The 57,671-nt window shown below is 35.3% G+C and carries 58 protein-coding genes; 34 read left to right on the plus strand and 24 right to left on the minus strand.

Translation table 11 applies throughout. From position 1 onward, the window contains the following. The 8 genes from H8R24_RS00005 to H8R24_RS00040 form a co-directional block, all read left to right on the plus strand. On the plus strand, positions 1–388 hold a 388-nt coding region (locus H8R24_RS00005; RefSeq protein ID WP_187016534.1), incomplete at its 5' end, for a transposase. A 97-nt stretch (positions 389–485) separates the two neighbouring features. Continuing rightward, positions 486–1,169: a nitroreductase family protein gene (locus tag H8R24_RS00010; RefSeq protein WP_187016535.1), complete on the plus strand. Its 684-nt coding sequence runs from the start codon at positions 486–488 to the stop codon at positions 1,167–1,169. 82 nt (positions 1,170–1,251) lie between these two features. Then, the gene (locus H8R24_RS00015; protein WP_187016536.1) at positions 1,252–2,118 is read left to right on the plus strand and encodes a DUF808 domain-containing protein; all 867 of its coding nucleotides are present in this window, start codon (positions 1,252–1,254) and stop codon (positions 2,116–2,118) included. A 126-nt stretch (positions 2,119–2,244) separates the two neighbouring features. Beyond that, positions 2,245–2,574, plus strand: a complete 330-nt coding sequence (locus H8R24_RS00020; protein WP_225876745.1) for a GNAT family N-acetyltransferase — start codon at positions 2,245–2,247, stop codon at positions 2,572–2,574. A 9-nt stretch (positions 2,575–2,583) separates the two neighbouring features. Then, a complete protein-coding gene (locus tag H8R24_RS00025; RefSeq protein ID WP_317172553.1) occupies positions 2,584–3,057 on the plus strand; it encodes an SRPBCC family protein in 474 nt (157 codons plus the stop codon). Between the two features lie 59 nt (positions 3,058–3,116). Next, entirely contained in the window at positions 3,117–4,652 is a 1,536-nt protein-coding gene (locus tag H8R24_RS00030; RefSeq protein WP_187016537.1) for a M20/M25/M40 family metallo-hydrolase, read from the plus strand. A 214-nt stretch (positions 4,653–4,866) separates the two neighbouring features. Next, complete coding sequence (locus H8R24_RS00035) at positions 4,867–5,361, plus strand: hypothetical protein (RefSeq protein WP_225876746.1); 495 nt, start codon at positions 4,867–4,869, stop codon at positions 5,359–5,361. Between the two features lie 11 nt (positions 5,362–5,372). After that, complete coding sequence (locus H8R24_RS00040) at positions 5,373–5,906, plus strand: hypothetical protein (RefSeq protein ID WP_187016538.1); 534 nt, start codon at positions 5,373–5,375, stop codon at positions 5,904–5,906. Between the two features lie 66 nt (positions 5,907–5,972). Here H8R24_RS00040 and H8R24_RS00045 read toward each other — a convergent pair whose 3' ends face one another. The 3 genes from H8R24_RS00045 to rpmH all read right to left on the minus strand — a co-directional run bounded on the left by H8R24_RS00045 (position 5,973) and on the right by rpmH (position 10,507). Further along, a complete protein-coding gene (locus H8R24_RS00045) occupies positions 5,973–7,145 on the minus strand; it encodes an alginate lyase family protein (protein WP_187016539.1) in 1,173 nt (390 codons plus the stop codon). 159 nt (positions 7,146–7,304) lie between these two features. Continuing rightward, positions 7,305–10,157, minus strand: coding sequence for a carbamoyl-phosphate synthase large subunit (gene carB, locus H8R24_RS00050; protein WP_187016540.1), 2,853 nt, complete (start codon positions 10,155–10,157; stop codon positions 7,305–7,307). 188 nt (positions 10,158–10,345) lie between these two features. Then, positions 10,346–10,507, minus strand: a complete 162-nt coding sequence (rpmH, locus tag H8R24_RS00055; RefSeq protein ID WP_026706823.1) for a 50S ribosomal protein L34 — start codon at positions 10,505–10,507, stop codon at positions 10,346–10,348. A 163-nt stretch (positions 10,508–10,670) separates the two neighbouring features. Here rpmH and H8R24_RS00060 point away from each other — a divergent pair, with 163 nt between their 5' ends. Then, on the plus strand, positions 10,671–11,186 hold the full coding sequence (locus H8R24_RS00060) for a DUF2892 domain-containing protein (RefSeq protein ID WP_187016541.1): 516 nt from the start codon (positions 10,671–10,673) through the stop codon (positions 11,184–11,186). Between the two features lie 59 nt (positions 11,187–11,245). On the opposite strand, the gene H8R24_RS00065 is transcribed toward H8R24_RS00060, so the two are convergent. Continuing rightward, the gene (locus H8R24_RS00065) at positions 11,246–12,124 is read right to left on the minus strand and encodes a PPK2 family polyphosphate kinase (RefSeq protein ID WP_187016542.1); all 879 of its coding nucleotides are present in this window, start codon (positions 12,122–12,124) and stop codon (positions 11,246–11,248) included. 175 nt (positions 12,125–12,299) lie between these two features. On the opposite strand from H8R24_RS00065, the gene H8R24_RS00070 reads away from it, so the two are divergent. From H8R24_RS00070 to H8R24_RS00100, 7 genes are all read left to right on the plus strand, one after another. After that, complete coding sequence (locus H8R24_RS00070) at positions 12,300–13,136, plus strand: DUF6929 family protein (protein WP_187016543.1); 837 nt, start codon at positions 12,300–12,302, stop codon at positions 13,134–13,136. Continuing rightward, on the plus strand, positions 13,136–13,723 hold the full coding sequence (locus H8R24_RS00075) for a phospholipid scramblase-related protein (RefSeq protein WP_187016544.1): 588 nt from the start codon (positions 13,136–13,138) through the stop codon (positions 13,721–13,723). Before H8R24_RS00070 ends, H8R24_RS00075 begins: the two co-directional genes overlap by 1 nt. Positions 13,724–13,775: 52 nt before the next feature. Continuing rightward, on the plus strand, positions 13,776–14,465 hold the full coding sequence (locus H8R24_RS00080; RefSeq protein ID WP_187016545.1) for a CPBP family intramembrane glutamic endopeptidase: 690 nt from the start codon (positions 13,776–13,778) through the stop codon (positions 14,463–14,465). A gap of 82 nt (positions 14,466–14,547) precedes the next feature. Further along, the gene (locus H8R24_RS00085) at positions 14,548–15,264 is read left to right on the plus strand and encodes a 3-ketoacyl-ACP reductase (protein ID WP_187016546.1); all 717 of its coding nucleotides are present in this window, start codon (positions 14,548–14,550) and stop codon (positions 15,262–15,264) included. Positions 15,265–15,689: 425 nt separating this feature from the next. After that, complete coding sequence (locus H8R24_RS00090) at positions 15,690–16,190, plus strand: RNA polymerase sigma factor (RefSeq protein WP_187016547.1); 501 nt, start codon at positions 15,690–15,692, stop codon at positions 16,188–16,190. Positions 16,191–16,192: 2 nt separating this feature from the next. Then, complete coding sequence (locus tag H8R24_RS00095) at positions 16,193–17,116, plus strand: hypothetical protein (RefSeq protein WP_187016548.1); 924 nt, start codon at positions 16,193–16,195, stop codon at positions 17,114–17,116. Positions 17,117–17,155: 39 nt separating this feature from the next. Then, positions 17,156–19,300 (plus strand): vWA domain-containing protein, encoded by a 2,145-nt coding sequence (locus H8R24_RS00100; protein ID WP_187016549.1) that lies wholly within the window; start codon positions 17,156–17,158, stop codon positions 19,298–19,300. A 156-nt stretch (positions 19,301–19,456) separates the two neighbouring features. On the opposite strand, the gene mtaB is transcribed toward H8R24_RS00100, so the two are convergent. Then, positions 19,457–20,785 carry a tRNA (N(6)-L-threonylcarbamoyladenosine(37)-C(2))-methylthiotransferase MtaB gene (gene mtaB, locus H8R24_RS00105; protein WP_187016550.1) on the minus strand — a complete coding sequence of 443 codons (1,329 nt, stop codon included), beginning with the start codon at positions 20,783–20,785 and terminating at the stop codon, positions 19,457–19,459. Between the two features lie 121 nt (positions 20,786–20,906). On the opposite strand from mtaB, the gene H8R24_RS00110 reads away from it, so the two are divergent. Continuing rightward, complete coding sequence (locus tag H8R24_RS00110) at positions 20,907–21,158, plus strand: hypothetical protein (protein WP_187016551.1); 252 nt, start codon at positions 20,907–20,909, stop codon at positions 21,156–21,158. A 408-nt stretch (positions 21,159–21,566) separates the two neighbouring features. On the opposite strand, the gene H8R24_RS00115 is transcribed toward H8R24_RS00110, so the two are convergent. The 8 genes from H8R24_RS00115 to H8R24_RS00150 all read right to left on the minus strand — a co-directional run bounded on the left by H8R24_RS00115 (position 21,567) and on the right by H8R24_RS00150 (position 29,015). Further along, positions 21,567–22,364 (minus strand): Cof-type HAD-IIB family hydrolase, encoded by a 798-nt coding sequence (locus tag H8R24_RS00115; RefSeq protein ID WP_187016552.1) that lies wholly within the window; start codon positions 22,362–22,364, stop codon positions 21,567–21,569. A gap of 91 nt (positions 22,365–22,455) precedes the next feature. Continuing rightward, a complete protein-coding gene (locus tag H8R24_RS00120) occupies positions 22,456–22,674 on the minus strand; it encodes a DUF2007 domain-containing protein (RefSeq protein ID WP_187016553.1) in 219 nt (72 codons plus the stop codon). A 76-nt stretch (positions 22,675–22,750) separates the two neighbouring features. Beyond that, the gene (locus H8R24_RS00125) at positions 22,751–23,416 is read right to left on the minus strand and encodes a DEAD/DEAH box helicase (RefSeq protein ID WP_187016554.1); all 666 of its coding nucleotides are present in this window, start codon (positions 23,414–23,416) and stop codon (positions 22,751–22,753) included. 81 nt (positions 23,417–23,497) lie between these two features. After that, on the minus strand, positions 23,498–24,661 hold the full coding sequence (locus tag H8R24_RS00130; RefSeq protein WP_187016555.1) for a sigma-54-dependent transcriptional regulator: 1,164 nt from the start codon (positions 24,659–24,661) through the stop codon (positions 23,498–23,500). 168 nt (positions 24,662–24,829) lie between these two features. Beyond that, complete coding sequence (locus H8R24_RS00135) at positions 24,830–26,146, minus strand: ABC transporter permease (RefSeq protein WP_187016556.1); 1,317 nt, start codon at positions 26,144–26,146, stop codon at positions 24,830–24,832. Between the two features lie 31 nt (positions 26,147–26,177). Next, complete coding sequence (locus tag H8R24_RS00140) at positions 26,178–27,101, minus strand: ABC transporter ATP-binding protein (protein ID WP_187016557.1); 924 nt, start codon at positions 27,099–27,101, stop codon at positions 26,178–26,180. Positions 27,102–27,262: 161 nt separating this feature from the next. Continuing rightward, on the minus strand, positions 27,263–28,390 hold the full coding sequence (dnaJ, locus tag H8R24_RS00145) for a molecular chaperone DnaJ (protein ID WP_187016558.1): 1,128 nt from the start codon (positions 28,388–28,390) through the stop codon (positions 27,263–27,265). Positions 28,391–28,436: 46 nt separating this feature from the next. Beyond that, on the minus strand, positions 28,437–29,015 hold the full coding sequence (locus H8R24_RS00150) for a nucleotide exchange factor GrpE (RefSeq protein WP_187016559.1): 579 nt from the start codon (positions 29,013–29,015) through the stop codon (positions 28,437–28,439). A 454-nt stretch (positions 29,016–29,469) separates the two neighbouring features. Between H8R24_RS00150 and H8R24_RS00155 the strand changes: the two genes are divergently transcribed. Continuing rightward, entirely contained in the window at positions 29,470–30,015 is a 546-nt protein-coding gene (locus tag H8R24_RS00155; RefSeq protein WP_187016560.1) for a DUF1003 domain-containing protein, read from the plus strand. Positions 30,016–30,104: 89 nt separating this feature from the next. Here the strand turns inward: H8R24_RS00155 and hisS are convergent, their stop codons facing one another. Both hisS and H8R24_RS00165 read right to left on the minus strand, forming a co-directional pair. Next, positions 30,105–31,475: a histidine--tRNA ligase gene (gene hisS / locus H8R24_RS00160; protein WP_187016561.1), complete on the minus strand. Its 1,371-nt coding sequence runs from the start codon at positions 31,473–31,475 to the stop codon at positions 30,105–30,107. A 128-nt stretch (positions 31,476–31,603) separates the two neighbouring features. Further along, entirely contained in the window at positions 31,604–32,773 is a 1,170-nt protein-coding gene (locus tag H8R24_RS00165; RefSeq protein ID WP_187016562.1) for a peptidase associated/transthyretin-like domain-containing protein, read from the minus strand. A 143-nt stretch (positions 32,774–32,916) separates the two neighbouring features. Between H8R24_RS00165 and H8R24_RS00170 the strand changes: the two genes are divergently transcribed. After that, on the plus strand, positions 32,917–34,158 hold the full coding sequence (locus H8R24_RS00170) for an ABC transporter permease (RefSeq protein ID WP_187016563.1): 1,242 nt from the start codon (positions 32,917–32,919) through the stop codon (positions 34,156–34,158). A 12-nt stretch (positions 34,159–34,170) separates the two neighbouring features. Here the strand turns inward: H8R24_RS00170 and prmC are convergent, their stop codons facing one another. After that, positions 34,171–35,022, minus strand: a complete 852-nt coding sequence (gene prmC / locus H8R24_RS00175; RefSeq protein WP_187016564.1) for a peptide chain release factor N(5)-glutamine methyltransferase — start codon at positions 35,020–35,022, stop codon at positions 34,171–34,173. 48 nt (positions 35,023–35,070) lie between these two features. Further along, positions 35,071–35,556, minus strand: a complete 486-nt coding sequence (locus tag H8R24_RS00180) for a GNAT family N-acetyltransferase (protein WP_187016565.1) — start codon at positions 35,554–35,556, stop codon at positions 35,071–35,073. Positions 35,557–35,664: 108 nt separating this feature from the next. On the opposite strand from H8R24_RS00180, the gene ribD reads away from it, so the two are divergent. From ribD to H8R24_RS00195, 3 genes are read left to right on the plus strand one after another with little or no spacing between them, the layout of a single operon-like run. Continuing rightward, positions 35,665–36,708 carry a bifunctional diaminohydroxyphosphoribosylaminopyrimidine deaminase/5-amino-6-(5-phosphoribosylamino)uracil reductase RibD gene (gene ribD, locus H8R24_RS00185; RefSeq protein WP_187016736.1) on the plus strand — a complete coding sequence of 348 codons (1,044 nt, stop codon included), beginning with the start codon at positions 35,665–35,667 and terminating at the stop codon, positions 36,706–36,708. Next, on the plus strand, positions 36,701–37,303 hold the full coding sequence (locus H8R24_RS00190; protein ID WP_187016566.1) for an HAD family hydrolase: 603 nt from the start codon (positions 36,701–36,703) through the stop codon (positions 37,301–37,303). The genes ribD and H8R24_RS00190 overlap by 8 nt, the downstream gene beginning before the upstream one ends. 9 nt (positions 37,304–37,312) lie before the next feature. Next, positions 37,313–37,945 carry an IMPACT family protein gene (locus H8R24_RS00195; RefSeq protein ID WP_187016567.1) on the plus strand — a complete coding sequence of 211 codons (633 nt, stop codon included), beginning with the start codon at positions 37,313–37,315 and terminating at the stop codon, positions 37,943–37,945. A 22-nt stretch (positions 37,946–37,967) separates the two neighbouring features. Here H8R24_RS00195 and H8R24_RS00200 read toward each other — a convergent pair whose 3' ends face one another. Further along, a complete protein-coding gene (locus tag H8R24_RS00200; protein ID WP_187016568.1) occupies positions 37,968–38,369 on the minus strand; it encodes an acyl-CoA thioesterase in 402 nt (133 codons plus the stop codon). A 195-nt stretch (positions 38,370–38,564) separates the two neighbouring features. On the opposite strand from H8R24_RS00200, the gene dnaA reads away from it, so the two are divergent. The 10 genes from dnaA (at position 38,565) to scpA (ending at position 48,449) form a co-directional block, all read left to right on the plus strand. Then, positions 38,565–39,992 (plus strand): chromosomal replication initiator protein DnaA, encoded by a 1,428-nt coding sequence (dnaA, locus tag H8R24_RS00205; protein WP_187016569.1) that lies wholly within the window; start codon positions 38,565–38,567, stop codon positions 39,990–39,992. A gap of 7 nt (positions 39,993–39,999) precedes the next feature. Next, positions 40,000–40,467, plus strand: a complete 468-nt coding sequence (locus tag H8R24_RS00210) for a low molecular weight protein-tyrosine-phosphatase (protein WP_187016570.1) — start codon at positions 40,000–40,002, stop codon at positions 40,465–40,467. 95 nt (positions 40,468–40,562) lie between these two features. Then, entirely contained in the window at positions 40,563–41,285 is a 723-nt protein-coding gene (locus H8R24_RS00215; protein WP_187016571.1) for an SAM-dependent methyltransferase, read from the plus strand. A gap of 65 nt (positions 41,286–41,350) precedes the next feature. After that, positions 41,351–41,494: a hypothetical protein gene (locus H8R24_RS00220; protein ID WP_187016744.1), complete on the plus strand. Its 144-nt coding sequence runs from the start codon at positions 41,351–41,353 to the stop codon at positions 41,492–41,494. Between the two features lie 90 nt (positions 41,495–41,584). Further along, the gene (locus tag H8R24_RS00225) at positions 41,585–42,712 is read left to right on the plus strand and encodes a methionine aminotransferase (protein ID WP_187016572.1); all 1,128 of its coding nucleotides are present in this window, start codon (positions 41,585–41,587) and stop codon (positions 42,710–42,712) included. Between the two features lie 67 nt (positions 42,713–42,779). Beyond that, complete coding sequence (locus H8R24_RS00230) at positions 42,780–43,661, plus strand: SDR family oxidoreductase (protein WP_187016573.1); 882 nt, start codon at positions 42,780–42,782, stop codon at positions 43,659–43,661. A gap of 229 nt (positions 43,662–43,890) precedes the next feature. Continuing rightward, positions 43,891–44,499, plus strand: a complete 609-nt coding sequence (gene udk / locus H8R24_RS00235; RefSeq protein WP_187016574.1) for a uridine kinase — start codon at positions 43,891–43,893, stop codon at positions 44,497–44,499. A gap of 56 nt (positions 44,500–44,555) precedes the next feature. Next, the gene (locus H8R24_RS00240; protein ID WP_187016575.1) at positions 44,556–44,888 is read left to right on the plus strand and encodes an FtsB family cell division protein; all 333 of its coding nucleotides are present in this window, start codon (positions 44,556–44,558) and stop codon (positions 44,886–44,888) included. An 18-nt stretch (positions 44,889–44,906) separates the two neighbouring features. Beyond that, a complete protein-coding gene (locus tag H8R24_RS00245) occupies positions 44,907–46,271 on the plus strand; it encodes a methylmalonyl-CoA mutase subunit beta (RefSeq protein WP_187016576.1) in 1,365 nt (454 codons plus the stop codon). 48 nt (positions 46,272–46,319) lie between these two features. Continuing rightward, positions 46,320–48,449, plus strand: coding sequence for a methylmalonyl-CoA mutase (gene scpA / locus H8R24_RS00250; RefSeq protein ID WP_187016577.1), 2,130 nt, complete (start codon positions 46,320–46,322; stop codon positions 48,447–48,449). A gap of 76 nt (positions 48,450–48,525) precedes the next feature. Here scpA and H8R24_RS00255 read toward each other — a convergent pair whose 3' ends face one another. The 5 genes from H8R24_RS00255 to dapF all read right to left on the minus strand — a co-directional run bounded on the left by H8R24_RS00255 (position 48,526) and on the right by dapF (position 52,584). Continuing rightward, positions 48,526–49,167: a peptidoglycan-binding protein LysM gene (locus tag H8R24_RS00255; protein WP_187016578.1), complete on the minus strand. Its 642-nt coding sequence runs from the start codon at positions 49,165–49,167 to the stop codon at positions 48,526–48,528. Positions 49,168–49,263: 96 nt separating this feature from the next. Next, positions 49,264–50,184 (minus strand): DUF2279 domain-containing protein, encoded by a 921-nt coding sequence (locus tag H8R24_RS00260; RefSeq protein ID WP_394354167.1) that lies wholly within the window; start codon positions 50,182–50,184, stop codon positions 49,264–49,266. 2 nt (positions 50,185–50,186) lie between these two features. Beyond that, complete coding sequence (gene mltG / locus H8R24_RS00265; protein WP_187016579.1) at positions 50,187–51,227, minus strand: endolytic transglycosylase MltG; 1,041 nt, start codon at positions 51,225–51,227, stop codon at positions 50,187–50,189. A gap of 10 nt (positions 51,228–51,237) precedes the next feature. Next, positions 51,238–51,771: a GNAT family N-acetyltransferase gene (locus tag H8R24_RS00270; protein ID WP_187016580.1), complete on the minus strand. Its 534-nt coding sequence runs from the start codon at positions 51,769–51,771 to the stop codon at positions 51,238–51,240. Between the two features lie 24 nt (positions 51,772–51,795). Then, on the minus strand, positions 51,796–52,584 hold the full coding sequence (gene dapF / locus H8R24_RS00275) for a diaminopimelate epimerase (protein ID WP_187016581.1): 789 nt from the start codon (positions 52,582–52,584) through the stop codon (positions 51,796–51,798). A gap of 137 nt (positions 52,585–52,721) precedes the next feature. Here dapF and H8R24_RS00280 point away from each other — a divergent pair, with 137 nt between their 5' ends. Together H8R24_RS00280 and H8R24_RS00285 are read left to right on the plus strand one after the other, a co-directional pair. Beyond that, the gene (locus tag H8R24_RS00280) at positions 52,722–54,122 is read left to right on the plus strand and encodes a Do family serine endopeptidase (RefSeq protein ID WP_187016582.1); all 1,401 of its coding nucleotides are present in this window, start codon (positions 52,722–52,724) and stop codon (positions 54,120–54,122) included. Between the two features lie 157 nt (positions 54,123–54,279). Next, on the plus strand, positions 54,280–55,728 hold the full coding sequence (locus tag H8R24_RS00285; protein ID WP_187016583.1) for a glyceraldehyde-3-phosphate dehydrogenase: 1,449 nt from the start codon (positions 54,280–54,282) through the stop codon (positions 55,726–55,728). 207 nt (positions 55,729–55,935) lie between these two features. On the opposite strand, the gene H8R24_RS00290 is transcribed toward H8R24_RS00285, so the two are convergent. Beyond that, positions 55,936–57,342: an APC family permease gene (locus H8R24_RS00290; protein WP_187016584.1), complete on the minus strand. Its 1,407-nt coding sequence runs from the start codon at positions 57,340–57,342 to the stop codon at positions 55,936–55,938. Positions 57,343–57,671: the final 329 nt, after the last annotated feature.

Raw genomic sequence — 57,671 nt, forward strand, 5'->3', positions numbered from 1 at the left:
TTCACCAATAACAGGTGATCATTTTCAATTAATTCTGCCACATTGTAACACTGATAATTTTCAAGTTTTTCTAAATAATTTCTCAAAAGAAAATCCCAAAGAACTTAAAATAATGGTGTTGGATAATGGACGGTTTCATAAAGCTAAAAGATTAATCATTCCTGAAAACATTGTTTTAGTTTTTTTACCTCCTTATAGCCCAGAACTTAATCCAGCAGAAAAAATATGGGCAAAATACAAAAGAGAATTTTCAAATAAATTTTATAATTCTTTAGAAGATGTAGAAAGTTTTATAAGTAATATCGTAAAAAACACAACTCAAAAAGAGGTCATGAGTATCTGTGGTTATAGCTATGTTTTTTTAGACAATATTTGGTCTATACAATAAATGCGTTTGGTATTAGTGTAGCATGACTTTATAGCCACACATTTGCCTTTGCTTAGCATAAAATTAATTATATTTGAGACTATAAAAAATAACCTTTATGCCAGACAAAAAAATAATCGAAGAACACCCTTATATAAGGTACAGTAAACCAATACTATCCGACGAAGAAATCATCAAACGCTCTGCTTCATTTTATGAATCGATGGACGGTAGACGTTCAGTTAGAGAATTTTCGGACGCCCCAGTTCCTCGTGAAGTTATTGAAAATATAATAAAAACTGCCTCAACAGCTCCTTCAGGTGCTCATAAACAGCCATGGACTTTTTGTGTAATCGAAAATCCAGAAGTAAAAAAACAAATTAGAATTGCTGCCGAAGAAGAAGAACTAGAAAGTTACGAATCTCGCATGTCAAGTGAATGGCTCGATGATTTAAAACCGCTAGGAACCGATTGGCAAAAGCCTTTTCTGGAAATAGCACCTTACCTCATCATTGTTTTTAGACGAATTTATGAGTTTGGCCCCGAAGGAAAAAAGAAAAACAATTATTACGTTCAAGAAAGCGTAGGACTAGCTTGTGGTTTTTTATTAGCTGCTATTCACAACGCCGGTTTAGTTTCTTTAACGCATACCCCAAGTCCAATGAATTTTATCAGTAAAATTCTAAACCGCCCCGAAAACGAAAAACCATTTTTATTAATTCCTGTTGGATATCCCGCAGCCGAATGTTGGGTTCCAGACATCAATCGAAAAGAACTAGACGAAGTAGCCATTTTCTACTAGACCCCTCTTTTTATAATAAAAATAACGCCAACAGTGTTGGCTTTTTAAAACTAAAAATTAATTATACAAAACGATAAATTTTATGGCTTCAGGATTTTTTGCCCTTCTAGATGATATCGCAGCACTTATGGATGATGTTGCAGTAATGAGTAAAGTGGCTACCAAAAAAACAGCAGGAATACTTGGTGACGACTTAGCAGTAAATGCCGAAAAAGCTTCTGGATTTGTAAGCTCCAGAGAAATCCCTGTTCTATGGGCAATTACCAAAGGTTCATTACTAAACAAACTAATCATATTGCCCTTTGCCTTTTTACTAAGCGCTTTTGCCCCACTGGCGATCACTATTATTCTAGTATTAGGTGCATTATACCTCGCTTATGAAGGTGCCGAAAAAATATACGAATATATCGTACCACACCACCACGATGAAAACAGTACTGAAATTGCCGAACTAACCGAAGAGGAAATTTTATTGATCGAAAAAGACAAAATTAAATCGGCCATTGTTACTGATTTTATTCTCTCTATCGAAATTGTCATTATCGCATTAGGCACCGTATTAGAAGAGACTATCGTACATCAAATAATCGTAGTGAGCTTTATAGCATTACTAGCAACGGTAGGTGTATACGGTATTGTAGCGCTAATAGTAAGAATGGACGATCTAGGTCTTGCCTTAAAGAAAAGAAAAAACGGCTTGATGCAAACCATAGGAACTATTTTAATCCAAGCCTTGCCTTTGGTCATTAAAGCCCTGGCATTTATAGGAACAATTGCCTTATTATTAGTTGCTGGAGGGATTTTTGTTCATAAAATAGAACCTTTACATCATGTTTTGAGTAATTTTCCTGATATCGCCAAAGAATTTATCATCGGTCTAGCAGGAGGAATTATCGCATTAGTTGTCGTTTTATTGATCAAAAAAATCATTAAAAAAATAAAGTCGTGAACTAATAATTATTAAATGATTGACATTCGATTAATTGATATTCAAGATTCTTTTTACCCATTTGAACAAGAATTATGAAATAAAATTTTACTGCGCCCTCTCGGAATTCCAGATCATGCTTGGGAAATGCACGATTCAGCAGCTTGGCATTTTATAGGGCTTGACAATAATATCGTCCTTGGCTGTGTGGTTTTGGTTCCTATAAATCCAGAAAAAACGGTAGCCCAGCTCATGCAAATGGCTGTCGACACCAATCAACAAGGAAAAGGCATTGGCAAACTATTAGTAAATGCATTAATCGCTTTCGCAAAAGCAAAAGGGCTAATAGAAATCATTTGCCATGCTAGAGAAAATGCAGTCCCTTTTTATTTAGGGTTAGGATTCGAAATATATGACGATCCTTTTATTGAAGTAGGAATGCAGCATTACCACATGAAAATTATTTTAGACCATTAAAAAAAGAACGTGACTATAGACAACACTACATACGCCGAAGCTGCAATGCTTATCAATAAACCTATTGCAACAGTATTTCAAGCTTTTATCAATCCCGAAATTACGACTAAGTTCTGGTTCACAAAAGCATCAGCCTCTTTAGAAGAAGGGAAATCTATTGACTGGAATTGGGAAATGTACGGCAACCATACCGTTACTGTAAAAGTTTTAACTATAAAAGAAAACGAATTAATCGCAATTCAATGGGGTGATAATGAGCAAAATATTGTGGAATTCGAATTTAATAATTTAGGCGAAAGCAAAACATTTGTCACCATCACCTTCAACGGTATTCAAGGAAGAGTAGACGAACTTTGCTCTCAAATTAGAGATACAACAGAGGGTTTTACGCTAGTTCTTGCAGGTTTAAAAGCGTATTTAGAACATAATATTCAACTTAATTTAGTAGCAGATCGATTTCCAGCTGAACTAACTGAAGCATGATTTGAAGGATGATTCTATAATTAATGATCTTCTTTAGGAAAAACAATAAATACTTTGACATGAAAAAATTAAATCACACAGTACTATTTCTTATTTTGGCTACTCAAGTCCTTAGCGCGCAATCTACGGAAAGCTTAAAAATAAGAAAGCAAACGCAGCAGAATGCAAAAGTAATTATTCGTGAATTTACCGATTTCTTAAAGATTCCAAATGTTGCAGCAAATCCTATAAGCCTGCGTGAAAACGCTAATTTTATTATGGGAATGATGACAAACAAAGGGATTAACAACGTACAATTGCTGGAAGGAAAAACCGAAGATACCACTCCTGCTGTATATGGAGAAGTACTTGTACCCGGCGCTAAACAAACATTGATTTTCTACGCACACTATGATGGCCAACCTGTAAATCCAGCACAATGGGACAAAAAACTAACTCCTTTTACACCCCAACTATTTACCGCAAGTCTTGACAAAAACGGTACTAGTATTCCGTTCCCACAAGACGGAAAATACAATGGAGAATGGAGAATATATGCCCGAGGAGCATCTGACGACAAGGCTGGTGTGGACGCAATTTTAAATGCATACGATGCCATTAAAAAAAGCGGACTAAAACCTACTTACAATCTTAAGTTCTTTTTTGAAGGTGAAGAGGAAGAAGGGTCTACTCATCTTGATGCTATTTTAGAAAAAAACGCTAAACTTTTAACTTCGGATTTATGGATCATCTGCGATGGCCCCGTACATCAATCAGGAAAAAAACAATTATACTTAGGCGTTAGAGGCGATACTAATCTAGACCTTACTGTATATGCTTCAAAAAGACCACTACACAGTGGACATTATGGAAATTGGGCACCCAATCCAGCAATGATGCTAGCCGAATTACTCGCTTCTATGAAAGAGGATGACGGCCGAGTAAGCATTAAAGGTTTTTATGATGATGTGATTCCGCTAAGTCCATCAGAGAAAGCGGCTTTATTAGAAGTTCCATCAGTAGACGCTCAAATGAAAACTGAGCTAGGAATGGGTAATCCAGAAATGAAAGACATATCATTAAGCGAAGCAATCAATTTACCCTCGTTAAATATCAATGGTATACAAAGTGGTAACGTAGGTAAAATGGCCTCAAATCAGATTCCAACCACAGCTACCGCAGTACTTGACCTGAGATTAGTTTTAGGAAACGACTGGAAAAGACAGCAACAAAAAGTAATTGATCATATCAAAGGACAAGGCTATTTTGTTACCACCAATGACCCAACAGATCAAGAAAGAGCTACATATCCAAAAATCATAAAAATAATTGCTAATCCAAATGGAATAAATGCGCAACGCACTTCAATGGATCTACCAATAATTAAGAAAGTTATTGCGGCCGTAAAAGCGACAACTAACGACCAAGTAGTTTTACAACCCACGATGGGTGGTAGCTTACCTTTGTACTTGTTTGAAAAATACTTAAAAGCCAACACTATTTCAGTGCCTATTGCAAATCATGATAACAATCAACATGCTGAAAACGAAAATATCCGTCTTCAAAATTTATTTGACGGTATTGAAACTATGGGTTCCTTAATGTTACTGAAGTAAATAATAATAAAAAACATAATTATTACATGGCTATCCATAATCTGCAAACAGTAAGATGATCTCAACAAAAACAACAAAAAATCTTCCAGACCAAAATCTACTTCAGCAAATTTGCAAAGCTATTGCTGTTTTAGACGCTATCATTTCGCCAGAATGGGAATATCGATACTACTCCTTTAACTCAAAATAGGCAAAAGGGGAACAGTTTTTCGAAATGAGAGACGGTTGCGGAGACCAGATGTTAATATTATTTCAAGAGGACAAATCCGTTATAAATGGCTTTGCTCATGAACTTTATGATTTTGAAGTCCATTTACCTAACAAGTCACAACTAACAGTTGGCCTTCCTGAAATGTATGAGGAATTTATCTTCGGTGAACCCGTAAAAAGCATCGGAACTACTTTTTGCATTTGGCTAAACGATCAAAATAAATGGACTATCGGCGATTTAGAAAATAATTTCAATGACGGTTCTCCAGAAATGCTAACTATTTTTGACGGAAATCCACAAACTTATATCGATTGGGCAACCGAATATTTTGAAGAAAGCTACACACAAACAGGTATCCCTTTGCAAACTGTAACTGACATTTACAATGGAAAAACACTAACAAAATCGATGGTTTTGTCCATTGTAGACCAAATCGAAGACTGGAAACAACTTGAAAAAGATCTAGTCGAAATTAACTACCCATCCCATTTCACATAAAAAAACTAAAAATGGGCTTTGGGTTCAACTTATTTTTCATTTTAATAGTAATACCACTAACAGCAATCTTACTGCTTGCTTGGGGTTTGAGCCGCAAAAAAGTTTACGGTAAAACGATAGGTATAATTTGGATCGTAATTATCGGCATTATTTTTATTGCATCAACAACTACCGCTTTAACATCCAAAACAAAACTTAACAAAAAAGATTACTACGGGCACTATTGTATAGATCGCGACTATTTTCCGGGTAAGCAAGCCGACTGGCAATATGAAAATTTTAGATTTGAAATTAAAGACAATGACTCCATATACTTTTATGAAACCGATAAGGAGAAAATAATAAAAACGTATCGAGGAACCATTTCGACTACCATTCCTTATAGTTCTGCAAGACTTATTATTAACATGCAACAACCTTCAAGCCACATTACGACAAGTAACCCTACTGTTTACAGAGGGAGTTGGGACTTTATTTTAGTATTCAATTCTCCTAAATTCAATAACGTCTATTTTAAAAAAGGAGAATGGGCACCACTCGAATAATAACATTCCTAATTTCACATATAATCCAAAAAAAGCCTCAAACTAGTCTAGTTGAGGCTTTGTATTTTAATATAAAATAGATGTATTATTCTTTTTAGCTTTCTTCAACCTATTTTTATAATACTTATTATAAAGAGGCTTTTCTAACATTTTGTCTACACGATATAATTGCCAACGTAGATTTTCTTGAACAGCTTCCCATTCTTTAATTTGTTGGTACGGAAATACTGCTTGTGGCTGATTAACATATGGCACTAAAAATTCAATAGCTTTCAAGATACTTCTTCCATCTTTAGATTCCTGATGAAGCAAATCAATATTTAGCGATTTTGCCATTTGCGCCATGTCTAAAAAATGAGTCAAATTAAAAGTAGAATACCCTAAAGCTGTCGTTCTTTCCAATTCTAGCGGTTGGGACCCATCAGGCTCAATTTGTGTAAACAATCTATTCTCTGCAAACTGATTGACTATTTTTTTAGCCAATTCATGGTCACCAATAAAAAGAGCATAACGTGTTAATTGTACATCAAAAGCGGTACCATGATTGTTTTTTGCTTGTTGTTCTTCAGCTGCTACAGTAGAAGTTTGCAACCAACTAACATACGTTTTAAACCAATCTTGTATCGCCATTTGATCTAGTGTCTCGAAAGCTTTTGACTCCTTAAGAATTTCAACTGCATCAAGCATTTCAAAAAAAGAATAAGTATCCAGAATCCCTTCTCCTCTACCCATACCATTTCTTACACCGGGAATAGTTTGTCCGTAATCCATATTCGGGTTCATTTTTGTATCAGCATTCAGGAACCAAATACGCAAATCAGCTACTGCTTTTTCAGCATATTTCTCATCAGTTGTTAGATGGTATGCCAAGGCAAGCGTCTCTACACTTCTAGCAAAATCACTTAAGGGATAACGGTCTAACTTTTCAATCTCAGGATTAGATTGACCGTCTTTTCTAATATAAGGCAAACCATCCGTTTTTGTAGGATCGGGCCACCAATAGCGACCCATACTCATATAATCGTGCTTATCTCCACTAGAAGGTGTCATTTCTTTATCAACGACCGTTACTAGAGTTTGATTCAATTTTTCATTGGCTTCTTTTATAATAGCCCTTATTTCAATGGTATTCTTATCTTTAGCTTCATCTAAACTTTTTATATTCCAAACACGCAATTGCGCTTGCACGTTCACAACAGCTAAAAGAGTAAATAGTGGTATCCAATTTGTTTTGATCATCTTCTATAAATTTAAATCGAATGTAATGTAGTAAAAAAATACTTTTACACACTATTGGTTTACCAATTTACAATAATAATGCAAATTAATCAACTTATCCAGCTGTAGCAAAAACAAAAAAAGCCCCAATCAAGGGGCTTTTTTATATCAAAATTGAGATTATTTACTCAAATACATTTTTCTTCTGGAGTACAATTCGTAGAACTGATCGTCTTTTAAGTCATCAATAAACAAGATGCTTTCTCCTGTTGATTTCATTTCTGGTCCTAATGCTTTGTTTACATTATGGAATTTACTGAAAGAGAAAACCGGTTGCTTGATTGCAAATCCTTTTAATTGTGGGTTAAAAGTAAAGTCGGTTACTTTATTATGTCCTAACATTACTTTAGTCGCATAATTTACATAAGGTTCTCCATACGCTTTCGCAATAAACGGCACTGTACGAGACGCTCTAGGGTTTGCTTCAATGATGTAAACCGTATCGTCTTTAATAGCAAACTGAATATTGATTAAACCTACCGTTCTTAAACCTAATGCAATTTTCTTAGTATGATCTTTGATTTGTTGCATTACAAACTCCCCTAAGTTAAAAGGAGGCAAAGTAGCATTACTGTCTCCAGAGTGCACTCCGCAAGGTTCGATATGCTCCATAATTCCTATGATGTATACATTCTCTCCGTCACAAATTGCATCGGCTTCAGCCTCAATTGCTCCGTCAAGATAATGGTCTAACAGTAATTTATTCCCAGGAATGGTTTTCAATAAATTCACAACATGCTCTTCAAGCTCTTGCTTGTTGATCACAATTTTCATTCCTTGACCACCCAATACATAAGAAGGACGAATCAATAATGGAAAATCCAAAGTATCTGCTAATGCTGCGGCTTCATCTGCTGTTTCAGCAATTCCAAATTGTGGAAAAGGAATATTTAACTCCGTTAACAAATCAGAGAAACGCCCTCTGTCTTCGGCTAAATCCAAAGCATCAAAGCTTGTTCCGATGATTTTGATTCCGTATTTAGATAATTTTTCAGCTAGTTTCAAAGCCGTTTGACCACCTAACTGCACGATTACTCCTTCTGGTTTTTCGTGCTGAATGATATCGTAGATATGCTCCCAGAAAACAGGCTCGAAGTATAATTTATCTGCTGTATCAAAGTCAGTAGACACCGTTTCAGGATTACAGTTAATCATAATTGTTTCATATCCGCATTCTTTCGCAGCTAGCACTCCGTGTACACATGAATAATCAAATTCAATTCCTTGACCAATTCTATTTGGGCCTGACCCAAGAACAATTATCTTCTTTTTATCTGTAACAACACTTTCGTTATCTACATAACGTGTACCGTCTGCTTTTTCTATTTCAGCTTCAAAAGTTGAGTAATAGTAAGGAGTCTTTGCCTTGAACTCAGCCGCACAAGTATCTACTAATTTAAATACACGGTTGATATTTGTATCCATACGCTTTGTATGAACCGCACTTTCTAGACATCCCATCATATGTGCAATTTGTCTATCGGCAAAACCTTTTTGTTTTGCTTCAAGCAAAAGCTCTCTTGGCAATGTCTCTACTTTATAGTTAGAAATTTCTTTCTCAAGCGTATAAAGTTCTTCATATTGTTTCAAGAACCACATATCAATTTTAGTAATTTCATGAATGCGGCTCAAAGGAATTCCCATGGCAATTGCATCATAAATTACAAAAACACGATCCCAACTTGCAAAAGTTAGTTTTTCTATAATTTGTTCGTAGTTTGTGTAGCCTTTTCCGTCAGCTCCTAAACCGTTTCTTTTTATTTCTAATGATTGCGTTGCTTTGTGAAGCGCTTCTTGAAAGGAGCGTCCAATTCCCATTACCTCACCTACAGATTTCATTTGAAGCCCTAAAGTTCTATCCGCTCCTTCAAATTTATCAAAATTCCAACGTGGAATTTTCACAATCACATAATCCAAAGTTGGTTCGAATAAAGCCGAAGTTGATTTGGTAATTTGGTTTTGCAACTCATCAAGATTGTATCCTAAAGCTAATTTTGTTGCAATTTTCGCAATTGGATATCCCGTTGCTTTTGATGCTAATGCTGATGAACGCGATACACGAGGGTTGATTTCAATTGCAACGATATCTTCTTTATCATCTGGCGAAACAGCAAACTGCACGTTACAACCTCCTGCAAAGTTCCCAATACTACGCATCATTAAGATTGCATAGTCACGCATTCTTTGAAAAGTAGTGTCAGACAAAGTCATTGCTGGCGCTACAGTGATCGAATCTCCAGTATGAATTCCCATTGGATCCATATTTTCGATCGAACAAATGATTACAACGTTGTCATTTTTATCTCTTAAAAGTTCTAGTTCATACTCTTTCCAACCCATTAAAGCCTTGTCAATTAAGACTTCATGAATAGGTGATGCTTCTAGACCTCTTGTTAATAATTCATCAAAATCTTCTTTGTGATATACAATTGCAGCTCCAGTACCTCCTAGAGTAAATGAAGGACGAATTACTAAAGGAAAACCATATTCTTGCGCAATTTCTTTACCTCTAAGGTATGAAGTACAAATTTCGGCAGGAGCAGATGGTACATTTATTTTTTTAAGTAGTTGTTTAAACTGTTCTCTATCCTCAGTAATATTAATTGCATTTACATCAACACCAATCATTCTTACCCCAAAATCTGACCAAATCCCTTTTTCATCAGCTTCTAAACACAAATTAAGTGCTGTTTGTCCTCCCATTGTAGGCAATACCGCATCAATTTGTGGGTGTGCTTTAAGGATTTCAATGATTGATTTAGTTGTTAAAGGTTTCAAATAAATATGATCGGCCATTGATGGGTCGGTCATGATCGTCGCAGGATTAGAGTTTATCAAAATAACTTCTATTCCTTCTTCACGAATGGATCGTGCAGATTGTGATCCTGCATAATCAAATTCACAAGCTTGACCAATAACAATAGGTCCTGAACCTATTATTAAAACGGATTTAATTGATGTATCTTTTGGCATATTATTGTAATTATATGTAGTTTGTTGTTGTAGTTCTATTTTAATATCTAACACGAAATCAGCATAAAAGCTTTTTTAAATGTTATAAAAATCAGGATTTGCCTTTAAAAAAAATAATAATTTAACGACAAGGTATAAAAAAAGGCGATACTAAAAAAAGTAACGCCTTATTTATGTTTATACAAACATTATTTTTTGTGTCTTGGGTCACAAGAAACAGTCAATTTATGTCTTCCTTTAGCTCTTCTTCTAGCAAGAACTTTTCTTCCATTCGCAGAAGCCATTCTGTCCATAAATCCGTGCTTATTTCTTCTTTTTCTTTTCGATGGTTGAAACGTTCTTTTGCTCATTGCTTTGTATCTTTAAATCTTATTTATATGTCTTCTTATTTTCGAATAACTGTTATCCTAAAACCGAGTGCAAATATACAAAGACTTTTTTTTCTCACAAGTAGTTTTGTAAAAATATTTTCAATTCATTTTACTATATTTGCCTTCATAAAACAATCACACTATGTTTCACAAGAATATTAAACTTATTATCGCCGGGCTTATTGTAATTACTGGCATCTGGCAATTTACTGAAAACAATATTGGAAACGGAATTTTCCTATTCTTATTGACTGCAATTCCTATTTTCCTTTATTTTAAAAACGAATTCATCTTATTAGCTTTCTTAAAACTGCGCAAACAAGACTTTGAAGGTGCTACAAAATGGCTTTCGTTCATTAAAAACCCTGAAGGTGCTTTAGTACAAAAACAACAAGGATATTACAATTACCTTCACGGAATCATGCTTTCACAAACAAATATTAATCAAGCCGAGAAATATTTCAAAAAAGCAATCGAATTAGGATTATCAATGGATATGGATCTTGCTGTAGCAAAGCTAAACCTTGCAGGTGTAGCAATGTCTCGTCGTCGTAAGCTAGAAGCTACTAATTTATTAAACGAAGCAAAACGTTTAGACAAACAAGGAATGCTAAAAGAACAAATCACAATGATGAAAGGTCAAATGAAAAAAATCTAATTTTTTTTATTCCTTACAAATAAAGAAGCCGTTTCTAATCCTAGAAACGGCTTCTTTATTTACTCTTTTCTCAAAACGTCTTTGTAAAGTTCAATATTTGCTTTTACCTTTTCATCTAGTTCCGGCTCTTTAATGTCCGTATGCTTTTGCATTTCTTCCCAAATAATTTTGGCCACAATGTAACGACACATATCTTTATCATCAGCAGGAACAACATACCAAGGTGCATAATCCGTAGACGTTGCGTTTATCGCCTCCTCATAATACTTCATATAATCATCCCAACGCGCTCTTTCCTTCAAATCTCCTACAGAGAATTTCCAGTTGTGCTTTTCCTCTTCCAAGCGACGCAACAACCGTTCTCTTTGCTCCTCCTTGCTCAAATTGATAAAAAACTTCAGCACTATCGTTCCGTTTTGAGTAATGTGCTTCTCAAAATTCCTTATCTGCTCCATTCTATTCTCCCAAAACTCTGGCTTTATATCCTCCACCTGTTCAATTCCTGGGATATTTTCATTCATAATATATTCCGGATGAACACGTGTAACCAAAACATTTTCATAATGCGTACGGTTAAAAACCGCAAATTTCCCTTTTTCAGGCAGCGCAATATAATGACGCCATAAATAATCATGCTCCAACTCCGTCGAGTTTGGCGTTTTAAAACTATGCACCACCACTCCACGAGAATTAAACTCCTTAAAAACTTCCCGAATCAAACTGTCCTTCCCAGAGGTATCCACCCCTTGCAAACAAATCAAAACGCCATATTTATTATGAGCATACATCACATCTTGCAGCTCACTCAACTTCTCGCGCACGTTCTCTAATTTATCTTCTTTGGCATCCTCATCTGCCTTAACATGCAAGTTTGTAGCTAGTTCTGATAATTTTATCGCTTTTACAACTTTAAAATCGTCTGGGTTTATTGATTTCATAGGAAATATTTTATCTTTATAAAATCAAATATAATAAATAATTAGGACTAATCCTGATGAATTTCAGGAGCTATTTCCGGCTATTCGTTGCAATCTTTTTAGCTGCCAAAAAAAGCAGCTAAAAAGGATTTTCACTACTATCCGGGCTAGGGCATCCGTTTTTACAATAACAACAATGGGCAATTTTACACTCGAATTACTATTCCACATCATCGGCATCGGTTCAGCATCAGGACTTTTATACAAAGACAACAACCTACTAATCATAGGCGATAACAGTAGCTTTTTATACGAATACCATCTAGAATCCAAAACCTTAAACCAATATCCGCTACTAGCAAATCCTGCTGTAAACATTCCTAAAAGCGAGAAACCCGACTTTGAGTCCCTCACACAATTCCAAGACACCGTTTACGTTTTAGGATCAGGATCTACACCCAAACGAAATGCCATGATCGAATTTGATACCAATCAAAAAAAGAAAATAGCCACTAACAACCTAGCCGATTTGTATGCTGTAATGCAAAGTTTTGCAAGCATAAAACCCGAAGACTTCAATCTAGAAGGCGCCGTTTACGATGGCGAAAACTGGTATTTATTCAACCGAGGCAATGGTGCTTCAAACCAAAACACCGTTTTTACCATTCATGCCAAAAAACTGAGTGAAGAATTCAGTTTAGTGTCTAATGACTACAAACTACCCAAAATAAAAGGCATTCGATCCAGTTTCACCGATGCCGTTCTAGTCAACAACAATCTTTATTTTTTATCCACTGTCGAAGACACTCCTTCCACTTATGCCGATGGAGCAATACTTGGCAGCTTCATAGGCTGCATCAACCTTGAAACTATGAAGGTCGATTTTACTAAAAAAATCAGCTCAACTCAAAAATTTGAAGGCATCACAGTGTACAAAAACACAACTGACAGTATTGAATTCCTTCTTTGCGAAGACAAAGATACCGAAGAACTAAAAACAGCTATTTATAAACTAACCTTAACAAAAAAATAATGAATGCACTATTAAACAAAAGTCTATTTCTAGTAAAAGAGCACCTTGGCATTTTTAAAGCGGCTAACAATTATGATATTTACGACCCTGCTACTAACGAACTTATTTTAAATTGTAGAGAACACAATCTGGGTTTCTTTTCTAAAATCATTCGTTTTACAAAATACAAAAAAATGACTCCTTTTTACCTTGAAATCACAACGGTTTCGGGCGAAAAAATAGTAAGTATGAAAAGACCCACTACCTTTTTTAGATCGGATGTTGAAGTTTTTAACGAAAAAGACCAACTTATTGGCCTTTTCAAACAAAAATTCTGGTCCATGGGAGGCAAATTCGAAGTAACAGATCAAAACGGTAAACCGGTTTGTGTATTACAAGGAAAATGGACAGGTTGGGAATTCAAACTATCACAAAACAATAAAGAACTCGCTCAAGTTAGCAAGAAATGGAACGGATTAGGGAAAGAACTTTTTACCTCTGCCGATAATTATGTTTTACAAATTAACGATACCGTACCACAAGATCACAAAGACCGAAAGTTGATTCTTGCCGCTGTGCTATGCATTGACATGGTGCTTAAAGAATAATAAACAATAAGCAACAATTACGCGACAATCGCATTGAATTCTAATAACACTCATGAATAATTACCCACAGTCAACCAAAAAATCAACCTTAATAAGCGGTATTGTATCCCTGCTACTGATCTTGTTTGCAGGAACTTTTCTATTACCTAAATTACAAGACATTGGTATTCCTTATGAAACAGTACTCTACATTTCTCGGTTTTTTATTTGGTTTTGCCTAGCAATCCTTTTTCTTTTCTCCTTTTATATAGAAAAACAACCTTTTTTACTCTACAAGGAGCAGGTATACCCCTTATCTTATTACTTCAAATCAGTTGTAAAAACAATGCTAATTTTAATAGCAGCGTTATTCTTCGTTTCATTACTAATAAAAGCAATTGGGTATCCTGTTGAAAGCGAGAAAATGAATCAGATTATGAAAATATTCAAGAACAATATCCCTTTAATTGCGTTCACCTGTGTCACCGCTGGTATTACTGAAGAACTACTGTTTAGAGGCTACCTCACGCCACGGCTAGAAATACTACTCAAAAACAAATACGGAGCAATAGTACTTTCCAGCATACTATTCGGACTCTTGCATTACAGCTACGGAACATTAATACAAATGATAGGACCATTTACCATCGGATTGGTTTTTGCTTTGCATTATAATAAATACCAAAACATTAAAATTGTAATAATTTGCCACTTCCTTTGGGATTTTATGGTGCTCCTAATTAAAAATGGGCAACTGCATTAACTTTAAGGATTTTTTCACATTCCCTTTTCTTTAAAAAAATTAGAATGGGCTAACTTTGCTACTAACATATAAAATTGACACAATGACGGATTTAAAAAATAAAAATGCACTAATCACCGGTGCCGGAAAAGGAATCGGAAAAGCAATTGCTTTGGCATTAGCCAAAGAAGGCGTGAACGTAATATTGGTGGCCAGAACACAAGAAGAAATAGACAATGTAGCTGCAAAAGCTCGTTCATTAAGAGTAAAATCGCTAGCGATAACTGCTGATGTAGCCGACATTAATTCAGTAAACACAGCAGTTGAAAAAGCAATTGCCGAATTTGGCACTATCGATATCTTGATCAATAATGCAGGTATTGCAGCTTTCGGGAAATTCTTAGAACTAGAACCTACCGCTTGGGAGCGCATCATTCAAGTGAATTTAATGGGAACCTATTATATGACACGCGCCGTTTTACCTAATATGATCGAAAGACAAACGGGAGACATCATCAATATCTCATCGACTGCAGGATTAGCAGGAAACGCTTTAACAAGTGCTTATAGTGCTTCAAAATTTGCTGTTTTGGGATTAACCGATTCGTTGATGCAAGAAGTTCGCAAACACAACATTCGCGTAACAGCATTAACGCCAAGTACTGTTGCTACAGACATGGCCAAAGATTTGAAACTTACTGACGGAAACCCCGACTCTGTAATGCAAGCCGAAGATATGGCCGATTTGATTATTGCACAATTGAAACTTAATCGTCGTGTATTTATCAAAAACAGTAGCATTTGGTCTACTAACCCGTAATCTATCTCGCGAAACTTCGCAATAAAGATACAAAGGTTCACAGTGTTTAGTATTTAAACGCTGTGGACCTTTTTTTTTGTAGCAAAAGGCAAATTTAAAGGGTAATTTCAAAATAGCAAACGAAACCTTTTGTCTCGCTGAAAGCGTCTCAGCAAAGTTTCTCACCTGATGTGAGACGCTTTCAGCGAGACAAACTTTGGAGATTAGTTTTGAGGTTAAGTCAATAGTCAAACTCAAAAATCAATTTCAGGAACAAAACTTAAATGATGAATGCTTAACGCAAATCATCAATCGTTAACTGTTAATCAAAAATCATTAATTTATTTTTTTTTCACTCCCCTCCCAACCTTTTTGACTAAATTACTCTCTATACTAGTAAAGACACTATTGTGATAAACGAAAATCTAATATTAGCGTGTAAAAAAATGCAGCGAGACGCCCAGCGTCAGGTGTATGAACTACTGTCACCCAAGCTATATGCAACCTGCAAACGCTATTTGAAAAAAGAAGAAGAAATCGAGGAAGCCTTGGCGGATGCTTTTTTTATACTATTCACCAAGTTGGATCAACTGAAAGAAATTGGCGCTTTTGAAGCTTGGGCTCGCAAAATTGCTGTGAACCAATGTCTGGCCACTATCAAAAAGAAAACCAACTTTAATATGTATTTGGACGATGTCAGCACTATTGCATTGCCGTTTACTGAGGAAGACACCCACCTTGAAGAAGAAGATTTATTGCAGTTACTCAACCAAATTCCGGACGGATGCAAAACGGTTTTCAATCTTTTTGTGATTGAAGGCTACGGACACAAGGAGATTGCCACAATGCTTCAAATTTCTGAAGGTACCTCCAAATCGCAACTGAATGCGGCCAAAACCAAGTTGAAAGAATTAGTGAACAACCTGTATTACAAAAAATCGAATTAGTCATGGACAATCAAGATAAATTATTTAACCAAATCAAACAAGCTGCTCACCAAGCCGAGGATCAACCCTTTGCAGGCATGGATAAGGTATGGGCACGTGTGGATGAGAAACTAGACCAAGAAGCCTTGGTTACCAAAACTAAGGTTTGGAAAAAAGTGGCGATTGCAGCTTCGGTATTATTAGTGGTTTCATTGGGATACCAATTGACCAAAACAAACACAGCTGTTCCTGTAATTGAAAAATCGGTCGTGGTTCAAGAAGCGACAACCACCGAACCTACTGATCAAAAAATAGGGACCTCCACTTTACTCGATACTTTAAAAATTAAAAAAGCTATTGAAGAACAAACTCAAATCGCAACGGCTACAACAATCCAAAAAACAGAAGCTGTAGCTGTTCAAGAGCCAAAACTTGAACTATCCGATAAGGCTATCGTACACGAAAAAGCGATTCTAGCCCGACAAAGTCAAGCCAAAAGCAGCAACCGTTTTAACCGAGGTACTATTTATGAAGCCAAAGAGGTAGAAAGTGCATATGAAACTCAAGTCGCACGAGCAGCGGTAGCCGAAGTTCAAAAAGCACCTGCAAACAATGCACCACTAGTAGTTATAAATGACGCTCTAGTCTCTAGCAAAAAATACAAATCAGTGATGGACGCCAAGAATTCATTAACTGATACGTATGAAGACGAATTGGAATCACTAGTTGTGCTAGACGAACCACTCTATATTATCAATGGCGTTGAGTACAGCGAGGAATCGTTGTTTGGGCAACATCCAACGAGTCCGTATGCGCCTTTGAGTAAACAAAAAATTGAATCACTCACTGTACTACAAAATGAAAAAGCCATTGAAAAATATGGTGAAAAAGGTAAAAAAGGAGTCGTAATTATCAGTACTAAAAACGGAAAACCACTACCGAAATAATTCAGAACATACAATACTAACATTCTAAAAAACAACATTATGAAAAGTCTAAAACTTCTTTCATTAGCCATTGCTATGCTTTTTTCTGTCCTAACATTTGGACAAGAAATTACGATTACAGGAACCATCACAGATGAATCACAACTGCCCTTGCCAGGCGCCAATGTGACAATTAAAAACACTAAAAAATCGACACAAGCAGATTATAACGGACACTACAGCATTACAGCCAAAAATGGTGAACTACTAGTTTTTGCTTACATAGGTTACAATTCGAAAACCATAAAAATCACCAACCAAACAACCATTAACGTACAGCTCGAGGCGTCTGAAGCCAGATTAGAAGAAGTAGTCGTCGTGGGGTATGGTATTCAGAAAAGGAAGGCATTTACTGGATCGGTTTCACGATCTGTTCTTCAAGATTCAAAGAGTTATGCACCAAATTCGGTTCCCAATGCCTTGCAAGGGCGAGTTGCAGGAGTACAGATTACACATGCGAATAATTCGCCATCACCTGTAATCATTAGAGGAGTAGCCTCTGTCAATGCAGCTCAGCCTTTGTATGTAGTGGATGGGGTACCGTACACGAGCGAACCAAAATTAAATCCGCAAGACATTGCTTCGGTGGATGTTATAAAAGACGCAAGTGCAACAGCAATTTATGGCACAAGAGGTTCGAATGGCGTCATAATCATTTCGACCAAAAACCAACAATACAAAGGTCTAACTGAAAAAGAGTTGAAAAAAGAACTGGAGAAATTAAATATCAATCCAATAGCTGCACCAACTCCCAACCAAGAAGATTATGAGAGTTTTGTTGAAAACCAATTTGAATCACCAAAAAGCGCACCGCTGTCGACCTTTTCTATTGATGTGGACAATGCCTCTTATACCAACATTCGCCGCATGATCAACAACGGCCAAGCAGTCCCTAAAGATGCCGTGCGTATTGAGGAGATGATGAACTTTTTTAAATACAACTATCCACAGCCTACGAACGAAGACCCTTTTTCGATCAATACCGAATACAGCAACTGCCCATGGAATCCAAAACACCAACTGTTAAAAATAGGACTGCAAGGAAAAAACATTCCCACAGATGATTTACCAGCGTCCAACTTGGTTTTCTTGATTGATGTTTCGGGATCCATGAGCGATGCCAATAAATTACCCTTATTGAAACAATCTTTTAAAATTTTGGTCAACGAATTGCGTAAAGAAGATAAAGTTGCCATTGTGGTATACGCAGGCGCTGCAGGCTTGGTCTTGCCTCCTACCCCTGGCGACCAGAAGAAAACGATCCTAAATGCTTTGGACAAATTACAATCTGGTGGTAGCACTGCTGGTGGTGCCGGAATTGAATTGGCTTACACTACCGCAGCAGAAAACTTCATCAAAGGAGGAAATAACAGAGTCATACTAGCAACCGACGGAGATTTTAACGTGGGAAGCTCTGCAAACAAAGACATGGAAACTTTGATCGAAGAAAAAAGAAAATCTGGTGTGTTTTTGACTTGTTTGGGTTACGGAATGGGGAATTACAAAGACAGTAAAATGGAAATTTTAGCCAACAAAGGCAACGGAAACTATGCGTACATCGACAACATTCAAGAAGCCAATCGTTTTTTGAGTAAGGAATTCAAAGGTTCGATGTTTGCGATAGCCAAAGATGTAAAGATCCAGATTGAATTCAACCCAAAGCACGTGCAATCGTACCGCTTGATTGGGTACGAAAACCGAAAATTACGTCCCGAAGATTTTAAAAATGACGCCATTGACGCAGGAGAATTGGGGAGCGGACATACGGTGACAGCGCTATACGAAATCATTCCAACCGGTACTGAAAGTGATTACGTGGCGTCTGACTTGAAATACTCGGTTACACCAACCAATACGTCTATTTTCAGCAACGAGCTGGCTACTATTAAATTTAGATACAAAAAACCAGAGGGCGAAAAAAGTATCGAAATGGTAACCACAATAGCAAACCAAGTTGCAAAAAACACGTCAGCTGATTTTAAATTTAGTAGTGCCGTGGCTTGGTTTGGATTGAAATTAAGAGATTCAAAATTGGTTTCAAACAAAAATACAGCAGCTATTGAAACTTTGGCAAATGCTGGATTATCTGATGACAAAGGTGGCTACCGCGCTGAGTTCATCCGATTAATTGAAGCGTTGCTATAGAACAGTAAAAAACAGTAAGGGATTAAGAAAATTAAGCGTAAAACTTAATAAACTTAATCCCTTACTGATTTTAAAGCTGATATCACTTCTATTTTTAAGTCATCGAAATTGAAGCTCTAAATGATTTAAAATGAATACCACTAATATATTAAAAGATTAAACTTCTACCTCAATAAATTCCATACGCACACTTCCATCCTCATCAATATGAGTCAGGTTTATAGGATGCAACGTATTTACCAATTCTGGATTCCAAGGTGTTTTTACTTTCACGTAATTCTCGGTAAAACCGTGAATATATCCTTCTTTATTTTCACTTTCAAATAAAACCGTTCTATTACTCCCTAGTTGGCTTTCATAAAAAGCACGACGTTTTTTAACCGATAATCCACGTAACATTTTACTTCGTTTTGAACGTACATTCGCAGCAACAACACCGGACATATCAGCAGCTTCTGTATTATCTCGTTCTGAATACGTGAAAACATGTAAATACGAAATATCCATTTCATTCAAGAAATGATAGGTTTCTAAGAAATGTTCATCTGTTTCTCCTGGAAAACCAACAATCACATCCACACCAATACAGGCATGTGGCATCACTTCACGTATTTTATTCACACGCTCCGTGTACACTTCACGTTGGTAGCGACGCTTCATTAATTTCAAGATTTCGTTACTTCCTGATTGCAACGGAATATGAAAATGAGGCACAAAAGTTCTACTTTTCGATACAAATTCAATTGTTTCGTTTTTCAATAAATTAGGCTCGATAGACGAAATTCGCAAACGCTCAATTCCTTCCACTTTATCTAATTCTTGCACTAATTCAAGAAAAGTATGCTCGTGTTTTTTATTCCCGAATTCCCCTTTTCCGTAATCGCCAATATTCACACCGGTAAGAACAATCTCTTTGATATTTTGTTTCGAAATCTCAGAGGCATTCTTCAACACATTCTCCAATTCGTCCGATCGCGAAATTCCTCTCGCTAGCGGAATCGTACAGTAGGTACATTTATAATCGCAACCATCTTGCACTTTCAAGAAAGCACGTGTTCTATCACCAATAGAGTAACTCCCTACATAAAAATCAGCTTCGGATATCTCGCACGAATGCACTTCGCCCATATCATTCTTGGACAAATCGTTGATATAATCAGTAATTTTAAATTTTTCTGTAGCTCCTAGTACTAAATCTACACCATCAACTGCAGCTAGTTCTTCGGGCTTTAATTGGGCATAACAACCTACCGCTGCCACAAAAGCTTTATTATTTAGCTTCATCGCTTTTTTAACGACTTGTTTGAATTGCTTATCGGCATTTTCCGTCACTGAACAGGTATTAATGACATACATGTCAGCCACTTCTTCAAAATCGACACGATCAAAACCTTCATCTTGAAAATTACGTGCAATTGTTGATGTTTCTGAAAAGTTCAGCTTACATCCCAGCGTGTAGAACGCTACTTTTTTTCTGTTTTCCATAAGTAAATTCAATTTAATGAAATCGTTGTCAAAAAAATTGAGTGTGCAAATTTACAAACAATATTCTGTACTTTAAAGCTGATATTTATTTATATTTATAGTACCTATAATTAACAGTAACATGATACAATCAACTCAATTACAAATAGAAAAACTAAATTTGATTGAAAAAATAATTCATATCGAAGATGAAAATCTTATTGCATATTTGAATGCTATGTTATTAGAGAACACAAACGAATACAAACTTTCAGTAGAAGACCTTAGTACTATTGAAGAAAGCCGTTCTAAGTATTTATCAAGCGAAGACAAAGGAAAAAGTTGGGATGAAGTAAAAAGCAACTTACTTAAAAAAAGAGATGAAAGGCTATAATTTAATCTTTTCCACAAAAGCCGAAAATCAAACCGAAGAAGTGTTTTTTCATTACAATTTAATTTCTGCCAAAATAGCCGATAATTTATTAATTCAGTTACAAGATTGTATCAATTCAATACAGAAAGACCCAAAGCTATTTCAGACAAGTAGCTATTAAAAAAACATACATTGTAGTCTATTCAATCGAAAACAAAAGCAACATTGTCATTTTATCTGTTTTTCATACCAATAGAAACCCCGATAAAAAATTCAAATAGAAACCTATATGTGCTATAGAAATAAAAAAAGAACGCATTAATCACAGAGTTACTGCACACAAAAAAACCATTAAGAAATCAATTGCAATCAAGATCAACTCTTAACTATCCTTAATTTCTTAATGGTTCAATTAAACTTTAAAAGATTCTAAGCCAATATAAAACGTCTCACCACCTCAGCAACGCCGTGGTTATTATTTGAAGCCACAATAACATCGGCTTTGTCTCTTAACTCAGGATCAACGTTGTCTACCCAAACTCCTAATCCGGCATATTCAATCATTGTTAAATCGTTACCCGCGTTACCCACAGCAATAATCTCTGACTGTAGCACACCTAGTTTTTCGGCTAGGAATTTAATGCTAAAACCTTTGTCTATTCCGTTTTGGGCTACTTCTAGAAAGAAAGGTTTAGACATACAAACACTTAAATGTGGCATTGCCAATTTTAAGTCTTTCTCTACTTCCTTTAAATAAGCAGGTTCTTCTAATAAAATACATTTAATAGCTGAAGACTGCACTTCGGCTTTAAAACTAGCTACTTTATTATGTTCTAAACCAGTTATGTTTTTTTCGATATCAATGTATTCCGAATCTGTTTCACTCACAATTTTCCCGCCTACGTAGGTAATAATATGAGTCTTGCTTGTAACGCTATAATCGTACAACTCATGAATTTGTTGCTGACTAAGTGTTTGTTCGAATATGATTTTATCTTCTTTTAAATCTGAAATTACAGCTCCATTATACGAAATCATATAAGAATCATGCAAGTTCAACTCTTTGGCGTAAGTAATCATTGCAGGAGTTGGCCTTCCTGAAGCCAAAACTACATGAACACCCAATTCCTGAGCTTTAGCAAGCATTTCCTTATTCTCAACTGACACTTCGTGGTTGTCATTCAACAAGGTATCATCCATGTCTAAGACTAGCATTTTGTATTTCATGTCCATTTTTTATCTATCATTCATCTCGACTTGACAACTCGTATGGCACTAAAACCTCCGAGTGAGCGCAGTCAATAACAATTTAATCCGTTTATAAATTCATTTTAAAATCCTCAATGATCTTATGAATTTTCCCAAATTCAGTTTCTTGAACAAACAATTCAACTGCTTGACCATAACTACCAAAACCTGCCAATCTAGCCGATTGAATGTTGTCTTTCTGTACAACATCTACTCCAATTTCTTCGATTTTTTCTTTCAAAGCAATCGCTAAAATTTCACTTCCCGAAAACACTTTCATTAATCCCATAATAATTTTATTTTTTTGTTTAATGTTTAAAAGTTTTCATCGCATGTACGTTGAAAATTTTACACAGCATTATTTTTTAATTATTTTCGCTTTCGTCCTCATCTTCTTCCTCCTCGTCTTCATCTCCGTAATCTTCAAAATCGAATTCATACGGTTCAACTAACATTTTATCTGCTAATGATTCGATACGTTCTGTTATTTCGGTAGCAAAAATAATACGTTGTGTTTTAGCGATACTACTTGAAATACGCATAATCTTAGTTTCATGACGCAAGCGCAACATTGGGTCGGCATCGTCAATGATGAACATTTTTAAACGGTTTACATTGTATCCTGCTGTAGACAACATATTGCTTAATTTATTAGGAGTTCCTATCAATACATCGCAACCACCTGAAATATAGTTTTTGTCATAATCCATGTCGCCCTTATCATGCACCCCAAAAACAGTCAAATCGGTATGTTTACCGTACTTCTCAAACATACTTAACAGTTCTAATACTTTGTCTTTATCGGCAACAACTATCAAAGCTCGTGGAGATTGCTCTCCTTCCTTCACTAATTGCTGAATCACATTGATCACAATTGTTGTTGTTTTTCCGCTTCCTGCTGGTGCAATTATCAAACAATCGGCACCACTTTTTAAAGTTGAAAAAGTCTCTTGTTGCATGGCGTTTGCTTCTGTTAAGCCATTCTCAATCAAAGATTCTTTTAAACCTTCGTTAATTTTTTTTAATTTCATTTCTATTGTATTGAAAGATTAAAAAATTGAAAAATTGAAATCAAGTACCAATCTTTGCCCTTTTAAATCGTTAAATTTATTTTATTTTGACGCGAACAATTTCACATCATTTTCGGAAATCTCGCTTCCACCAAGGATTATTAAACGCTCCACTACATTTCGTAATTCGCGAATATTTCCCGTCCAATCATATTCTTGCAATAACTTCACGGCATCTTTAGAAAACTTTTTGACCGCTGTTCCTTGCTCTGTTGCTATTTTATTGGCAAAATGAGCAATCAACATTGGGATATCATCGCGTCTATCATTTAATGAAGGTACTTTGATCAAAATCACTGCTAATCTATGGTACAAATCCTCGCGGAAACGCCCTTCGGCAATTTCTACTTTTAAATCTTTATTGGTTGCTGCTACTACTCGTACATCTACCTTTATATCCTTATCGGCACCTACTCTAGTGATCATGCTCTCTTGCAAAGCGCGCAACACTTTGGCTTGAGCCGAAAGACTCATATCTCCAATTTCATCCAAGAAAATAGTTCCTTTATCTGCAGCTTCAAATTTACCTGCGCGGTCTTTCACTGCCGAGGTAAATGCTCCTTTTACGTGACCAAAAAGTTCGCTTTCGATCAATTCACTTGGGATTGCAGCACAGTTTACCTCGATTAAAGGGAAATCGGCTCTATCGCTTTTTTCATGTAATTGATGCGCTACTAATTCTTTTCCGGTTCCGTTAGGTCCTGTGATTAAAACTCTCGCTTCGGTTGGGGCTACTTTATCAATCATCACTTTGATGTGATCAATTGCTTCGCTTTCGCCAATCATTTCGTAGTTCTTACTGACTTTTTTCTTTAAAATCTTGTTTTCAACTACGAGTTGTTTTTTGTCTAAGGCGTTTCGTACTGTGTTTAATAAACGGTTTAAATCTGGTGGTTTTGAAATATAATCAAAAGCGCCCAAACGCATTGTATTGATAGCTGTTTCCATATCACCGTGACCAGAGATCATGACCATTGGAATTTCGGGCTTTATTTTCTTTACTGCTTCTAGCAACTCTACACCATCCATCTTTGGCATTTTGATGTCGCATAAAACCAGATCGTAATCATTGTTTTTTATTTTTTCAAAACCTATGACACCATCCTCGGCATCTTCTACTTCATAGGTTTCACTTTCTTCTGATAGTATTTTTGTAAGTACTCTTCGAATTGCTGCTTCGTCTTCTATAATTAGTATTTTAGGCATATTCTTTGTTTTTTTGTGGGTATTTGTAGGTTTTAATTTGTACAAATCGCCCTATTATTGCTACTCTATTTTTAACCCTGATTGCAGTGGAAATCCTTTTTTAAGACGCTTTTTTTTTGCGACTTAAAAAAGATTGTAGCGGAAAGCAGGAAATAGTTCCAAATTATTTTAATACTTAAGCCATTTGTACAACTCTCTCCATGTTGGTTTTTTGCCGTACATTAATATTCCGACTCTATAAATCTTAGCCGCAAACCAAACTACTGCAAAGAATGTGGCGAATAATAGTGTGACTGATATTGCGATTTGCCACAAAGGTACGCCAAACGGAATGCGCATTAACATGACGATGGGCGATGTGAGCGGAATCATGGAGAAAACGACTGCGATTGTGCCATGTGGATCATTCATTACGCTAAAGAAACCCACGTAAACACTTAGCATTAATGGCATGATGATAGGTAGTAAAAATTGCTGTGAGTCGGTTTGATTGTCTACTGCTGCACCAATTGCTGCATAAAATGAACTGTATAGAAAATACCCTCCAATGAAATAAACGATAAAACCAAGGAGAATATTAGCAATGGGTAAATTCCATAATTCCTTGATATACGTTTGGGCTGTACTAGCAAATTCTTGCTGTGCTTGATGCATTAATTCGGGTGGCAATTTGGCAGTTGGTCCTACATTGACACCAAAAAATAGTGAAGCGGCAAACATTAACGAAAGTCCAATTACGGCCCAAATTACAAACTGTAAAATTCCCGCCAAGGAAGTTCCGATGATTTTACCAATCATTAACTGGAATGGTTTGACCGATGAAATGATGATTTCTATGATGCGATTTGTTTTTTCTTCGATTACAGAACGCATGACCATATTGCCATAAATGATAATGAACATCATGATTAGGTACCCAAATCCACCACCAATAGCGATTTTAATTTCGTTGAGTCCTTTCACGCTTTGCTCTCCTGAGGCTTTGGCCAATTTAATATTAACTACAGATTGTGCTTTTTTAATAGCCAAAGTATCCAGTTGCGCTTGTACTAGATTGATATTGGTGATTTTATTGCCTATGACATTTTGCACTTTTTCTATAAAAGAAATACTAGGACTGCTGTTTGATATAAATTGAATATTGCTTTCAAAATCAGCACGATTGGTTGTTTTTGGAATAAGTAAAAGCCCTTCGTAGCCTTCGGATGTGATGCTGTCTTTTAATACTTGTGTATTGACCAAAGTCAAATCGAGGTATTTATATTCGCCTTTTTTATTGTTTTCGGCAATGAAATCTTTGACAAACAAACCGGACTCGTCATGAATTGCGATTTGTTTTGTCTCTGCTTTCATCGAACTTAAATAACCTACAAATGCGGCGATCCCAACAAATAATAGCGGACTTAAAAAAGTCATTACAATAAAAGACTTATTGCGGACTTTAGCAATAAACTCTCTTTTTATGATTAATGAAATGATGCTCATTTTTAATTTAGAATTTAGGATTTAGCAAAAATTATTTTCCGCTTACAGATTGAATAAAAATATCATTTACTGTTGGTATTTTTTCGACAAAATGAGTGACTTGCCCGCGTTGTGTTAATACGTGCAATAATTCATTTGGTAAAGCGGTACCTAATTGTATTTCTAGTTTCAACTCCTTGTTTAAGGATTTAAAATTTGCAGGTCCTACAGTGAATTTTTGTGTAATGTCATACATCAAGCCTTCTACGTTATCGGATAAAATTCCAACCTCGTAACTATTGGTTTTAAACTGCCTTTTTACATCGACAAGCTTCCCCTCTAATAACTTATTTGATTTGTGTATTAACGCAATGTCATCACATAATTCCTCGACGCTTTCCATACGGTGTGTCGAAAAAATAATAGTAGCTCCTTGTTCTTTCAAAGCCAGAATTTCCTCTTTGATCACATTAGCATTAACGGGGTCAAAACCAGAGAAAGGCTCATCAAAAATCAACAATTTGGGTTTATGCAAAACACAAACGACAAACTGAATTTTTTGGGCCATTCCTTTAGAAAGTTCTTGAATTTTCTTGTTCCACCAACCTTGAATTCCTAATCTATCAAACCAATAATCCAATTGTTTTTTGGCCTCAGCTTTGGACAAACCTTTCATTTGTGCCAGATACAAACATTGCTCCCCTACTTTCATACTAGTATACAAGCCTCTTTCTTCTGGAAGGTAGCCTATATATTGCACGTGTTTGGGTTGGAGTTTTTCGCCATCAAGAATAATCTCGCCGCGATCTGGAAATGTAATTTGATTTATAATTCGGATTAATGATGTTTTCCCGGCCCCATTAGGACCTAATAGTCCATAAATACTGCCTTTAGGAACCGATAATGAAACTTCGTTAAGCGCTACATAATCACCGTATTGCTTCACTACTTTATTAACTTCAAGTAAAATACTCATGCTGGTTTTTGAATTTATTTCATCGGCTGGACTCGATATTGTCTAGCGCATGTAAAAGTAAATAATTAGAAGTGAAATAGTCTAAAATGTTCCATAAAAAAACCCACCCTTGATTTCATACAAGGATGGGGGATCTATTTAATTTTTAACCTTTTAAAAATTTAAGAAAACATATCTTTTACTTTCTCAAAAAACGATTTATCTGATTTTTCAGGATTTGGAACAAAGTTCTCATCTTCCATATTTTTTTCAAAAAACTGCTTTTGTTCTTTGTTTAAGGTTTTTGGAGTCCAAACATTTACATGAACCAGTAAATCACCGCTTCCGTAACCGTTGATACTTGGAATTCCTTTTCCTTTTAATCTTAAAATTTTTCCAGATTGAATTCCTTCTTCTAGTTTGATACGTACTTTACCATTGATGGCTTCAATATCTTTAGAGATTCCAAGAACCGCTTCGGCAAAGCTTATATACAAATCATAGTGTAAATTTTCTCCTTCACGTTTCAACAAATCGTGCTCTAACTCTTCGATAGCAACAATTAAATCACCTGGAACACTGTTCCCTGGTGCATCATTTCCTTTATTAGAAACTTTTAATTGCATGCCATCAACTACTCCGGCAGGGATTTTTATCGAAACTGTTTCATCCTCAAGAATCATTCCTTGTGCATCAGCTTCAGCAGGTTTTTTGTCTAAAATTTGACCAGAACCACCACAAGTAGGACAAGTAGACGCCGATTGCATTCTACCCAAAATTGTATTAGTCACACGCATTACCTGCCCTTGACCGTTACAAGTAGAACACGTTCTATACGATACGCCAGGCGCTTGTACTTTACGTTTTACTTTTACTTTTTTCTCTACACCATTAGCTACTTCTTCCAAAGTTAATTTTACTTTGATTCGAAGGTTGCTTCCTTTGGTTCTACGTTGACCTCCGCCACCGCCACCAAATCCGCCACCACCACCAAAGGCGCTACCGAAAATGTCACCAAATTGACTAAAGATGTCATCCATATTCATCCCACCATGATGACCACCGCCACCACCAAAACCGCCTGATCCATCAAAAGCTTGATGACCGTATTGATCGTACTTGGCTTTTTTACCAGCGTCACTTAAAACTTCGTAAGCTTCTGCAGCTTCTTTAAATTTCTCTTCTGCCGATTTGTCTCCAGGATTTTTGTCAGGATGAAATTCTAAGGCTTTTTTTCTGTAGGCTTTCTTAATAGCAGCAGCATCTGCTCCCTTTGAAATACCTAATATCTCGTAAAAATCTTTTTTCATTTTATTTTTTTTGAATGCTATAGAAGTGAAAAATTATTTTTTTCAATTATTGTCCAATTACAACTTTTGGAAAACGAATAATTTTATCTCCCAATTTATATCCTTTTTCAAGAACATCAACAATTTTACCTTTCATACTATCCGAAGGTGCTGGAATTTGTGTAATTGCCTCTGCAAAGTCAGCATCAAATGCGTCACCTGCTTTTACATCAACTACTTCTAATCCTTTACCTACTAGAGTACTTTTTAGTTTTTCATGAATAAGCTCAACCCCTTTCATTAGTACCTCATCCTCAGATTTAGCTATTTCAATAACCGCTCTGTCAAAATCATCCAAAACAGGAAGCATCACTAACAAAACTTCTTGATTTGCTGTTTTAAACAACTCAATGCGCTCTTTAGTCGTTCTGCGTTTGTAATTTTCAAACTCAGCAAATAAACGTAAATATTTGTCTTTTTCTTTTGCTAAATCTTGCGCTAATTGCTCTTCAACACTTAATTCTTCAGCAACAACTTGCTCATCATTAGTTGTATTATCCACATTTACATCCTCAATTTTTGGATCCATTTCTGTATTTTCAGTAGCCATATTGCCTGTGTTTTTAAAAATATTCTTAAACTTCATTTTTTTCACTTTTCTTTGGATTGCAAAAGTACTGCCAAATCTTATAAAATGTCAAATTGTCATTGTTTAATTTGAAGCTATTTTTTTAATGGTCTATTTTGTTGTATTTACTCTTTGTGAAAACTAAATTTTAATATAATTTTAAGAGTATATATGATTTCATTTATTTAAGTTTGTTACCGGTTCAAATTTAAAAATATTTGAGATTTGCAACTGTACAATTATTAATTCGTGATTACCTCATATCAGAAAAAGCTTTGTTTACTAAAACAAAGCTTTTTTTATGCCTATTTTGTAAAAAATAGATATCCATACTTACACTCATTTTTTGAACTTTCGAACTATTTTAATCGAAAAAGAAAGATAATTAGCCGCTACTAAGCAATTATCGGAATTCTTTTTATAATCTTGTTTATGATTGTAGCACTACTCAAACTTCTAAACAATAACCACAATGAATAAAGACGCTAAAACATTATTAAATTCAGAGACAGCACAGCTTGCTAAGCTTCAAAAAATTGTACAACAAACAATTGACGACGAAAAATTAATCATCAATAATCTACTTAATCCTCCAGAGGATGTACTTACAAGAGGGCAAAAAATATCCGATAAAGTAGCTCGTTTTGGCGGAAGCTGGGCTTTTATCATTTCGTTTTTTATTATTTTATTTGTGTGGATTTTGATCAACACAATTACTCCTGTCAAAGACAATTTCGACCCCTATCCCTTTATTCTAATGAATCTAATCCTGTCTTGTATTGCCGCCCTGCAAGCGCCCGTTATCATGATGAGTCAAAATAGAGTCGAAGAAAAAGACCGAGTTCGCAGCGAAAACGATTATTTAATCAATTTAAAAGCCGAGTTAGCGATTAGAGCCCTACATGAAAAAATGGACTTATTATTGGAGGAACAAATCAAAGTATTATTTGATAGTCAAGCCAAACAACTGGACATCTTAAAATCGATCGAAAAGAAACTTAACACAAAACAAGCTTAGTATTTCAAAACAATACGCACAAAAAAAACAGTAGTAAAACTAAGTTCACTACTGTTTTTTTTTATATATATTTACAACGATCGCAATTATTACAATAATCGTTGCTTTAACCCTTCAAGATCGAGAGAAACTTGCTCTCCTGTAACTAAGTTTTTAAGCGAATACAAATTAGCTTCCATTTCATTTTCTGCTGCAATTACCGCATACGGAATGGCGCGTTTATCTGCGTGCTGAAACTGTTTTGCCATTTTTACAGCATCAGGATAGAGCTCTACTTTTATACCTGAAGCTCGTAGTTCTTTTATGGCTTTCATGGCGTAAAAAGAGGTTGCATCATTGTAATTAAGAAACAACGCTTTTGTAGAGGCAGTAACCGTTTCTGGAAATAAGTTAAGCTCTTCAACTACCAAATAAATTCGATCTAAACCAAAAGAAATCCCTACACCACTCATGTTTTTCAATCCAAAGATTCCCGTCAAATCGTCATAACGACCACCGCCACCTATAGAACCCATGGCAACCGTTTTTGGCGGAGCAACTTCAAAAATAGCTCCTGTATAATAATTAAGTCCGCGTGCCAGTGTTACATCTAAGTCTAGAATTGCTGATGACAAACCAAGCGCCATAACCTTCTCACAAATAAATCGCAACTCCTCTACTCCTTTCATCCCTTCGGCAGAAACTGCCAAAAGTTGTGATAATTTTTCTATTTTTTCTGAAATCGTTCCTGTAAAATTGAACAAAGGTTGCACTTTTGCAATAGCCGCCTCATCAATTCCTTTTTCGATCATTTCCTTTTTTACTCCGTCCTCCCCTATTTTATCAAGTTTATCCAAAGCTACCGTAAAATCGATCAATTTATCGGATGCTCCAATTACCTCAGCAATTCCAGATAAAATTTTACGATTATTAATTTTTACGATTACTCCCTCTAAACCTAAAGCAGTAAAAACAGTGTCATATAGTTGCACTAGTTCAACCTCTTGCCATAACGATTTTGAACCTACGACATCGGCATCACATTGAAAAAACTCTCTAAAACGTCCTTTTTGAGGGCGATCGGCACGCCATACAGGCTGGATTTGGTATCGTTTAAAAGGAAACTCGATATCATTTTGGTGCTGCACCACATATCTTGCAAACGGTACTGTCAAATCATAACGCAACGCTTTCTCTGATATGCTAGACGTCAACTTCGTACTGTCTTTGCTTTCTAAGTGAGTAACATTGGCTTTCGCCAAATAGTCGCCAGAGTTTAATATCTTGAAAATCAAACGATCTCCCTCTTCTCCATATTTCCCCATCAATGTATCCGAGTTTTCAAAAGAAGGGGTTTCGATCGGTTGAAAACCAAATTTCTCAAAATTGCTTTTGATAATCTGCATGATATATTGACGTTTTGCCACCTCAGTAGGTGAAAAATCTCTTGTTCCTTTAGGTATACTTGGTTTTGATGCCATTACAATAAGTTATGAATTTTAAATGATAGATTATGAATTTTAAACTAAACTGGATTTTTAAGGTCGCTGTTTTTTATTTTAACTTCATAAATAGGATTGCAAATATCTTATTTTTTAAATAAAAAATTTTAGAAATTCCCTATTATCTCAAATTCCTTCTTTTTATCTTTATTTTGAGATACTTTTTTCAAAAAAACTTTTAATTCTGTTGTAAGTGGTAGTTGATTTTGATTGTTCCAAAACTCGGCCGAATAAGGAAACTTGGCTTTAAATATATCTTTATCAACAGCAAAATTTGATTCAACCTTATCATAACTAATTGCGTTGGTTATAAAATAGTCCATAGTAAAATCAATATAAACTGCTTTTTTATCTTCTTTATTTCTCAAAACTTCTAACTGAGTGTTAAGCTTTGAACTTTTTAAATAATATTTATTTAAAACTTCGTTTTTACCGTAACTAACAAATCTTTCGTATTTAGTATTTCTATAGCGCGTACTCGATAAGGTAAATTTTACATAAGGTATTTGATCCGGATCGTCATACAATGATATATAATGCTCCACGATCGTATAATCATTTTTATTGATGATAAAATAACCTTTTAATATTTGCCCCCAACTATTTTTTTCTTTTGCTTCAAACAGTATTTTTCGAAAATCAACATCGTTATAAACTACCTCCGTAAAATTTGTGTTCTCTCGTATTGGTAGTGGCGGACTAAAAAACTGATTGAAGTCCGGCAATGTAAAATCAATAGCATTCTTTTTTTCGAACAAACTAGTCTTTCTCATGTTTACAACTTCGATATCATAAGGCTTCTTTGAGTTGTCATACTTCCCTCTTTTTCCCTGAATATCTTGTAAAATAATAATACTATCCTCTTTTTTAAGTACACTTCTTAAAAAGAAATTAACTGTATACTCCTTGATGAAATTATCATTCATTTTATCATATACTTTTTTCATAAAAGGCTCAACATTCGAAACAAGTACTTCATCTAATACAAAAGCTTTGGATTCCATAAAAATAGTGTCCTTTTTTGCAATACTATCGAAAGTAGTTTTAATGGAATTATAACCCAACAAATTAAAATTAATTTCATTTTTGCTCGAATTAAAAACAAAAAAACCTTCTTGATTAGTTGATGAGTTATCAATATCATTAGAAACACTAACATTTTCTAAAGGAGATTTTGTCTCTTTATCAACAATCAATCTATTAATTTTAAAAACCTGCGCACGTCCAATATTGCTAATAAAAACAATCAAACAAAGTGTAAAAAAGATATTTTTCATTTTTTTTAAAATATGTGAATTTCAAGAAGTGCAAACTCCTTAAAAGTATGATTTTCCTACAACAAATATCAACTTTTTTAAATAAAAAATACTTCTTCTAAAACAAACTTGTAACAAAAATTGTATTTTCGTGTCAAACTTGTATGATGCTAAATTTATTCAAAGAAAATGTTCGAATTGCAGTTGGTTCTATTAGAACGCAATTATTGCGTACAATACTCACCGTTTTAATCATTGCAATAGGAATTACAGCCCTAGTAGGGATACTAACAGTAGTATCCGCTTTAGAAAATACAATCTCCTCTGATTTTGCATCAATGGGAGCCAATACTTTTAATATCAATCAATACGAAAACACAACCCGTAGACGTGGTGAAGATCGAGAGATTATCAATCCTATAATCTCCTATCCTGAAGCCGTAGCTTTTAAAAATAAATACAAATACCCTTTTACAGAAACCTCGCTATCCTTCACAGCAACATCTAAAGCCGAAGTAAAATTTGAAGCAACAAAAACTGACCCTGAAATTTCAGTAGTGGGCGTTGACGAACATTTTATTACCAATTCTGGTTTAGAAACAAGCTTAGGACGAAATTTTAATGGTTTTGATATTTCAAACAACACCTATACTTGTATCGTAGGATCTGATTTTCAAAAAGGACTTTTAAAAGACATCAATCCAATAGATAAAATTATTTCTATCCGTGGTGCCCGTTTTAAAGTTATTGGAGTACTAAAAGAAAAAGGCTCCACTTTTGGCAACAGCCAAGATTTACGAGTTTTAATTCCTATTCAAGTGGCGCGCTCTTTATTTACTGCGCCCAATATCAATTACACCATGAGCGTCATGGTGTCTAAAAAAGAATTACTGGACCAAGCCATCGACAACGCAAACAGCACCATGCGTAGAGTGCGAAAACTGAGTCCGTTAAAGGACAATAATTTTGGCGTTGTTCGATCTGATGATTTGATTAATCGAATTCTAGGGATTACTAAATATCTAGGATTGGCCTCATGGTTAATTGGTATCATCACCATCCTTGGTTCGTCGATCGCATTGATGAATATTATGATCGTTTCAGTAACAGAACGCACAAGAGAAATTGGTGTTCGAAAAGCGTTGGGTGCCAAAAAAAGCACCGTTGCTATTCAATTTTTTATAGAAACCTTACTAATAGGGCAACTGGGTGGATTAATGGGGATTATTTTTGGAATCCTAATTGGATATGGAATCGCAACGGCTATGGATTTTGCTTTTGTAATTCCTTGGGTTGCCATTTTCGCAGCCTTTTTAACTAGTTTTATTGTAGCAATTATCTCTGGGTTATATCCTGCAATAAAAGCATCAACACTAGACCCAATCGAGGCATTGCGATACGAATAAAATATTTTTCAATTAGATATTACTTTTTGTCATTCGATCGTTTCCGTAAATATCTTTACGCAGTTCAATGTTTTTAAAATTCAAGTTTTGCAATAACCCAATCATTTCTTTTCCTAGGTATTGATTGATTTCAAAAAACAATAAGCCGTTTGGAGCTAAATTTTTCAAACCCAATTCGGCTATTTTTTTATAAAAAATCAAAGCATCTGTATCTTCGACAAACAACGCCAAGTGCGGCTCGTTGTCTAAAACATTCTTTTTAATCTCTACCTTTTCTAAATTCCGAACATACGGAGGATTCGAAACAATCACATCAAACTCTTGCAATAAATCATCTGTTTCAAGAATATTTTGATGGATAAAAGTAACATCCACTGTATTTAATGCTGCATTTTTTTTGGCTGTAGCCAAAGCTTTTTCGGACACATCAACTGCATAAACCTGAGCGTTTGGAATATTCTTAGCCAATGAAATAGCGATGCAACCGCTTCCCGTACCAATATCTAAAATTCGCAACGGCGAATTGTTGTTCAACTTTTGTACTTCAATAATCCATTCGACTAATTCTTCGGTTTCTGATCTCGGAATCAATACATTTTCATTCACTTCAAAATCCAAACCATAAAAACTAGTTTTGCCTAATAAATACTGAACCGGAATTTCCAGTTTCAACTGATCCAAAAGCGCATTCCAAATCACAATTTCATCTTGAGACAAAACCAAATCAGGCTGTAAGGCTAAATCAATTCTTTTTAATTGCTGCTTCTGTTCGAGAATGAGATAGAAAAAACTTTCCGCCTCATCCTCTCCATGAATTGGCGACAAGCTAGTTATGAATTGTGTTCTGTATTCTTTAATTTTCATTGCTTTGTTTATTGCTTTTGTAAAGGCATAAAATTATTTCTTGCTGTCTTATAGTTTTTTCAACATCCAAACCGGACAAGAAGTATGTCCCGTAGCTCCCATAGGACCATCAATGTATTCGAAACCTACTTTTTTATATAATTTTTGAGCATCTAGCATATAAGGCATTGTTTCTAGATAACAGTTTTCAAAGCCCAACTCTTTGGCCGTTTGCAAACAAATAGTCATCATTTGACTACCAATACCTAAACCACGAGTTTCGGGAGCAAAATACATTTTTTGCAGCTCACAAATAGACGCTGCTTCGTTTTCTAGTGGTGCTACGCCCGCTACTCCTACTACGCGACCTTGACTTTCAACTACAAAATAAGCCGATTTTGGTTTGCTATATTCCTCATACATCAGGTCTAAATAGGGATCCGCATAAGCGGTTCCTACTTTTGGGATATTCAATTCATCAAAAACAGAGCGAATTAATTGTGCAACTCCTTGATTGTCCTTTTTTTCTATTTTTCTAATGACCCAGTTTTCCATTATTGATAAACGCTATAATTATTAAAACACAAAAATAGAAATACTTTATTGTTATTTAGACCTATTTTTAAACTAAATCATAAACTCAAAAATAACTACTTTTGTATGGTGAAGAAAAATGAAACATACATCAAGCGTTGCATCGAATTAGCAAAAAACGGATTGGGAACTACGTATCCAAACCCGTTAGTAGGAAGCGTTATAGTCTATAACGACACCATTATTGGCGAAGGCTGGCATAAAAAAGCCGGACAACCACATGCCGAAGTAAATGCTGTCAATTCCGTTAAAGACAAATCGCTATTGCAAAAGGCTACTATATATGTAAGCCTAGAACCTTGCAGTCATTTTGGAAAAACACCACCTTGTTGCGATTTGATTATCCAAAATAAAATTCCAAATGTGGTAATAGGAACTGTTGATCCCAACGAAAAAGTGGCGGGTAACGGAATTAAAAAATTAATTGCCGCTGGAATCAACGTTACTGTAGGCGTTCTAGAAGCCGAGTGCAATGAGTTGAACAAGCGTTTTTTTACTTTTCATCAAAAGAAGAGGCCTTACATCATTTTAAAATGGGCCGAAACCCAAGACGGCTTCATAGCACCTACAACCAAATTAGAAAACAAACCCGTTTGGATTACCAATACCTATTCACGTCAACTGGTGCATAAATGGAGAACTGAGGAGCAAGCTATTTTAGTAGGCACCCAAACTGCTATTGACGACAACCCAAAATTAGACGCTAGAGACTGGAGCGGACATAATCCGGTACGCATTATTATAGACCAAAACAGTCGCATACCACACAGCAATCATGTATTTGACAATCAAACAAAAACAATCATTTTAACTAAAACTACAACCGCTATTTCTACAGAAAACTGTATCTTTGAATGTATTGATTTTAAGCAAAATATAGCTTTACAGGTAGTAAATGTGCTTTATAAACACCAAATACAGTCGGTTATAATTGAAGGAGGCCGACAAACTTTACAGACTTTTATAGCCGAAGACCTATGGGACGAAGCAAGAGTTTTTAAGGGTGCTCCTTTTTTTCTATCAGGAACAAAAGCACCTCTATTAGAAAAAAAACAATTCGAAAAACACTCGATTGGCACCGATGAATTACTAATTTACAGCAACCATGATTGATACTATCATTTTTGATTTTGGCGATATTTTCATCAATCTCGACAAACAAGCTACAGTTGACGGCCTTAAAAATTTAGGGTTACAAGAATGGAATAAAGAACTCCAGCAGCTGAACTTTTCATTTGAAAAAGGTGAAATATCCGAAGAGCAATTCCTAAACGGTATTCAAAAACAGATTCCCACTGCCAGTATAAAAGAAATAAAAAAAGCTTGGAATGCAGTATTACTAGACTTCCCTCTCTATCGATTGGAATTTCTGCAATTGCTATCCAAAAAATACCGCTTATTTTTATTGAGCAATACAGATGCCATACACATCAGCCGATTTGAACACAAAAGCGGGATTTCATTTTACAGTGATTTTTACCAATGTTTCGAAAAAGTGTACTTTTCATTTGAAATGGGTATGAGAAAACCAGATACCGCAATTTACCAGCAGCTTTTAAACAATCATGAATTGCAAGCCAAAACCACTTTGTTTGTAGATGATAAAAAAGAAAATACCGATGCCGCACTTTCCATCGGACTACAGGTTTGGAATCTGCAAGTAGGCCAAGAAGACGTCATTGATTTATTTACAAAAAACATCCTTTAATTATCCCTTTTGGAAGAAAAAGACACCTATAATACTATTGAAACCGAACCTGATGAAATTTTATTCAAAGAGAAAAACAGTAAATTTTACGGTTATGCTTTTCCAATTGAATCAGAAGAAGAGGTAAAACCAATCATTGATGTACTTAGAAAAAAACATCCCAACGCAGGGCACTTCTGTTATGCCTATCAAATAGGTACTGATACACTAGCTTACAGAGCCAATGATGATGGCGAACCTAGCAACTCCGCAGGAATGCCTATTTATGGACAATTGCAATCCTTTGACGTTACAAATACATTGATTGTTGTGGTTCGATTATTTGGCGGGACTAAATTAGGTGTTGGTGGATTAATTTCGGCCTATAAAACTGTCGCACAGCTCACGCTTGCAAATTGTACAATTGTAGAAAAAACGATTAACATTCATTATGTCATTTCATTTGATTATCAAAACATGAATAAAGTGATGCGAGTGATTAAAGAAAAAAAACTCGGCATCGTTTTACAAGAAATGGAAATCAAAAAAGAAACAGGATTACCAATTGGTAAAATCGAAATAAAAACACGTAAAAAAAATGCCGAAACGATTTTCGACATTTTTAATTCTATTTATGAAATTGAGATTAAAATTAAAGAATAATTACTTTATTCCAGACTAAATCCTAAATACTCAAAAGTTTCTCTTTTACATAGTCAGGTGGTACCACAGGACGACTTGTTTTCATGTCTACAAAAACCAAAACTGAGTTGCCAATTGTTAATAACTCCGATTTTTCATTATAAATTTTGTAGTCAAATTCTATCTTAACACTAGTCTGACTTTTAAAAATAGTTTTAACTCTTAAAAGATCATCATATCTCGCCGGTTTTTTGTAATTTATGTTCAATGAAACCACTGGAAGCATCACACCATTCTCTTCCATCCATTTGTAAGAAACCCCAAGGTTTCTAAGCCATTCCACCCGACCCATCTCAAAATACTGTGCATAATTACCGTGGTAAACCACACCCATTTGATCCGTTTCGGCGTATCTAACTCTTACTGAATATTCATGTTCTTTCATTATAAAATCTATTTTTTTTATTAATTTTTTATGTCTCAATATCTACTTACAACAATATTTGTTTAAAATCAACCTCTAATTATTTTTTTTTACAGAAATTTGTTCACATATTTGTTACCCCGAAAAAAACCAAATATTATTTGATTTTATTCAACAAAATATCGATTACTAAATAAAATAATTTACACAGAATTTATGAACAAGACTGCTCAATCAGTATGGGAAAACTGCTTGTCTTTTATCAAAGACAACATTCAAGACCAAGCATTCAAAACTTGGTTTGAACCGATCAAATCAGTTGAGCTTACCGATAATGCGTTATATATTCAAGTTCCTAGTAAATTTTTCTACGAATGGCTTGAAGAACACTATGTCAAATTATTAAAAGTGGCATTAACTAAAGAACTTGGTAAAAACGCAAAGTTACTTTATAAAATCAAGATGGAAAACACTTATGGTAATAAACAACCGTTTACGGAACAATTACCTAGTGCTAATAGAGCACCAATGAAACCACAAAATGTGGACGCTCCTTTTAAAAACATCGATCCTGAATTAAAAAATCCATTTGTAATTCCGGGAATTAGAAATTTAAAAATCGAATCACAACTTAACGCTAATTATAGTTTTGATAATTTCCTTGAAGGGGATTCAAATAGATTAGCGCGTTCTGCAGGTATGGCTGTTGCCAATAAACCTGGAGGAACATCTTTCAACCCCTTATTGATTTTTGGAGGTGTAGGACTAGGTAAAACACACTTAGCGCATGCCATAGGAGTTGAGATCAAAGACAAATATCCTGAAAAAACGGTTTTATATATTTCTGCCGAGATTTTCACACAACAATACATTGACTCCGTAAAGAAAAACAATAGAAATGATTTCATTCACTTCTATCAATTAATTGATGTTTTAATTATTGACGACGTACAATTCCTTTCGGGTAAATCAGGTACGCAAGATGTGTTTTTCCACATTTTTAACTATTTACACCAAAACGGAAAACAAGTAATCCTTACTTCGGATAAAGCGCCTGTTGATATGCAAGATATTGAGCAACGCTTATTATCTCGTTTTAAATGGGGATTATCTGCTGAGTTGCATCAACCAGACTACGAAACAAGAATTTCAATCTTGAAAAACATCTTGTATCGTGATGGAGTTGATATGCCAGATGAAATCATTGAATATGTAGCACGCAACATTAAATCAAATGTTCGTGAACTTGAAGGAGCAATAATTTCCTTAATAGCACAATCTTCTTTCAATAAAAAAGAAGTGACTATTGACCTTGCTAAAAGTGTAGTGGAGAAATTTGTAAAGAACGTGAAACGTGAAATTTCTATTGATTACATTCAAAAAATTGTTTCTGATTATTTCCAATTGGATTTAGAAACATTGCAATCAAAAACTAGAAAAAGACACGTAGTACAAGCAAGACAATTAGCCATGTTTTTTGCGAAGAAATTCACAAAAGCTTCTTTGGCCAACATTGGCTCACAAATTGGAGATCGTGATCACGCTACCGTATTACACGCTTGTAAAACCGTTGACAACTTAGTTGCTACTGACAAACAGTTCAAGAAATTTGTTGACGATATTCACAAAAAACTAACGTTATAAAAATACCATGCCCGTAAAAATTTTAATGGTATGTTTAGGCAACATTTGCCGTTCACCATTGGCAGAAGGCATTTTAGCTTCTAAACTTCCAAAACAAAAATTTACAGTAGATTCAGCAGGAACTGGTTCTTGGCACATAGGCCATGCACCAGATCCACGCTCTATCAAGACGGCCAAAAAAAACAAAATAGATATTTCAAAACAAAAAGGACGACAATTTAGCCCTGATGATTTTGAAAATTTCGATTATATCTATGCTATGGACAAGTCCAACTATGACGATCTAATTGACTTAGCTCCTACCCAAGAAGAAAAAAACAAAGTACAAATCATATTGAACGAATTGTACCCCAACGAAAATGTTGATGTTCCGGATCCTTATTATGGAATGCCAAACGGATTTGATATGGTTTATAACATGCTAAATGAAGCATGTGATACGATTGCTAAAAAACTAAAAGAGAAACACTTGTAACGTTCGATTGTTTTTTCGATCCAAAACAAATTTCTTTATTTTTTAATGCTGTTCTTTGTGTTTTTATATTCGAATTAAACTTAAAAATACACACAATGAAACCAAACGCTTTATTAGGAAAACTCTATTTAATCCCAACTACAATGGGAGAATGTGACCCAATGGATGTTTTACCTCAAACCGTAAAAAGGACCATTGACTTTATAGATCATTACATTGTAGAAAACGACAAAACGGCCCGAAAATCAATCAAAGAAGTTAATCCAGAGAAAAAACAATCTGAATTAGTTTTATATACATTGAACAAACGCACCGAGGTTAAAGAACACCTTGATTTCATTAAACCATTACTAGAAGGCAAAAACATGGGATTAATGAGCGAAGCAGGCTGTCCTGGCGTTGCTGATCCTGGTGCTGTAATTGTAAAACTAGCGCACGAAAAAGGAATTCAAGTTATTCCTCTTGTAGGACCTTCTTCTATTTTACTAGCAATGATGGCCTCTGGAATGAATGGCCAAAGCTTTACTTTTCATGGGTACCTCCCTATTGAAAAAGACGAAAAGAAAGCCAGTTTTAAAAGCCTGGAACGCATTTCATTTGAGAAAAATCAATCTCAAATTTTCATAGAAACACCCTATCGCAACAATAAACTATTAGAAGATTTAATACAGACTCTAAATCCGGAAACGCATTTATGTATTGCCACTGATATTACATTGCCAACAGAATACATTAAAACAAAGAAAATTGCAGCTTGGAAAAAAGAGACAATCGACTTGCATAAGCGCCCGACTATATTTATTATTCATAAAATGTAATTTTAAAACTACATTTAGAATATTTTATTATCTTTACTATATTAACTAAACTAAAACCTAGCAAGATGAAAATAAACAACAGGGATCTTAAAATATTTGTATTAGGAATGGTTGCATTGTTCGCTATTCAAACAGTTTACGACTGGAAACAAGTTAAAAAGGATATTACAACAGGGTTTCATGATGGATATAATTCGGGCAGTAAATAATTATAAAATAATTTCGAATTAGTTCGCACGCTAAATCTTTAAATCTAATTATAAAAGGCTATTTTTATAATTAGATTTAAAGATTTTTTTATGAGTAAACTACCCAACATAACAACAAGCATATTTACGGTGATGTCAAAAATGGCAGCCGAATATAATGCTATTAACCTTTCACAGGGTTTTCCTAATTTCCCGGTAGACCAAAAACTGACGACTATTGTAGGGCAACTAGCTACGCAAAATAGTCATCAATACTTGCCAATGGCTGGTTATCCTCCTTTATTGAACAAGATTAGTTTATTAATTCAAAAATCGTACGGCCGGACTCCTTTGCCAGAAAACGAAATACTAGTAACTGCAGGTGCTACGCAAGGGATTTTTACGGCAATTCAAGCGCTAGTAGAATCAAAAGATGAAGTAATTATCTTAGACCCTAGTTATGATTGTTACGAAGCTCCTGTTTTATTATGCAATGCTATTCCAGTGCGTGTTTCCCTCAACGATGATTACACTCCAAACTGGAAAAAAATTGAACAAGCTTGTACTGCACAAACAAAAATGATCATCATCAACAACCCACATAATCCTACAGGAAAAACCTGGGAGTTATCGGATTTTGATGCACTTGAAAATATATTAGTTCAATTCCCAAACATTCTTGTGTTATCAGATGAAGTTTACGAATTCATCACATTCGAAAAAAAGCATATATCTGCACACAGTAGAACAGCAATTCTAAACCGATGTATCATGGTATCTTCATTTGGCAAATCGTTCCATGTAACGGGTTGGAAAATTGGCTACCTCATTGCGCCAGAACATTTGATGATCGAAATTAAAAAAGTACATCAATTTCTAGTATTTAGTGTCAATAGCATTTGTCAAATTGCGATTAGTGAGTACTTAGACCTCGTATCAGTCGAAGAAATAAGTCAAATGTATATCGAAAAACGCAACTACTTTCGAAACTTATTAAAAGGGAGTCGGTTTGAACTCTTACCTTGCGAAGGAACCTATTTTCAAGTAGCTTCTTACGCTAGTATTTCAAATGAAAACGATGTAGATTTTTGCAAAAAATTAATTACAGACTACGGCGTTGCCGCCATTCCCATCTCTACATTTTATGAAAACAAAAAAGACCATCAGCTCATACGCTTTTGCTTTGCAAAAGACGACATTACCTTAGCTGAAGCTGCAAAAAGATTGAGCAAGATCTAAATTATTTTTAATTTAGTATGCATGCATACTAAATTAAATTTGTTATATTTACAATAAAAAACACATTATGAGTTATACAGACAAGATGTTACGCGATGACGCACTAGTAGGCAAAGTAATAGTTGTAACCGGTGGAGGAAGCGGATTAGGAAAAGCGATGACTAAATATTTCTTAGAATTGGGAGCTAAAGTTGCCATTACCTCGAGAGATTTAGACAAACTAAAAAATACCGCATCAGAACTAGAAACAGAAACGGGAGGAACATGCTTGCCTTTGCAATGTGATGTACGTCATTACGAGGAAGTAGAGAATATGTTGCAAGAAGTATTAAAAGCTTTTGGCAAAGTTGATGTACTGCTAAATAATGCTGCAGGAAACTTCATTTCTCCTACCGAAAGATTATCTGCAAATGCGTTTGACACTGTGATTGATATTGTTTTAAAAGGAACCAAAAACTGTACACTTGCTTTTGGGAAACATTGGATTGATACTAAACAAACCACGTCGTCAATCTTAAACATTGTAACTACCTATGCTTGGACAGGATCGGCTTATGTTGTTCCAAGCGCAACTGCCAAAGCTGGAGTTCTTGCAATGACACGTAGTCTTGCTGTAGAATGGGCAAAATATGGCATTCGAACCAATGCAATAGCACCCGGACCATTCCCTACAAAGGGCGCTTGGGATAGACTACTACCAGGAGATCTAGCCGAAAAGTTTGACATGGCCAAGAAAGTGCCTTTACAACGTGTGGGGGATCACCAAGAATTAGCCAATTTAGCTGCGTATTTAGTCTCTGACTTTTCGGCTTATGTAAATGGCGAAGTGATTGTGATTGATGGAGGCGAATGGCTCAAAGGAGCTGGACAATTTAATTTACTAGAAGCCATTCCAGAAGAACTTTGGGACCAACTAGAAATGATGATAAAAGCAAAAAAGAAGAAATAACAAATCACTAATTTGAAAAACTGGAGCGCTAATTGGTTAGCGCTCTCTTTTTTTTGACGCTTATTCAAATTAGATCTAAAAAAAAAAGAAAAGAATAAGTGAGGTAAATTACAAATCCAAAAAACACCAAAAATAAGTATATCAAATTAACAAGATTTCCAGCAAAAACAAAAACCGCTCGCAATTAAATTGCTATTTTTGTTCCATAAATATATAACTCAACTATTTTATGCTTATTATCGGTATTGCAGGAGGAACAGGAAGTGGAAAAACAACAGTAGTTCATCAAATCATGAATGAATTACCAGAAGCAGAAGTAGGTATTATTTCTCAAGATTCATATTATAAAGAAAACAACAATTTAAGTTTTGCCGAACGTGCATTAATTAATTTTGACCATCCCAGAGCTATTGATTTCGAATTATTAGTAGCCCATTTAAAAGAATTAAAAGCCGAAAAAACAATTCACCAACCCGTTTATTCTTTTGTAACACACAACAGAACAGAAGACACAATAACAACGCACCCAAGAAAAGTGATGATTGTTGAAGGAATTTTAATTTTGGCAAATCCAGAACTTAGAGATTTATTTGATGTAAAAATTTATGTTCATGCCGACTCAGACGAAAGACTAATTCGTCGTTTAAAAAGAGACATTGCAGAACGTGGTCGCGATATGGATGAAGTTTTAAATCGTTACCAAAATACGCTAAAACCAATGCACCAACAATTTATTGAGCCTACTAAGGCTTTTGCAGATATCATTATTCCAAACGATAAATACAACACTGTTGCTATTGATGTGGTTAGAGCAGTGATTAACCAAAGAATTCTATAATTTTATTGTATTTTTATAGCAATTCGAAAAACAAATAAGGGCTTAACAAAAAATAAATGACAAATCCATACAAAGACAAAGCTTGGTTTAAATTCTTAAGTAATAAATACGTCTGGGTTTTACTTTTTTTTGGCACCTGGATGATTTTTTTAGACAACTATTCTTATTTTGATCATCGCTTTTTAAACGATCAAATTGAAGAATTAGAAGATAATAAAGAGTACTACAAACAGGAATTAAAAAAAGATGAAGGGCAAATCAAGCAACTCAAAAATCCTGAACAAATAGAAAAATATGCACGCGAGAATTACTACATGAAAAAAGACAGTGAGGACATTTACCTCATCGAGTTTGAAGGTGATACGCTAGACGACAGCAATAAAAATTAAATTATAAACACTATTTCAATGGCTACTAATTTATTTGAAGATTTCGACCCTGTTTCTTCCAAACAATGGAAACAAAAAATCCAGTTTGAACTAAAAGGAGCCGATTATAACAATACCTTAATTTGGAATTCCCCCGAAGATATAAAGGTAAAGCCTTTTTATCATAAAGATGAGTTTACTAAAGCGTATGCGATCACAACCAAGGCGTCTGAATTTAAAATATGTCAAAACATATTTGTTTTTGATATTGAAAAATCCATCGAAAGAGCTGTAGATTCTTTAAATAGAGGTGCGGAAAGCCTTCGTTTTACGATAGAAAACGACACTGTAGACATTAGTAAACTGCTAGAAAACTTACCTTTAGAAAATGTTTCTGTTTACTTTAATTTGAATTTTATTTCAATCGATTTCGTAGCTAAAATAAATCAAATTGGTTCGCAAAAAAAAGCAAACATCTTTATCAACTTAGACCCAATAGGTCAATTAGCCAAAGACGGTAATTGGTTTTCAACCCATGAAAAAACCAACTTTGATACGCTCAATTTAATTGCTACTGCAACGCCTAACCATTCGATTCTAAGTATTGATGCTAGTTTGTATCAAAATGCAGGAGCCAATATGGTACAGCAAATCGCGTACAGTTTAGCGCATGCCAATGAATATTTTAATAGAATCCCAATAATCAATAATCCTATTGTTTTTCAAGTAGCAGTAGGAACTAACTACTTTTTTGAAATTGCAAAACTAAGAGCCATCCGACTTTTATACCAACTTATTGCAAAAGAATACAACCACAATTTAGACTGTCATCTATTTGTAACCCCTACAAAACGCAACAAAACATTGTATGATTATAATGTAAATATGCTACGTACGACAACTGAATGCATGTCGGCAGTTCTAGGTGGTGCTGATGCCATTGCTAATTTGCCTTATGATGCGTTGTACCATAAAGACAACGAATTTGGAGATCGTATTGCTCGCAATCAATTGCTGGTTCTTAAAAACGAAAGCTATTTTGACAAGGTAAACAATCCCGCTGATGGTAGTTACTATATTGAGACACTAACCAATCAATTAGCCGAAAAAGCGTTGGTCTTGTTCAAAGACATCGAAGCCAATGGCGGATTTTTGAAACAACTGAATGAAGGAATCATCAAAAGAAAAATTCAAGAAAGCGCAGACAAGGAACAGGCTTTATTTGATTCGGGTAAAGAAATCCTATTAGGAACTAATAAATACCCGAACAAAGAAGACCACATGAAGCAGGATTTAGAACTTTTTCCTTTTGTAAAGATCAATCCAAGAAAAACATTGATTACTCCAATAATTGAAAAACGTCTGGCCGAAAAAATCGAGCAAGAACGACTAGATTTAGAATAAAATCGATTCCGGAAATCAATTACAAACCGTCAAAAAATTAGTGTCAAGATGATAAGAAATGACCTTAGCCATATTAAACTAGAAAATAACGAACCAGCTGCTAGTAGCCCATCGACTGCAACAAAACATTTTGCCACAGCCGAAGGTATCAATTTAAAACCTACCTATTCACCAACTGATATTGAAGACTTGACGCACCTTGATTTTGGTGCTGGCTTTGCGCCAAATTTACGCGGACCATACACCACAATGTATGTGCGTAGGCCATGGACAGTACGTCAATATGCCGGTTTTTCGACTGCAGAAGAAAGCAATGCTTTTTATCGAAGAAATCTTGCTGCCGGTCAAAAAGGGCTATCCATTGCGTTTGACCTTCCTACACACCGTGGATACGACTCTGATCACGAACGTGTTGTTGGAGACGTAGGGAAAGCGGGTGTTGCCATAGATTCAGTCGAAGACATGAAAGTGTTGTTTGACCAGATTCCGCTGGCTGAAATGTCCGTTTCTATGACAATGAACGGTGCCGTTTTGCCTATTATGGCTTTTTACATTGTAGCCGCAGAGGAACAAGGAGTGGCACCCGAATTCTTATCTGGAACCATACAAAATGACATTTTAAAAGAGTTCATGGTACGAAATACGTACATCTACCCTCCTACTCCCTCAATGAAAATCATAGCTGATATATTTGAATATACCAGTAAAAAAATGCCCAAATTTAATTCGATATCAATATCAGGCTACCATATGCAAGAAGCGGGAGCAACTGCTGATATTGAATTGGCATACACCCTAGCAGATGGGCTAGAATACATTCGAACAGGACTAGCAACTGGAATGAAAATTGATGAATTTGCACCTCGCTTGTCTTTTTTCTGGGCCATTGGGATGAACCATTTCATGGAAATTGCCAAGATGCGTGCAGGAAGAATGATATGGGCCAAACTGGTCAAACAATTTGAACCAAAAGACGACAAATCACTCGCTTTACGAACACACTGTCAAACTAGCGGTTGGAGTTTAACAGAGCAAGATCCTTTTAACAATGTTGCGCGTACTTGTATTGAAGCAGCGGCAGCGGCATTTGGAGGAACTCAATCTTTGCACACAAACGCCTTAGATGAGGCAATTGCATTACCTACTGATTTTTCGGCTAGAATTGCTCGTAACACACAAATATACCTTCAAGAAGAGACAAAAATAACAAAAACCGTAGATCCTTGGGCTGGAAGTTACTATGTAGAAAGTCTGACAGATGAAATTGTACAAAACGCTTGGAAACTCATAGAAGAGGTCGAAGAACTGGGCGGAATGACAAAAGCAATCGAAGCTGGAATCCCGAAACTACGTATCGAAGAAGCTGCAGCTCGCAAACAAGCTCGCATAGACAGTGGTCAAGATATCATTGTGGGGGTAAACAAATACCGCCTAGAAAAGGAAGATCCTTTGCAAATTCTAGATGTTGATAACCAAATGGTGCGCAAGCAACAACTGGAACAACTCGATCATATCAAAGCAACTAGAGACAGTAAAAAAGTGCAAGATTCTTTAGATAAATTAATACTTTGTGCGAAAACAGGAGATGGTAATCTATTAGAAATTGCAGTTGAAGCGGCGAGAAACCGAACGACACTTGGAGAGATCAGTGATGCCCTAGAAACCGTTTTCGGAAGATACAAAGCACAAATTAAATCTTTTAGCGGCGTGTACAGTAAAGAAATAAAAGACGACAAAAGCTTTGAACAAGCCAAAAAACTAGCCGACGATTTTGCCAAACTAGAAGGCCGCCGTCCTAGAATTATGATTGCCAAAATGGGGCAAGACGGACATGATCGCGGTGCCAAAGTAGTCGCTACTGGTTATGCCGATGTAGGTTTTGATGTGGATATAGGTCCGCTTTTTCAAACGCCTGCCGAAGCAGCAAAGCAAGCTATTGAGAATGACGTTCATATTTTGGGCGTTTCATCATTAGCAGCTGGTCATAAAACACTAGTCCCACAAGTAATTGAAGAACTTAAAAAATACAACAGAGAAGATATAATGGTGGTTGTAGGCGGAGTTATTCCGGCGCAAGATTACCAATATTTATTTGATGCTGGCGCTGTTGCTGTTTTTGGGCCTGGAACAAAAATTAGCGAAGCAGCAATAAAAATACTTGAAATTCTAATGGATTAATTTCAACGTTAAGAACAATAAAAAAAGGCAGTCCAATTATTTCGAACTGCCTTTCTTATTATATCACTTTTTAAGCTTAATTTATACTTGCTACTGCATTTACATTAGCAACTATAAACGAGGTATCATAACCTCCAAATGCCTTCATATAACTTCTAATTGAAGTACCATAAGCATCTTTTATAAACTTCTTCCCATTATTCTTAAAATATCTTTTCACAGATCCAGCTCCACCTAAGTGCGCTGCAGCAAGAATACCAGATTCAGTTACCAATATACCATTCACTTCTGTACCTTCATATTTGTTAATTACGTCCTGTAATATCCATTTATTTTTTGACAAAAGGGCGATAAAGGCTCTTTCTTGCAATTTTGGGCTTTTAAGGAACTTTTCTCTGTCCTTAATACCAACTGATCTTAGGGTTTCAATACCAAATTGGTATTTTCCTAAATAGCCAAGGGAATTAATTTTTTTATACTTCCCTTCTGATTCTTTAAAGCCAAGAGCTTCCTTAAAACCAATAAATAAATTCCCAGTAAACGGGAAATTTAAATTGACATAATCATCTTCTTCTATAGATGGATATAAGTATCTTTTTCCATCCGTGTTTTTTATTAGAAACCAATCATTTTTCTCTACTTTAAGCGGTTTAAAACCTGCACTTAAAAAGGCTATTATAATCGCCAAACTTGTATAAAAATACCACTTCTTTACCATAAATTGTTTTTCTTCAAAACGCTGTCCCGTTAAGAAATTTCTGCGTGCAAAGATACAATAAATTTCATAAAGCTGAAAATCAAGTTGTTAAAGTTTTCAAAAATAGAAAATTCGACCTCTAAATCCCTCGTTAACTGAGTATTCAATCGTTGGCGCTGGGATTTTCAATGTATTAAAAACAGAAAAAACAGTCTTTAAAAAATGTGATTTTGTCTCTATTTTCGTCAGGTCTACGTCAAAACTCAAATAAAACTGTCTGACTCTTTTTGTTTGCGGAAGCAGTGAAACATCAGAATTTTCTTTATTGCCAGTCAACATTCCATCTGCGCCATATCCAATAGCAAGGTTAATCCATTTGGGTATTTTTGATGCTTTCGCAAAAGAATATAAATTAACCGAAAGCCAATACGTTTGTCCATTATAATCTTTTAGTATTTGCTCGGTCAAATTACTACCCAAAACAGCAGGTCTAGAAGCTGCCAAATGCGAACTATGAAAAGAAAATTTAGGAATAATTCGTTGTTCGTTCCACAACAATTCCTGAGAGACATATAGAGCAGTCCCTGAAGCATTTGCAATTATATCTCCTGATGAAGCACCCCATTGAGAAGAATAGCCATCTAGAACCTCCACAGCGGTTAAAAATGCAAAACCTAAACCTGCACCATAACACAGTTGCTTCTTTTTACTAGCTCCGCTCCATGCCAACAACTCAGAGCCAAACCTCCCCATTTGATAAGAAGAATAAAAATGACCCACTTTATCCATCTGAAGCCATTCGGAATTATCATTGATAAAATGGAAATTTGATCTGGGATAATCAGCGTACCAAAGCTGATTTAACCCCATCAATGCACCCGAAGCCAAGGTGACCTCGGAGACAATAACGGTAGTTTGACGTTTATTATTTAAAGAATCTGATGGACTTAAGAAGCTTTCCAGTTTATTTTGCGCTTGCAAACAATAGCAGCCAGTATATAAAAAAAGAAAGGCAATACAATAGAATTTATAAGTCAAAACTATCTTTTTACTCCCTGACTATTAATCCAATCTGAATATTTCTTAGCATTTTGATTATGCTCTGGCAACGTAGCCGCAAATTCGTGGTACCCAAAACGCTCCACACTCGCACAAAAATAAATAAAATCATTTTGCTCTGGGGCTAATACTGCTTCCAGCGCAGTAATATCAGGCATAGCGATAGGTCCTGGAGGAAGCCCAATGTTTACATAAGTATTGTATGGTGATGACATAGTCAAGTCTTTAAAAAACACTCTTTTAATTACTTGATTGAAATCATTGTCTTTTTTCTTGATCGCAAAAATCACAGTCGGATCAGCTTGTAACGGCATTCCCAAACGCAAACGGTTCAAGTAAACCCCCGCAATTCTTGGTCTTTCGTCTTTTTTAACAGACTCTTTATGTACAATAGAAGCTAAAATCGTAGCTTGAATAGGGTCTAAGCCTTGTTTTTTGGCATTGGCAACTCTTTCTTTATTCCAAAAATTACGATACTCCTTGATCATTTTATCCCGAAACTTCTCTGCCGATGTGTTCCAATACGTTTCATACGTATTAGGAATAAACATAGCCATTACATTATCTTCGTTAAAACCATTTTCTTTCAAGAAAATAGAATCTTTGAATGAGTTTAATAAAGACAAACTATCCGCTTCAATTTGTGATCCTACTCTTCCTGCAAGATTTTCAATTCTTTCTTGATTATTGAATGCTAATTTTACTGGCACATTGCTTCTCAATGATTTTACCAATTCATAACTATTCATCCCTTTTGTCAATAAAAAACGACCTGACTTTACATTTTCAGGATAGCTCATCTTTCCAGCTACCATCTCAAAACGATCCATATCAATCACATAATCGGACACCATTTTCTGAACATCTGCATATGTAGCATTTGTTGGAACGTGGACAAAAACTTCTTTGTCTGAAAACTTAGTATTATCAGCAAAAATTTGACTCATTAAAACAAATCCGTAAATAATTAATCCTGCTACCAAAACAATTGCTGCTATTGAAATCGATTTTTTTAAATTCAAAACTTAAATATTAAAGTTGATTATTGATTAATTGAAAAACGGCTTCGTCCTTGTAAATGCCATTGACCAGATTCCAATCTTTTTTTGTACCTATATTTTTGAAGCCAAATTTAGTAAAAAGAGCGATACTAGATTTGTTTTCACTGCCAATATTTGCATATAATTGATGCAAATTTAAATGATAAAAAGAATAATGAATTAACAGCTCTAAAGCTTCTGATCCAATATTTTGATTCCGGTTCCCTTGTTCTTGAATTACAATACCTACTCCTGCCCTGTTATTCTTTGGATCAAAATCAAACAAATCGATTAATCCAAGAGCTGGATAATCTTGATCTTGACAAATTGCTAATCGCAATTGCTTTGCTTCATAGATGTCTTGATGTGCATTTTCTAAGTATTGCTTCACCAAAAATCGACTATAAGGCGTTTGTGTATTGCTTACTTCCCAAATACTTTGGTCGTTCTCTATGGCATAAATAAACTCCAAATCATTGGTTTCAAGTGCTCGAATGTATATGTTTTCTCCTTTTAGAGTGATCATTATCTAGTATTGAATAATTTTTAGCTAGTTTGAAACAGTAATCGAACCTTTGAATACAAAAGTAGCGGGGCCTTTTAGAAAAACATTTGTATACCCCCCCTTCACTTTGTCAAAAGTTACTGTTAGTTTCCCTCCTTCAACATTCAAATTGATGGCAGTTGCAGCCGTAACAGCTGTTGCATGCATCGCTATCGCCACTGCTGTTGCACCGGTTCCGCAGGCTAGGGTTTCATCTTCTACACCGCGCTCGTATGTACGTAGTGAAAAAGTAGTGTCGTCAATTTTACTAACAAAATTGATATTACTTCCTGCTTTTCCATACAATTCACCATAGCGTATGGCTGCTCCGTTTTCTTTTACATTGTAATGGGCTAAATCTTCTACAATTTCAACATGATGAGGCGATCCTGTATTCAAAAATGAATAATCAGGCGTTTGTTTTATATCAACAACATCAATCATCTGCAAAGAAACAAGCCCATCTTCCCCTACAGTAGCATGATGCAATCCATCAATAGCATTAAAAGTCGCTTCGTTTTCGATAACATGAAGCTGTTTGGCGAAAGCCACTAAACAACGTCCCCCGTTCCCACACATGGTGCTTTGATTTCCATCTGAGTTGTAATACACCATTTTAAAATGTGCTTCAGGGTCTTCTTCTAATAAAATAAGGCCATCACCACCAATCCCAAAACGCCTGTCGCACAACTGAGCGATCAATTCAATATCTTCTTTTGGAAAAGTATCTGAACGATTATCAATCATTACAAAATCATTTCCTGTTCCTTGGTATTTATAAAACTCTATTTGCATTATTTATCTAATTGTATTTTACAAAAGTACAAACTATTAATGAAATGTTAATCATTGTTAAAGAGCGTTAAACTGTTTTTTAGCAATCCTTTTTAGCTTTAATTTTACTTTAAGAATAATAAAAAACACAATCGAACATGAAAAAATATTCACACTTACTGATCGTATCTCTGCTCAGCGGAGTGATCACCTTAGGGGCCTATAAACTACTATTTGACGCTGATGGGTATTTCTCTAATGCTAAACACGGAATAACAACTAGCGCAACTAATTCACCCACCAAAAACGTAGGACTATCAGCCGAAGTTCTTGACTTCACAGATGCAGCCGAAAAAACCATTCACTCTGTTGTCCATGTGAAAAATGTTTCTTACAAAACGGTGAGTAATCCAATGTTAGAATATTTCTATGGGTATAAAGGAGGCCAAACACAAGAACAAGTAGGTACAGGTTCTGGAGTGATTATCTCGGCCGATGGTTATATTGTAACGAACAACCACGTTGTAAAAGACGCTTCGGAAATCGAAATAACGTTAAACAATAAAAAAACATACAAAGCAAAACTGATAGGAACCGACTCTAAAATGGATATTGCTTTGCTTAAAATTGATGCTGATGAACCACTTCCGTACACTGCTTTTGGAAATTCTGATTCGGTTAAAATTGGAGAATGGGTACTTGCTGTAGGAAATCCGTACAATTTAACTTCGACAGTAACAGCAGGAATTGTTTCGGCCAAAGCCAGAGATATTGGCAGCAGCGGGATACAGTCATTTATTCAAACAGATGCAGCGGTCAATCCAGGAAATAGTGGAGGCGCACTTGTAAATACTCGCGGAGACTTGATTGGAATTAACACTATGATTTCATCAATGACAGGATCGTATGTGGGGTATTCATTTGCAGTTCCTTCGAATATTGCTCGAAAAATCATCGAAGACATCATGGAATATGGAAATGTACAACGCGGAATTCTAGGAGTTGAAGGAGGAGAGCTAAACGGTCCCGTTTCAAAAGAATTGGGTATCAACCAAACAGAAGGTTTTTATATTAAAAATGTAACCAAAAAATCTGGAGCCGAAAAAGCTGGCCTTACTAAAGGAGATATTATTGTAAAACTAGACGGTCAAAACATAGCTACTTATGCTGATTTATCAGGCTACATCAACACTAAAAGACCCAATGATTCGGTTGAAGTAACGATCATGAGAAACGGAACTAAGAAAACAATTCTGGTAACCCTAAGTAAAAATGAATTTTTTAGTACTGAATTCAAAGGAATAGAACTCGAAAATATTGACGCAACCGATAAAAAGAAATTTAGACTCGACTATGGTGTCAAAATCAAATCCATTACAAATGATAATCTTGCCCAATATGCCGATGAATTAAAAGGAAATATCATTCTAAGTATTGACAACGTAAAAGCCAAAGACATTGAACAAGTGGCTAAACTTTTAAACAGTAAAGACGAGAATCAAAGCATGCGTTTGGAAATGATTAATAAAAACGGAGAAGTACTTCGAATTATCATCTAATACAAACCGAAGAAAACCTAGCAAAGCCAGCTCATTTAATTGAGTTGGCTTTTTTTATTTAAAAAAAATTAAAAAATAGTCTACGAAATCGATTGAAATGGGTATTTTTGCACCAAATTTAAAAAAATAACTACTCAATTTTTACAAATTTTCAAGTATGAAAAACACAGCTTTGTACCAAAAAGAAGTCTCATCTCAAGTAGAAAGACGACGTGCGGGAGTCAAATTAATTAAAATCGTTAGTGATCTATGGTATGACAAATCCATCGAAATGGTTTTATTTAAAAATCAATTATTAGACAAAAATGTAAGTGACATTATCAACTTACATCAATATGCAGCTGAATTTGTAGGGAAGCCTATTAGTATTTTTGCTTCGGTAGAAATTGCCAAAGTAGTTTTGTCATTAGACTTACCACCGTCAAAATTAGACATTGGTAAATTGACTTTCGAATATTTATCGGAAGAAGACAAACACGAAGACGCAAGACATTTTGTACTTGATCGCTTGAAGCATGCTAAAAGTTCAGAAGAGATTCAACCAAAAGATGTTGTTTTATATGGTTTTGGAAGAATTGGTCGTTTATTAGCGCGAGAACTAATGTCTAAAACAGGAAAAGGAAACCAATTGCGGTTGAGAGCTATTGTAACTAGAGACAAAAATGACGCATCAAGCCTTGAAAAAAGAGCTTCGTTATTACGTTATGACTCAATTCATGGTGATTTTCAAGGATCAGTTACTGCTGATGTAGAGAATAATGCCTTAATTATCAATGGAACTACCGTACATATTATTACAGCGAACACTCCTGAAGAAATTGATTATACTGCTTACGACATTGACAATGCTTTAATCATAGACAATACTGGTGCTTTTACAACTGAAGAAGCACTAAGCAGGCATTTAGTTTCTAAAGGTGCTCATAAAGTACTATTGACAGCTCCTGGAAAAGGAGTACCTAATATTGTACATGGTGTGAACCAAAACGAGTACAATCCAGACGAAATCAATATTTTCTCGGCAGCTTCTTGTACTACTAATGCAATTACACCAATCCTAAAAGCGGTTGAAGACACTTTGGGCGTTGTAAAAGGACATTTAGAAACGATTCATTCGTACACAAACGACCAAAACCTGGTTGATAATATGCACAAAAAATACCGTCGTGGTAGAGCAGCGGCTTTAAACATGGTAATTACTGAAACTGGCGCAGGAACGGCAGTTGCCAAAGCATTACCATCTCTTGCTGGAAAATTAACTTCAAATGCAATACGTGTACCTGTCCCTAACGGCTCATTGGTAGTATTAAACCTTGAAGTTGAAAAAGAAACTTCAATACAAGAAATCAATTCAATTATGAAAAGATACGCTCTTGAAGGAGAACTAGTCGAACAAATCAAATATTCTGTAAACAACGAGTTGGTTTCTTCGGATATAGTAGGTACATCAGCGCCTTCGATCTATGACAGTAATGCCACTATTGTGTCAAACGACGGAAAAAACATCGTATTATACATTTGGTACGACAATGAATATGGTTACAGCCACCAAGTAATACGCTTGGCCAAATATATTGCTAAAGTAAGACGTTTTACGTACTACTAGTAGACCACTTACAGGTTGGACATTGTAATTACAGATTTTTAGTTTTTAGTTTTTAGTTCAAGTTTTAGATTTAAAATGTATTCCAAACCAACCTGTATCTCATAAAAAATCCGTTTCGATTAAGTTCGAAACGGATTTTTTTTATATCTAATAAAAAGAGAATAGAAAAAAGACGATTCTATTATCTATCCTCTTTATTCTCAAAAACTATTCTTTAGCTTTTGTCAAATAATACACCGGAACACCAATTAACATAATTAGAACTCCCCACCCACAAGTACTTGTTTTTGTATACAGCAACGCAACGCAAATAGCCGAAGCTATTACAATATATAAAGCAGGTAAAAATGGATATGCAAAAGCTTTATAAGTACGCTCTGCATCCGGCATTTTTTTACGCAGAATAAAAATTCCTAGAATTGTCAAAATGTAAAAAATCAATACAATAATCACGACAAAGTCTAACAAATCACCATACTTCCCTGTTAAACACAAAGCCGAAGCCCAAACGCATTGTGCCCAAATAGACCAAGCTGGCACTTTTGCTTCATTCAACTCTGCTGCTTTTTTAAAGAAAACACCATCTTTTGCCATTGTATAATACACCCTCGCACCAGCCATAATCAAGCCATTATTACAAGCAAAAGTCGAAATCATAATCATCACAGCGATAATCAAGGTACCAATAGGTCCAAAAATATACTGAGAAGCTACAACTGCTACCCTATCAGACTCGGCTGTTGCAATTTCTTGCAAAGGAACCACTGCCAGATACATTACGTTAGCCAAAATATAAATAGAACTAACGATCATCGTTCCTAGAAACAAACTCAACCCTACATTGCGTTTTGGATTTTTAATCTCGGCGGCAATAAAAGTAACACCTTCCCAAGCAACACTCGAAAACATAGAACCCACTAAGGCAGCAGATATCCCAGAAATCAAAGCTGTTCCACTAATAGGTAACCAAGAACCAGATGCTACATCAAGCGATTGTGAAGTCCAAGCATTAGCCCAGTTTGCATCCCAAACTTCAGATTTAGCAGCAAAAAATCCAAAGACAATTAAGCCTGCCAAAGATAAAATCTTGATTACTGTCAACACTGTTTGTAAAATCTTAGAGTTTTTCACCCCGCGACTGTTAATATAACTCAACAAAATAATGGTGAAAATAGAAACAAGTTGTGCTGCATTTAGCTTAAAATCACCTATTTCATAAAGGATGTTTTTATCACTAAAAGAAGGAAATAAATAAGCAGCAAACTTAGAAAAAGCAACACCTACTGCAGCAATTGTACCTGTTTGAATCACCGCAAAAAAGCTCCAACCGTATAAAAACCCGATTAGTTTTCCATACGCTTCCTTAATATAGACATACTGACCACCTGCTTTTGGAAATAAAGCACTTAACTCGCCATAACTCACAGCAGCAATCACTGTAATCACACCCGTAAGCACCCACATGGCTATTAACCACCCAGCCGATCCCAACTGGCGTACCATATCTGAACTTACTATAAATATCCCTGAACCTATCATAGAACCTACCACCAGCATGGTGCCGTCCAGGAGGCCGAGCTCTCTCTTAAAATCGTCTTGATTATCGTCTTGCATTTTTTGTTTTTTGGTTTAATTAGTTGGCTAAAGATATACTTTTTTTCGAAATCGATAGAAAACCGCAAAAAAATTAAGTTAAATTCTTCCAGACGCCCGTTCTACTCAAAAAAAACATTTAAAATCAGCACTAATAGTATTGCAAAAAAAATCTAATATCTGCCCTAAAGGAAGTAATATTCACAAAAAAAAGAATGTTTTGCACTATTATAATTACCAAAAATGAGAAGCGTAGCATTAACTTATTTTCATTAAACCATTACCTAAAAGAACTACAATAACAAGAAAAAACGGACTGATAGTTCCTGTTTAAAATAAGATTTTATTTA

It is taken from the genome of Flavobacterium muglaense (genome assembly GCF_014305155.1).
GTDB classification, from domain to species: domain Bacteria; phylum Bacteroidota; class Bacteroidia; order Flavobacteriales; family Flavobacteriaceae; genus Flavobacterium; species Flavobacterium muglaense.

Coding starts and splice junctions, on each gene's coding strand:
- H8R24_RS00285 (WP_187016583.1), top strand. CDS start 54,280: ATGAAAAACACAGCTTTGTACCAAAAAGAAGTCTCATCTCAAGTAGAA.
- H8R24_RS00215 (WP_187016571.1), top strand. CDS start 40,563: ATGAAACCAAACGCTTTATTAGGAAAACTCTATTTAATCCCAACTACA.
- H8R24_RS00155 (WP_187016560.1), top strand. CDS start 29,470: ATGAATAAAGACGCTAAAACATTATTAAATTCAGAGACAGCACAGCTT.
- hisS (WP_187016561.1), bottom strand. CDS start 31,475: ATGGCATCAAAACCAAGTATACCTAAAGGAACAAGAGATTTTTCACCT.
- H8R24_RS00245 (WP_187016576.1), top strand. CDS start 44,907: ATGGCTACTAATTTATTTGAAGATTTCGACCCTGTTTCTTCCAAACAA.
- mtaB (WP_187016550.1), bottom strand. CDS start 20,785: ATGGAAAACAGAAAAAAAGTAGCGTTCTACACGCTGGGATGTAAGCTG.
- H8R24_RS00125 (WP_187016554.1), bottom strand. CDS start 23,416: ATGAAATTAAAAAAAATTAACGAAGGTTTAAAAGAATCTTTGATTGAG.
- udk (WP_187016574.1), top strand. CDS start 43,891: ATGCTTATTATCGGTATTGCAGGAGGAACAGGAAGTGGAAAAACAACA.
- H8R24_RS00165 (WP_187016562.1), bottom strand. CDS start 32,773: ATGAAAAATATCTTTTTTACACTTTGTTTGATTGTTTTTATTAGCAAT.
- dapF (WP_187016581.1), bottom strand. CDS start 52,584: ATGCAAATAGAGTTTTATAAATACCAAGGAACAGGAAATGATTTTGTA.
- H8R24_RS00210 (WP_187016570.1), top strand. CDS start 40,000: ATGCCCGTAAAAATTTTAATGGTATGTTTAGGCAACATTTGCCGTTCA.
- H8R24_RS00060 (WP_187016541.1), top strand. CDS start 10,671: ATGTTTCACAAGAATATTAAACTTATTATCGCCGGGCTTATTGTAATT.
- H8R24_RS00280 (WP_187016582.1), top strand. CDS start 52,722: ATGAAAAAATATTCACACTTACTGATCGTATCTCTGCTCAGCGGAGTG.
- H8R24_RS00035 (WP_225876746.1), top strand. CDS start 4,867: ATGAGAGACGGTTGCGGAGACCAGATGTTAATATTATTTCAAGAGGAC.
- H8R24_RS00010 (WP_187016535.1), top strand. CDS start 486: ATGCCAGACAAAAAAATAATCGAAGAACACCCTTATATAAGGTACAGT.
- H8R24_RS00230 (WP_187016573.1), top strand. CDS start 42,780: ATGAGTTATACAGACAAGATGTTACGCGATGACGCACTAGTAGGCAAA.
- H8R24_RS00225 (WP_187016572.1), top strand. CDS start 41,585: ATGAGTAAACTACCCAACATAACAACAAGCATATTTACGGTGATGTCA.
- H8R24_RS00255 (WP_187016578.1), bottom strand. CDS start 49,167: ATGGTAAAGAAGTGGTATTTTTATACAAGTTTGGCGATTATAATAGCC.
- H8R24_RS00130 (WP_187016555.1), bottom strand. CDS start 24,661: ATGCCTAAAATACTAATTATAGAAGACGAAGCAGCAATTCGAAGAGTA.
- H8R24_RS00115 (WP_187016552.1), bottom strand. CDS start 22,364: ATGAAATACAAAATGCTAGTCTTAGACATGGATGATACCTTGTTGAAT.
- H8R24_RS00045 (WP_187016539.1), bottom strand. CDS start 7,145: ATGATCAAAACAAATTGGATACCACTATTTACTCTTTTAGCTGTTGTG.
- H8R24_RS00085 (WP_187016546.1), top strand. CDS start 14,548: ATGACGGATTTAAAAAATAAAAATGCACTAATCACCGGTGCCGGAAAA.
- H8R24_RS00290 (WP_187016584.1), bottom strand. CDS start 57,342: ATGCAAGACGATAATCAAGACGATTTTAAGAGAGAGCTCGGCCTCCTG.
- H8R24_RS00040 (WP_187016538.1), top strand. CDS start 5,373: ATGGGCTTTGGGTTCAACTTATTTTTCATTTTAATAGTAATACCACTA.
- H8R24_RS00270 (WP_187016580.1), bottom strand. CDS start 51,771: ATGATCACTCTAAAAGGAGAAAACATATACATTCGAGCACTTGAAACC.
- H8R24_RS00140 (WP_187016557.1), bottom strand. CDS start 27,101: ATGAGTATTTTACTTGAAGTTAATAAAGTAGTGAAGCAATACGGTGAT.
- H8R24_RS00135 (WP_187016556.1), bottom strand. CDS start 26,146: ATGAGCATCATTTCATTAATCATAAAAAGAGAGTTTATTGCTAAAGTC.
- H8R24_RS00100 (WP_187016549.1), top strand. CDS start 17,156: ATGAAAAGTCTAAAACTTCTTTCATTAGCCATTGCTATGCTTTTTTCT.
- H8R24_RS00095 (WP_187016548.1), top strand. CDS start 16,193: ATGGACAATCAAGATAAATTATTTAACCAAATCAAACAAGCTGCTCAC.
- H8R24_RS00170 (WP_187016563.1), top strand. CDS start 32,917: ATGATGCTAAATTTATTCAAAGAAAATGTTCGAATTGCAGTTGGTTCT.
- dnaA (WP_187016569.1), top strand. CDS start 38,565: ATGAACAAGACTGCTCAATCAGTATGGGAAAACTGCTTGTCTTTTATC.
- dnaJ (WP_187016558.1), bottom strand. CDS start 28,390: ATGAAAAAAGATTTTTACGAGATATTAGGTATTTCAAAGGGAGCAGAT.
- scpA (WP_187016577.1), top strand. CDS start 46,320: ATGATAAGAAATGACCTTAGCCATATTAAACTAGAAAATAACGAACCA.
- H8R24_RS00110 (WP_187016551.1), top strand. CDS start 20,907: ATGATACAATCAACTCAATTACAAATAGAAAAACTAAATTTGATTGAA.
- H8R24_RS00070 (WP_187016543.1), top strand. CDS start 12,300: ATGGGCAATTTTACACTCGAATTACTATTCCACATCATCGGCATCGGT.
- H8R24_RS00220 (WP_187016744.1), top strand. CDS start 41,351: ATGAAAATAAACAACAGGGATCTTAAAATATTTGTATTAGGAATGGTT.
- H8R24_RS00080 (WP_187016545.1), top strand. CDS start 13,776: ATGAATAATTACCCACAGTCAACCAAAAAATCAACCTTAATAAGCGGT.
- rpmH (WP_026706823.1), bottom strand. CDS start 10,507: ATGAGCAAAAGAACGTTTCAACCATCGAAAAGAAAAAGAAGAAATAAG.
- H8R24_RS00190 (WP_187016566.1), top strand. CDS start 36,701: ATGATTGATACTATCATTTTTGATTTTGGCGATATTTTCATCAATCTC.
- H8R24_RS00015 (WP_187016536.1), top strand. CDS start 1,252: ATGGCTTCAGGATTTTTTGCCCTTCTAGATGATATCGCAGCACTTATG.
- H8R24_RS00180 (WP_187016565.1), bottom strand. CDS start 35,556: ATGGAAAACTGGGTCATTAGAAAAATAGAAAAAAAGGACAATCAAGGA.
- H8R24_RS00020 (WP_225876745.1), top strand. CDS start 2,245: ATGCACGATTCAGCAGCTTGGCATTTTATAGGGCTTGACAATAATATC.
- prmC (WP_187016564.1), bottom strand. CDS start 35,022: ATGAAAATTAAAGAATACAGAACACAATTCATAACTAGCTTGTCGCCA.
- H8R24_RS00240 (WP_187016575.1), top strand. CDS start 44,556: ATGACAAATCCATACAAAGACAAAGCTTGGTTTAAATTCTTAAGTAAT.
- H8R24_RS00090 (WP_187016547.1), top strand. CDS start 15,690: ATGCAGCGAGACGCCCAGCGTCAGGTGTATGAACTACTGTCACCCAAG.
- H8R24_RS00200 (WP_187016568.1), bottom strand. CDS start 38,369: ATGAAAGAACATGAATATTCAGTAAGAGTTAGATACGCCGAAACGGAT.
- H8R24_RS00075 (WP_187016544.1), top strand. CDS start 13,136: ATGAATGCACTATTAAACAAAAGTCTATTTCTAGTAAAAGAGCACCTT.
- carB (WP_187016540.1), bottom strand. CDS start 10,157: ATGCCAAAAGATACATCAATTAAATCCGTTTTAATAATAGGTTCAGGA.
- H8R24_RS00120 (WP_187016553.1), bottom strand. CDS start 22,674: ATGGGATTAATGAAAGTGTTTTCGGGAAGTGAAATTTTAGCGATTGCT.
- H8R24_RS00030 (WP_187016537.1), top strand. CDS start 3,117: ATGAAAAAATTAAATCACACAGTACTATTTCTTATTTTGGCTACTCAA.
- H8R24_RS00065 (WP_187016542.1), bottom strand. CDS start 12,124: ATGAAATCAATAAACCCAGACGATTTTAAAGTTGTAAAAGCGATAAAA.
- H8R24_RS00150 (WP_187016559.1), bottom strand. CDS start 29,015: ATGAAGTTTAAGAATATTTTTAAAAACACAGGCAATATGGCTACTGAA.